Below are 44,336 nucleotides of genomic sequence, written 5' to 3'. Positions count from 1 at the left end.
ACCCTAGGAGCAGCAGCAGGACCACCGACGACGGTACATTTCCGATCGGCACGGATTCAGCCCGCCTGGTCGGAAGCGGCCAACTGCTTCACCACCTCGTCGACGGTGATCGAACCACCGAGCAGCTGCTGGGAGAGTCGACCCATCAGGTCCAGGGTCTTCGAGGAGAGCGCCACGTGCAGGGCGGGCTTGCCGCCCTTGATCTCGGAGACGATCGTGGCGACGGCCGGGCCGCCCTGCGACACGTCGATCGTGGTGTCCGCGGCGATCGCGCCGGCCTCGGCGTAGAAGGCCCGCAACGCGTCGGTCGAGGTCAGTGCCCGCACCAGGTCGGCGGCCACCTTCGGGTCCTTCGTCCACTTGGCGACCCCGTAGCCGATCCCGCCGTCGTAGGGCAGGCTCGGGGTGGTCCCGGCGGTGACGACCGGGGCGTCCATGACGCCGAGCTTGTCGGTCGTCAGGAACTCGCTGAAGTCCTTCCAGTGCCCCACGTCCGACATCAGCCCGATGACGTGGGCGGCCTTACCGGACTGGAAGAGCGCGAACGAGTCGTTGAACATCGCGGTCGAGTTCGCGCCCTCGTTGTTCAGGCCCGCGTCGCCGGCCTCCTTCCAGAGCTCGAAGACCCGTTTGACGTTGGGCGAGGTCCAGTCGCGCTTCCCGGCGATCCAGTCGTCGTACTCCTGCGCGGTGAGGATGCCCGACCCCAGGCCCGAGAGCCAGAACTGGATGCCGACACCCTCCTTGTTGCCGAGGGCGAAGCACTTGGCGCCGGCCTTGGCGATGGCGGCGCAGTCGGCGAGGAACTTGCTCCAGGTCGTCGCCGGGCTCGCCGGGTCGAGCCCGGCCTTCTCGTAGAGCGCCTTGTTGTAGTAGATGGGGTGGCCCTGCAGCGTCACCGGGCTGGCGTAGATCTTGCCTTCCTTGGTGAACGCGTCCCAGCCGGCCAGCCGCTGCTTGTCCTCGGTCACGTACTCGTCCAGCGGCACGAGCGCGTCCACCCGGTCACGGATCTGGCCGCCCCCGTTGAACAGGATCACGTCCGGGCCCTTGCCGGACTGGATCGCCGCACCGAGCAGCGTGTAGTACTGGTCGAAGGGCTGCGCGACGAACTCGACCGTCACGTCCGGATGCTTCTTCGCGAAGTCCGCCTTCGCCTTCTCGATGTAGGGTGCGGCGGAAGGCTCACCAGACTTCCAGTCCCACACCACCAGCTTGCCCTCCGACCCGCCCTGCGACGAGTTCGACCCTGTGGCACTTCCACAACCGGCCAGCGCCAGTCCCACAACGAGGACGGCCGGCCATATTGCTCGGTGTTTCATCGTTGTCAACCTTTGAACGAGGGGTGGCCGGCGAACCGACCGTCGGGCGTCATCACGCGGAAACGTAACTCGTATGATGTCTACTCGTCAACGGTCGGCCGTACACTGACCACGGACACCGGGCTACCAGCGCGGTGAGCCACCGGGAGGGGACATGACGCGATCGCAGGAGACCGTTTTGAATGCTGTAGTGCCCCCGGCCTGGACGCGGCGACCCGCCAACCTCGCCCGGGCCGTCACCGCCGAGCTGGTGGAGCGCATCGTCCGCGGGACGCACCCGTCCGGGACGTCGCTCCCGCCCGAGCCGGTGCTCTGCGAGACCTTCTCCGTGAGCCGGACCGTCGTCCGGGAGGCGGTGAAGATTCTTCAGGAGAAGGGGCTGGTACAGGTCCGCCAGGGCGCCGGCACCATGGTCACCCCGCGGTCGTCCTGGGACATGCTCGACGAACTCGTCCTCGGGGCCACCATCGCCGAGGACGACAGCCTCGCCATCCTCGACGACCTCGTCGTCACCCGCCGGGTGCTCGAGTCCGACATGGCGAACGTCGCCGCCCGGCTGGCGGACCAGGAAACCATCGAGCGGTTACGCGATCAGGTGAAGCGGATGGATGAGCTCGTCGACGACCACGCCACCTATCACGAGCACGACCGCGCCTTCCACGACACGATCATGCAGGCCTCCGGCAACCGTATCGCCCGGGGTGTGGTACGCGCGTTGGAGAGTCAGGTCGTCAACACCGCCCGGTACATGGGCCGGACCCAACGCTCGCTGTGCGTGGCGTCCAACCGCGGGCACCGGCGCATCTACGAACGCATCGCCGCGCACGATCCGGACGGTGCGGCCGAGGCGATGTTCACCCACATCACCGAGGCATGGCTCGTCCGCCGCAGCGGAACGGGCAGCCCCAGCCGTCTTCAGCGCTGAACCGTCGCCGGACCCGGCGGGCTCCCGGTCGCGCGGCGGGTGCCAGCACCCCTGCGCGCCACGAGCCCGCCCGTCACGCCTTCCGTCCCTTCTGCGGAGATCTGCCGACTTCTGGGGAGAAACCGCGCCCCTTCTCAGGAGAACTGCGCGAAGAACCGCCAGATCTCACCCTTTGTCCACGTCGTGATGCCGCTCTCGGCGTAGGTCCCCTCCACCGGACCGGGCATGTGACCGTTGTCGAACGCGGCCCACTGCACGGGGTAACCGGACCGGCAGCCCGAGTAGGCGGTGGTGATGTGCGTCCGGCTGCCGGCCGCCGGCTCCGGTGGGTTCTGGGCGGTGCAGCCGTTGTTCCGGACGAAGGTGTCCCGCAGCGACCGCCCCTGCGAGATGTTCAGGACGTTGTCCGAGATGCCGTGCAGCCCGAAGTACGCGATCGGCTGGGTACCGCCGCTACAGCCGCTGATCTGCGCTCCGGCGATGACCGCGACGGCCCGGAACACGTTCGCCCGAGCGCAGGCGAGGGCGTAGCTCATGCCGCCACCCCAGCTGAAGCCGAGCGCGAAGCGCTGCCTCGGGTTGACGCAGAGGTCGCTCTCGATCCGCCGGACCATGTCGTCGACGAAGGTCACGTCCTCACCGCCGGCATTGCCCCAGCCGTTGCCCAGCCCCTGCGGCGCGACCAGTATCGCGGTGTTGTTCGACTGCTCCTGTTGGCCGTAGTAGGACCACGCGGACCCACTGGTGCCGCCCGAGGAGATGTCCTGCATGGTGCCGCCGCGCCAGTGGAACGCGAAGATCAACCGGTAGGGGTTGCTGTTGTTGTAGTTGGCCGGCATCCGCAGGATGAAGGATCGACTCTTGCCGTTGCTCTGGATCGTGTACGTGCCGCTCGACAGCGTCGGGGCCCTGCCGCAGCCGGTACCACCAGGTGGCGGATCGCCGCCGTCGACCCGAGCGAGCTGCCACTGCTGGTTCGTGCCGTTCCAGTCGGAGTACTGCACGATGTTCCCACCGTCGGCCGTGGACGCGCCCTGCACCTCGACGACCTTGCCGCTGTGCCGGCTGATCAGCCGGACGTACCCCGCGTCGGAGTCGGCCAGCCGGAACTGCTGGTTCGCCGCATTGAGGTCGGTCCACTGCACGATCGCACCGCCGTCGGCGGTCGACAGGTTGTACACGTCGAGGACCTTGCCGGAGTGCCGGGACTTCAGCCGGTAGTAGCCACCTCCCGAATCCACGAACTGCCACTGCTGGTTCGCGCCGCCGTTTCGCGTCCACTGGGTGATCCGCGCACCGTCGTTGGTGGCCAGGCCGTACAGGTCCAGCACCTTGCCGCTGTTCCGATTCACCAGGACGTACCAGGCGTTCGTGTCCACCGTCGCCGCCGACGCGGGCGCGGGGTTCACCGCGACGAGCGTGCCGACCGCGACGGCCGCCGCCGCCGCGACGGCCAGTCCTGACCGCCAGCCATGTCTGGGTGGAGAGGCGGGACGAGCCTCACCGGTGGCCTTCATGATCAGCTCCTTCTGTCGGGATCGCACGCGAGCAGCACGGACGCGTGCGCCCAGGGATGGTGCCGGCGTCCTGTGGTGGGCGTCGGCATGTGAGGTCTTCCGCAACAGACCCGCGGCCACCGCCCCCGGACGACCGGCCCCGCCATGAGCCGACGATGCGGCGAGTCCGTGCGAATCGCGGCGGTGCATCGTCAGGGCTCCCGGCAGCCACCTGACACCGCGACCGAAAAGTTAGCGCTCACATCGTCATACGTCAAACGACTCATGTCAATGCCGAACCCCGCGGCTCGGCCTTCTTCCCGGGCGAGGGGCGAGCAGGTGGGTCAGCCGCGGCGGTGCCGCCTGGGTGCCACCCGCCCCTCGCCCTGGCCGCTGACGCCCGGGTCAGGCCACCCGAAACTGCCGCGCCTGCTCGGCGCGGAACTCCAGCCCGTTGCCCGGCCGCTCGGTCTGGACGGGCACCGCGCCGCCGGTGGCCGGATGGGTGCCGTCGAAGAGCATCGTCTCGATGCGAACGTGGTCGTGGAACCACTCCAGGTGTCGCAGGTTCGGCGTGGTGGCGGCGACCGGCAGGTGCTGATGCGGGGCACAGTGCCCGGACACCTGGATCCCGGCGGCGTCGGCCACCGCGGCGGCCCGGAGGAACTCACTGATGCCACCGCAGCGGGTGACGTCGATCTGGAGGCAGTCGACGTACGGAGCCATGCGCTGGAAGTAGACGAGGTCGTAGCCGTACTCCCCCGCCGTCACGTCGGCGGTGACCCGGTCCCGCACCAGACCGAGGCCGGGCAGGTCGTCGGAGCTGACCGGTTCCTCGTACCAGCGCACGTCCAGGTCCGCGGCGGCGCTGGCGACCCGGATCGCCTGCTTGCGCTGGTAGCCGCCGTTGGCGTCGACGAACAACTCGGTGCCGTCGCCGATCGTGTGGCGGGCGGCCGTCATCCGGGCCAGGTCACGCTCCACCGCGGTGCCGTCCGCCTCGCCGATCTTGATCTTCACCCGGGGGATGCCCTGTTCGTGCACCCAGCCGGCGAGCTGTCGGTGCTGGCGCTGGGCGTCATAGGTGGTGAAGCCGCCGCTGCCGTAGACAGGCACGTCCCGGCGGGCGGTGCCGAGCAGTCGGGCGAGCGGCAGGGCATGCCGGCGGGCCTTCAGGTCCCACAGCGCGCAGTCGGCGGCCGACAGGGCGAGCCCGGCGACGCCGGGGCGGCCGGCGTTGCGCAGCCGGCGCCGCATGCGGGTCCAGGCCGCCGGCACGTCGTCCGGATCGAGATCGGCGAGGACCGGGGCGAGCAGGTCCGCCACCACGCCGACCGCGGCGACCGGACCGTAGGTCCAGCCGATCCCGGTGTGCCCGTCGGCCCGCGCCCGGACCAGTACCAGTGTGGTGGCGGTCCAGCCGAGGGTGCCGTCGCCCTCGGGGGCGTCGGTGGGAATCCGGTACGCCTCGGCGGTGAGGCCGATCCCGGTCATCGCCCCGACCGGCGTACCAGCGCGGCCGCCGAGGCCGGTCCGGCGGCCGTTACCAGGCCGGCCGCCGCCCCGCGGGTGACCGGGTCGGGCAGCACCTCGGTCATGCGCGAAGCTTGTTGATCTTGTCTCGGGCAACGGTGGCGACGGTGGCGACCTTGTGCGGTTGGCCGCGCATGAACGCCTCGGTGAAGTGTTTCGCCTGCTCATATCTGATCTTGCCCGGCATCGGCGGCTCGTTCGGGTTGACGTCGCAGTCGACAAGCGCCGGGCCGGGGTGCTCGAGCGCCTCCCGGATGGCACCCGGCAGCGCCTTCGGGTCGGTCACCTTGACCCCGAACGCGCCACAGCCACGGGCCCAGGTGGAGAAGTCCGCCTCCGGCTGGCGGTGCCGCACCGCATACTCGGGGTAGCCGAGGATGATCTGCTCCCACAGGATCTGCCCGTACGAGTTGTTGTTGTTGATCACCACCTTGATCGGCAGCTCGTGCCGGACCGCGGTGAGGAACTCGGCCATCAACATGGCGAAACCGCCGTCACCGACGTACGCGATCACCTGCCGGCCGGGATAGGCGTGCTGCATCGCGACGGCGTACGGCAGGCCGGGAGCCATGGTGGCCAGGTTGCCCGAGAGGTAGAACTCGCGGTCGCCGCGGATCGTCCAGTGCCGCGCCGACCAGGTGGCGATGGTCCCGGAGTCACAGGTGAGGATCGCGTCGTCGGCGGCCGCCTCGTCGATGCAGCCGATCAGGTACTGCGGTGCGATCGGCGACCGCTCCGGGTTCACCAGGCTGGCCATCTTCGAACGCCAGTCGCTCATCTTGCGCTGGTACTTCTCCAGGAACGAGCGGTCCGGGCCGTGGCCGAGCATCGGCAACAGGTCCCGCAGCGCCAGCCGGGCGTCCGCGCAGACCGGGGCGTCGACCGGCAGCCGCATCCCGATGAGGCTGGGGTCGACGTCGATCTGCACCACCTTCGCCTGCCCCGGAGCGGGCAGAAACTTACCGTACGGGAAGGAGGTGCCCACCATCAGCAGCGTGTCGCACTCCTCCATCAGCTCCTCGCTGGGAGCGGTACCGAGCAGGCCGAGCCCGCCCGTGGTCAGCGGGTGGTCGTCCGGCACCACCAGCTTGCCCGGCAGCGTCTTGACGATGGGGCTGGCCAGGGCCTCGGCCACCGCCAGCACCTCCTCGCGGGCGGCGCGGGCGCCGACGCCGACGAGCATGGCCACCTTGCGGCCGGCCCTGAGCACCTCGGCCGCCCTCGCCAGCTCATCCGGATCCGCCGCCAGCCGCGGGTACGACGCCACGGCTGCGCTCATCGGCGGCTTGCCCGGGCTGACGTGCCGGTAGGGGTCCTCGGCGGCCGGTGCCACCTGCACGTCGTTGGGGAAGGTCAGGTGCGCCACGGTCCGCTTGCTCAGCGCGTCGCGGATCGCCAAGTCCACCACCGCCGGCATCTGCTGCGGGTTGGTGACCATCAGGTTGTACGCGGCCACGTCCTGGTACAGCTGGGTGGTCTGCACCTCCTGCTGGTAGTGCGCGCCCAGCACCGAGGTCTCCTGCATGCCGGTGATCGCCAGCACCGGCACGTGATCGAGCTTCGCGTCGTAGAGCCCGTTGAGCAGGTGGATCGCCCCCGGCCCGGAGGTGGCCGCGCACACCCCGAGCCGCCCGGTGGCCTTGGCGTAGCCGGTGGCCATGAAGGCCGCCGCCTCCTCGTGGTGCACCAGCACGAACCGCAACTTCTCCCGCTGCCGGCGGAATCCCTCCATCAGACCGTTGATGCCGTCGCCGGGCAGCCCGAACACGGTGTCGACCCCCCACGCCACCAGGCGTCGGGCCAGGCTCTCGCCCACGATTTCCTGCACGTCGTCCTCCTCGTCCGGGTTCGCCCCCTCTTCCGCTCCCGCCGCCACGCGGCGTTCGCCTGCCGTCGGACACGGCGGACCAGGGCGGACGGAGCGGGGGCTACCCGGCCTTCTCGACCGCAAACCAGCCGGGCGGCTGGTATCCGCGCCGCCGTCGGCGGGGTCAGCCCCGGACAATCCGGCCCAGCGCCGCGCCCGCCGCCCCCAGCGCCAGGGTGCCCGCAACCAGTTCCCTCCGGTGCTGCGACGCCCACGCCTGGAAGCTGCGGCCGTGTGCCTTCCGGTCGAACGAACCGTGTGCACCGAAATCGTGGCCGTCGGGGCCGTCCGCCGGTCGCCAGAGGTTGGCCGGCTGGCTCCCGGTCGTCGACTCGCCGGTCTGCTGACTTGAATAGCCGGTACGGGCCAGATACCGGTCCAGCAGGCCCGGCAGGACCCGGTTGCCGAGGATGGTGCCCACGGTCGACGCGCCGATCCAGTACTCCCGGCGGTTCGGCCGGTACGCGGCCCGCACGATCCCCCGGGCGGCCACCTCCGGCTGGTAGATCGGCGGTACCGGCTGGGCGTGTCGAGGCAGCCGGGACAGCACCCAGTCGAACTGCGGAGTGTTCACCGCCGGCAGGTGCACGACGGTGAGCCTCACCCGGCTGCGGTCGTGCAGCAGCTCGCACCGCACCGACTCGGTGAAGCCGACGATCGCGTGCTTGGCACCGCAGTACGCCGACTGCAACGGGATCGACCGGTACGCCAGCGCGGAGCCGACCTGCACGATCGTGCCGTGGTCCCGGGGCAGCATGTGCGCCAGCGCGACCCTGGTCCCGTACACGAAGCCGAGGTATGTCACCTCGGTTATCCGGCGGAACTCGGCCGGCTCGATCTGGGTGAACGGTGCGAACACCGAGGTGAAGGCGTCGTTGATCCACAGGTCGATCGGCCCGAGTTCGGCGGCGGCCCGCTCGGCGGCAGCGGCGACCTGGTCATAGTCGGCCACGTCCGTCTCGATCGGCAACGGGGTGCCGCCGGCCTCGCGTACCTCGTCGGCCGCCGCCGCCAGGCCGGTGCTGCCGCGGGCCAGCAGGGCGATCCGGGTGGTACCCCGGCGGACCAGTTCCCGCACCGTTGCCCGGCCCACACCGGCGCTCGCACCGGTCACGACCGCGACGCCGGGTGACCGCTCGTGGCGCATGCTGGCTCCTCGCTCCCGTCCGACAGACGCTCTCTACCCAATTCGGCGGGAAGGAAGCGAGCGCCTCCCCGATTCGCCAGGAAGCGACCGCGCGAGGGTGTCGGACGGGCCCGAGCGGGCATCCGGCGCGTTCCGTGATTCGGGCCGGCGGTGGTGATGTCCTGGCTCGCACGTGCCAGGAAACGACTCGATCCTCAGCCGTTCGTGCACACACTGCTGCTCGAGGCAGCAGTAGCGCTCAGCAGCGGTTAGCCGCCGGTGCGGTCCCTCGTCCCCGCCAGCGGCCCGAACGGGACGGTGCCCCGGCTGTTCAGCGACCGACGGCGGGTACGCGGCGCTTCGCCGAGCGATCCTGCACCGGCCCCGACCAGACGCCGACGGCCGTCCAGGCGGCGGCCAGCATGGTATCGACCAACGCGGGCACCCGCCGCTGCCGATCCGCCAAGGCCAGCCCGAGTGTGCTCAGGGCGTGCGCGGTGTCGACGGCGGCGCCGGCCAGGTAGGTCGGACGGCTCGGGCGCCAGGCGGTCACGCCCGCCTGGAGGAGGTGACGCATCCCGAGGAGGCGAGCGACCACCAGGGCGGGGGCATCGACGCGGCCGTGCAGGACCCGCAGCACGAGCCGGGGCGTCAGCAACAGGGTCAGCCCCCAGCCGGCCCGGGTCAGCACTGCCACCCGCGGCGCTGACCAGTTCGCCGACGGCCGGCTCGGCGAGGCCGGGCCGGGCTGGCCGACAGGGCGCCCGAGGTCGTCGGTTCGCTGCTGGCTACTCATCGGCGTTCTCCGTTGGCGTTGCGTTGGCCAACGCCCGATCTTCCCGGTACGGAACCTCGCAAACCGCCGCCTTCTCGCACGTCCGTGGGGGACCGAGCTACGTCGAGTGACGACTGGATACGGGCGTGCTGGATAACAGTTTCGGTGCCGGCGCCGAGGCTGACCAAAGGAACAGAATCACCGCAGTTTTCTGTTAGGTGAAGCGGTGACTTATGGTCCCGACCTGCCTTACCTCGCCGTCCGGCAATCCACGACACACGTTTTGCCGTTTCTCGGATCGACAGTCTTGCACTTCTCGGATCGGCAGAGTATGTTAGCGCTCACATTGACATCTGCCCATGCTCCGTCATGAGGTCACCGGCGCCTGTCCAGGACCTGCCGCCGCCCGTTCCCGTAGATCTCTGGAGGCTCGATGCACGCACGTACGACGAGATGGTTGGCTGCCCTGACCACGGCTCTGGTGGCGGTGGCAGTGGCGGTCGTGGAGCCCGCCGCCTCACCACGTCCGGCGCTGGCGCTGAACAACGGGGTGGCCAGGACCCCGCCGATGGGGTGGAACAGCTGGAACACGTTCGGCTGCAACATCAACGAGACCTTGATCCGGCAGGTGGCCGACGCCATCGTCAGCTCGGGCATGCGGGACCTCGGCTACAAGTACGTCGTGGTCGACGACTGCTGGATGAACTCGACCCGGGACGCGCAGGGGAACCTCCAGGCCAACCCGTCCCGGTTCCCGAGTGGCATGAAGGCGCTGGGGGACTACCTGCACGCCCGGGGTCTGCTCTTCGGCATCTACCAGGCCCCGCTGGACCGCACCTGCGCCCAGTACTTCGGCAGCTATCCGGGGGCGACCGGCGCCCAGGGACATGAGGCCCAGGACGCCCGGCAGTTCGCCGCCTGGGGCGTCGACTTCCTCAAGTACGACTGGTGCTCTCCCACCGGAACGATCAACGACCAGGTGGCGAGGTTCGCCCTGATGCGCGACGCGCTGGCCGCCACCGGACGACCGATCGTCTACAGCATCAACTCCAACAGCATCCACGAGAAGACCGGACCGATGCGCAACTGGGGCGACGTGGCCAACATGTGGCGCACCACCGAGGACATCACCAACGCCTGGGACACCGGGCAGACCAACGGCTACCCGATGGGGATCCAGAACATCGTCAACGTCACCGTGCCGCTGGCCCACTACGCCGGGCCCGGTGCGTTCAACGACCCGGACATGATGGAGGTCGGCCGGGGCGGCATGAACGACACGGAGATGCACAGTCACTTCGCGCTGTGGGCGATGATGGCGTCCCCGCTGATCGCCGGCAACGACGTGCGGAACATGAACTCGGCCACCCAGGCCATCCTGAAGAACCAGAACCTCATCGCGATCAACCAGGATCCGCTGGCCCTACAGGCGGTCCAGGTGTCCTTCGACGGCACCCGGCGGGTGCTGGCCAAGCGCCTGTCCAACGGTGACGTCGCGGTGGCCCTGTTCAACCAGGGCGGCTCCACCACGACGATCTCCACGACCGCGGCGGCGATCGGCAAGACCGGCAGCTCGTTCACGCTGCGTGACACCTGGACGAACGCCACCTCCAGCAGCACCGGTCCGATCTCGGCCAGCGTGCCGGCGCACGGCACGGTCGTGTACCGGGTCAGTGGCGGTGGCATCACCGAGCCGCCGTCGACCTTCCGACTGCGCGGCGAGTCCAGCGGCCGGTGCCTGGATCTGGACAACAGCAACACGGCCAACGGCACCGGCACGCTGATCTGGGACTGCCACAGTGGAGCCAACCAGCAGTTCACGCAGTCCGGCCAGGCCCTCCAGTTGCTCGGCAAGTGCCTGGACATCCCGCTCAACGCCACCGCCGGCACCCGGGTGCAGATCTGGGACTGCAACGGCGGCAACAACCAGCAGTGGGTGTTCAACGGCAACGGCACCATCAGTAACGTCCGATCCCCGTCACTCTGCCTGGACGTCAACAACGCCGGAACCGCGAACGGCACCGCTGTGATCGTCTGGTCCTGCCACGGCGGGACCAACCAACGGTGGTCCCGGGCGTAACCTGTCCGGAAGTCGAACCGAGCCGAACGCCCGGCTGGTCCTCGGGGACCCACCGGGCGTTCGTGCTGGGAGTCGATCGACCAACCCACCCTGGTACGCGTGACCGACACCACTCCCGCACCGGAGCCGTCGCGCCGCTGCCCACCGAGCCGGTCGGACAGCCCTCCGGCGGGCAGGGCGCGCCCCGGGCCCGAGCACGTCAGCCCGGTGGCCGCCTGCCTCGGCCCTGCAGTGACCTGGCTCATGCCTGTCACAACGCTCGACCGGACGGTGTCCTGTGGTGAAACCCCCATGGGAATGAAGGAGGCACCGATGACTGGGAAGCACCGGGTGGTGGTGGTCGGCGGTGGGTACGCGGGCGTGATGGCGGCCAACCGCCTGACCCAGCGGGACGACCTGACGGTGACGTTGATCAATCCGCGCCCGCGTTTCGTCGCGCGGCTTCGCCTGCATCAACTGCTGGGCGGGTCCCACGACGCGGTCGTCGAATACCGGGAGATCCTGGCCGAGAACGTCCGGCTGGTGGTCGACACCGTGGACCGGATCGACGCGGCCGGGCGCAGCGTGACGCTGGCGACCGGCGGCACGGTGGACTACGACTATCTGATCTACGCGGTGGGCAGCGAAAGCACCGATTGGCGCACCCCGGGAGCAGCCGAGTTCGCCTACCCGGTCGCCACCCTGGAGGCGGCGCAGCGGTTGCGGTCGGTCCTCGCCGCCACGCCCCCGACCGCCGCGGTGACGGTGGTCGGCGCCGGCCCGACCGGCATCGAGACCGCCGCCGAGCTGGCGGAGCAGGGGCGTCGGGTCACCCTGGTCTGCGGCGGAGTGCTCGGGCCGTACCTGCACCCGCAGGCCCGACTTAAGGCCGCCAGGCAGATGGCCGACCTCGGGGTGACCGTGGTCGACGGTCCGGGCACCAGGGTCGTGGCGGTCACGCCCGACGCCGTACAGCTCAGCGGCGGCCGCAGGCTGCCGAGCGAGGTGACCATCTGGACCGCCGGATTCGGCGTGCCGGACCTGGCCATGCGCAGCGGGCTGAGCACCGACGCCGTCGGGCGGCTACTCACCGACGAGTCGTTGACCAGCGTCGATGACGAACGCATCGTCGCGGCCGGGGATTCGGCGGCACCGTCGGACCTCCCGTTCCGGATGAGCGCCTATGCCGCGGGTTGTCTGGGCGCACATGCCGCTGACACCGTGCTCCACCGGATCACCGGCGAGCGACCCACGTCGGTGAGTGTGCTCGCCACCGCCATGTGCATCAGCCTCGGCCGGCGGGTCGGCATCTACCAGTTGGCCAACCGGGACGACATCGCGATGAGGGTCTACCTGGGCGGCCGCCCGGGAGCGAAGCTCAAGGAGTTGTCCAGCGAGGCCAGCGTCAAGCATCTGGCGAGCGAGGCACGTAAGCCTGGGTCACACAGGTGGCTCAGGAACAGCAAGCGGCAGCAACTGCTGCAGGCCCGTGGTAACCAGACGGGGTCCACCCCTGAACGGGCGGTCTAGTGCGGGTCTCGTCGACTCCCACCCGGATTCGGGTCGATCCGGGATGGTCGGTAGGAGGGACCACAGCAGGTCGGTAGGAGGGACCGACGGTCTACATCCGGAGGCGGCAGCCGAGGATTCCGCCTCGCCGCCCGCGTAGCGGTCCCGGAGTACGGCCTGGATGAGGGCGGCGAGGTCCCTCGCGGCTGGAGGCGTTCGCACGGACTCAGAAATGCAGGGTGGGGCGGTAGACGAGTTCCTGGGTACGACCGTCGAGTGTCCGGCTCTCGATCAGCTCCAGGTCGAAGTCGGCCGCGCCCTGGAAGACCGGCTCCGTACCGGTCCGACCGGTGACCACCGGGAAGAGCGTCACCTGGACGCGGTCGACCAGACCGGCGGCCATCAGAGCCCGGTTCAGCGACAGGCTGCCGTGCGAGCGCAGCGGCAGCTCGGACTCCTCCTTGAGCCGGGCGACGGCGTCCACGGCGTCACCGCTCACGACGGTGGCGTCCGGCCAGTCGAGGGGGCCCACCAGCGTGTTGGACAGCACCGTCGCCGGGAGGCTTCTCATCCGGGTGACCCAGGCGTCACGTACCTCGGACTCCTCGGTACTCGCGGCCAGCATCCGGGCGAACGCCCGGTACGTCCCGGCCCCGAAGACCATGCGCTGCTCCTGGCCGTACACGGCGAGGCGGTGCTCGAGAAGTTCGGGGCCCTGCTTACCCCAGTAGCCACCCCAGTTGCCGCTGTGGGTGCCGAAGCCGTCGAGACTGGAGAAGACGTCGAAGGTGTAGGTAGCGGTCATCATGCTGTCCCTGTGTTGGTGAGTTCGATACGACGGGCGTGCAGGAAGGCACGCTCGGTCTCGTTGGTGGCCAGTGCGATGGCCTGGTCGTAGGCGGCTCGGGCGGCTGTGTCGCGGCCGAGCCGGGCCAGCAGTTCGGCCCGGGTGGCCGGCAGCCGGTGGTAGCCGGGAAGGTCGATCTCCTCCAGCGCGGCGAGGGCCGCCGCCGGTCCGTGCACCTCGGCGACGGCGACCGCCCGGTTGAGCGCGACGACCGGGGTCGGGGCGAGCGCGAGGAGTTGGTCGTAGAGCGCCAGCACCTGCTGCCAGTCGGTGGTGGCGCCGTCGGTGTGCACCGCGCTGATCGCGGCCTGGATCTGGTATGGGCCGGGCCGGTTGCGTCGCAGGCATCGGCGGACCAGTTCGTGGCCCTCGGCGATGAGTGTCCGGTTCCACAACGACCGGTCCTGGTCGGCCAGGAGCACGAGTCCGCCGGTCGGGCCGAGCCGGGCCGGGCGGCGCGCCTCGGTCAGCAGCAGCAGGGCGAGCAGGCCGAGCACCTCGGGCTCGTCGGGCATCAGCGCGGCGAGTTCGCGGGCGAGCCGGATCGCCTCGGTGCAGAGGTCGGTTCTGATCAGCGGTCCGGCGGTGGACGTGTAGCCCTCGTTGAACATCAGGTAGAGCACGGTGAGCACGGGCGGGAGCCGGTCGGGCAGCTCGTGCTCGGCGGGTACCCGGTACGGGATGCCGGCGTCCCGGATCTTCTTCTTGGCCCGCACGATCCGCTGGGCAACGGTCGCTTCCTGGGTCAGGTACGCCCGGGCGATCTCCGGAACCTCGAGGCCGCCGAGCAGGCGGAGCGTGAGGGCGGTCCGCGCGTCGGGGGCGAGCGCCGGGTGGCAGCAGGTGAAGATGAGTCGCAGCTGGTCGTCTTTCACGGGTCCCACCTCCTGAGGCTCGTCCTGTTGGTGCAGTAGCAGGGCCTGGGCGTGCCGGGCCTCGCGGGTCGACTCCCGGCGGAGCCGGTCGACGGCCCGGTTGCGCGCGGTGGTCACGATCCAGGCGGCCGGGTTCGGCGGAAGGGTCCGCCACTTCTGCAGCGCGGTGGTGAAGGCGTCCTGGACCGCCTCCTCGGCGAGGTGGATGTCGCCGAGGAGGCGGGCCAGGGTGGCGACGCAACGGCCGTACTCCGCGCGGTAGATGTTCGCCAGGTCCATGTCGGGTGACCGGCCCCGGTTCAGGCCTGGGACAGTTCGTCGAAGGGGCGCACCTCGATCGGGCCACAGGCCGCCGCGCACTTCTCGGCCCAGCCGAGCGCCTGGTCCAGGTCCGCACACTTGATGATCCAGAATCCGGCGATGTGCTCCTTCGTCTCGACGAACGGACCGTCACTCATGGTGGTGGCACCCTTCTCGATCCGGACGACGGTGGCGCTCTCCGGCGACAGGAGTCCTCCGGCGAAGACCCAGGCGCCGGCGGCCTGCATCTCGGCGGTGATCCGATCGGTCTCCCGCATCATGGTCTGCATCTCCTCGTCCGACGGCGTCGGGGCGCCCTCGACGAAGTGCACGGACAGCAGGTACTGCTTCATGGTGGTCCTCCGGTAGTTCGACGGTGGGATGGTGACAGATCAGGCGGCCAGGCGGCGCGCCACGGCGGGGATCACGATCGCGGCCGCGACCAGGTGGGTGAGCATCAGTAGCGCCTTGGTGGCCACACCGGCGTCGACGATCACGTCGGGCACCAGCGACAGGACGGTCAACACCACCGTCGTGTGTACGAACGTGCGCTGCGGCCGCCGGGCGTACCGGGACAGCAGCATGGCGATCACGACGCCGATCAGCGAGAAGACAGCGGTCAGCACGCCGAACCCGGACACCGGGATCGGGGCGCCACCCAGGTCGAGACTGACCCCTGCCGCGTGGCCACCGGCGGCGACGGCCATGGTGGCGGCGCTCGCGGCAACCGTGGCGATGACACCGGTCCGGATCAGCGCACCGACCGTCGCGGTGGCGGTCCGGACCGGGCTGTCAGTGGTGGTCATCTTGCCCTCCAGCGGGTTGTGTGTACCGGATCGCTGTCCGGCTCTCTCACCAGGGCTACGAAAACGAACCGCCCGGATCGACAGGCCCGCCGGATCTTTTCGAAGACGTTCACCTCCGGCGCACATCAGGTAAGTCATGGGGCATAGCGAACGAACCCGACGATACGCCCACAAGCATCAGGACGGCGAACGGCTCCGGCCCAGGACGCCAGGTCCTGGGCCGGAGAGGTGCTACCGCTGTCGGTTCTTGTGATCAGGAGATGTTGATGTCACTGCACCACATGTACGCCTGGTCCATGTGTGACGCCTGCCAGATCACGAAGAGGACGTGCGGCCCGCTGCGTCCGGCCGCATTGACGTTGAACGAGATGTTCTGCGCCGGCGCGTAGCGCCCCGTCGTCGTGAGCAGCTCGAGGTTGCCCCAACCGACGCGCTGGGTGGCCGGGTTGAACCCCTGCCGGGTGACGTAGGCCCGGAAGAAGTCGGCACCGTGGCTGGCCTGGTCGTACAGCTGGACGGTGAAGCTACGGCCGACGTTCGTCCGCCGCCACTGCCCGGGCGTGTTCAGGCTGTTGTTCCGGGAGAGGCCGTTGCTGCACAGCTGGCCGTCCGGGGTACGGGACTGGAACTGCCCGCCGAGGCCGTCCCGCAGCTGGCTCATCCAGTTCCACATTGTGTCGGGGTTGGCCTGGAACGCCTGGTAACACATCGGGTCCTGCTGCTGCATGGTCGGGCTCATGTGGTTGCTGCCCCAGTCCTGCCAGCATTGGTAGGCGCGGGACCGTGGGTTGACGATGGTGCCGTGGGCCTGGGCCACGCCAGCCCAGGGCAGAATGCCAACCACCATGGTCAGCGCCAGGACGAGCACCCGGATGGGGTGCCGGGCAGCCGACCGGGATCGCCCGGCGGATTGGTCGGGCTTGTGTGAACGCATGGTACGTCCTCCGTTCTTAGGCACCGAAGGGCCGAGGTGGGAGCGCTTCCAGCAGAGTATGACATCGAGAACCATAGATATCAATATTGATCTAATTTGGTCCGAGTGTGTCGAGATGGCCGGAGTCGTGGCCAAGCGCAGCTCAGCGTCTCCCACAGCGGGCATTTTGGGAAATTTGGCAGACAGCGACCAATCAACGCCAAAGAGTTGACGGATAGCGGGCTGGAGATCGTGGTCTACAGCCTGATGCCCGGCCACGCGTCCGCGTGGCCGGGCATCAGGCTGGGTCCGGCGTCAGCTCCGGGGTCCGCGTCGGCACCCCGTCGCCCCGGGCTCGGCGAGCTTCCGGATCGCGCCGACGAAGCTGCCGCGGCTTCGCGCCGCCAGCCCCGGTACGGCGCCCGATCGGCCCGAACGATCCCGTGAGCCCCCCGTTGCTGAACTGCCGTCCGGCACTGCGTTCAGGCGCCCATACCGGCGCGGCAGGTACGCCGGATCTTGTAGAAGTAGCTCAGGTAGCTGGCATGGTAGGCGGCACTGGTGATCCGCAGCAGCGCCTGGTCCGACGAGCGCAGCGACGATCCGTCCAGGTTAGGGCTGCCGGTGTACACCCGAGGCTCGATGCCACCGTTGTAGGAGCCGTCGATGAGCATGAACTTGTTGTGTGGTCGCACGTCGATGCCCGGCGCCACGTTGAACTTGCAGCGCAGGCGCTGGATGTCGGCCTTGTCGAGGATGCCTTCGACAGTGGCGTCGCTCTCCGCGTAGATGACGTCGATCCAGCAGCGCTGCCCGCGCAACTGCGCCAGTTTCGTCGCGACCTGGCTGCGCGAGCCGAGGAAGTTGAGGACCACGATCCGGATGTCGGTCTGGTGGCGCATGCCGTCCGCGCCGGTGTACCCGCAGGAGATCTCGTCCAGGGCGTTGACGATCGTGTCGGAGGACGGATTGCGGTAGGTGGCGTCGCGGCGCGGGAAGAAGAACGCCCGATAGGTACTCCCGGTCGGGGTGGAACGGTAGTAGCCGTTGTCCCCGGTGCGCGAGTACCGCAACCGCCGCATGTCCTCGTGGTACACGGCGAAGGCGTCGTACACGGTCGCGTCGACGAAGGTCACCGCGTCGTTGTAGGACTCCACCTTGTACCAGTCGGTCAGGTTCGACGATGTCTGCAGCACCACCTTCTGGTAGCTGGTGCCGTCCTCGAACGGACCCACCTTGGAGAACAGGAAGAACTTGTTGTGGTTGTACGCGGGGCCCGGCGGGGCCGTCGCGATGCAGCCGCGGCGGACGTCGTCGACGCCGTCGTCGTCTTCGAACCTGTCGTCGCACATCACGATCCAGGAGGGTGCCCCGTCGTCGGTGCCGAGCCCCGTGACGGGATTGCTCAGCCGGTCCCAGGCCGGACTGGCCTTCCGCTTTCCGTTCCCGTCCAGATAGGACGAGTCGTCGACGATCACCCGGACCCGGACGCCGCGGCGGTGCGCCCTCAGCAACGCGTCGGCGATCGCGGCGTCGGTGAAGTCGAACACCGACACCCGGATCTGTTCACCCGCAGGCGTCGCGTCGACCAGCTGGATGATCTGGGTGAATATCGCGGCCTGGCTGGCGGCCGACCCGAGCGGGTCGTTGAAGGTCGGTCCGTTGATGACCGGCTTGGTGGCCGCGCTGGCCGTGCTCGCGACCGCGACGAGCAGGCCGGCGGCGAGGCCGGCCACGGCGGCGATGGCGGTGATGTGGCTCAGGCGTCTCCGCAGCAAAGCAATGTCCTCCTCAGGGGATCTGTTCGGGCTGGCACGAGGTCACGGTGAGGCGGGCGACGCCGCCCACGGGGTACATCGTCGCGGCCGAGCCTCCCAGCGCTGCGCACAGATCCGGCACACACCGCCAGCGGTGCCGGGTTCAGCTCGTCGGGGACAGGAACCACAGCCGGGCGCTGCCGGAGGCGCACGGCACGAGCGTCGCGGCGGCGCCGTTCGCCGTCGAACCGCCGGCGGCGGCCAGGCACAGGTCCGGGTTGTTCTGCGGCGAGATGGTGTACGTCGACCGCCCGACCGCGGACAGCCGCCAGTTCTGGGCGCCGGTGCCGTTGCACGTCCAGATCTGCGTCACGTCGCCGTCGTCGACGGAGATGTTCCCGTTCGGCACGTCGAGGCAGCGCCCCGACTTCGCGTTGACGAACGAGAAGAGGCCCGGTCGGCTACTCGACGCCCGCCACCGCTGCACCAGTACGCCGGTGTCGCAGCTCCACTGCTGCACCCGGGAGCCGTCGGCGACCCGGCCGGCCACCACGTCCAGGCAGGCCCGCGACTTCAGGTTGACCAGGCGGTACGTCGTGTTCGCCGGCACGCCGGCCGGACCGCCGGGCGGCGCGACGGCTCCGGTGGCGTAGAACGCCTTGCAGGTGCCGTCCAGCACGTCGGTCGCCACCTCCAGCAGCCGTGTGCCGTCCCCCGACGGCAGCAGCGCGGAGCTGTAGTTCTGGCACGCGAGGACCAGATCGCGCTCGGCACCGCTGAGACTCTCGTCCCGGAAGTCGCCGATACCGACCGGAGCGTCGATCTCGTACCACGCACCCACCCCGTTCTCGTCGTTGACCAGTACGGTGGTGCCGCTCGGGCCCTTCAGCACGGTGGCGGGGCCGGTGTCCGCACCGGTCCGCACCAGCCTGGCGATCATCAGGAGCCGACCGTTCGGTCCGCCACCTGGTGCCCAGGCGATGGTCGGTGCGTGGGCAAGATGTCTGCCGTCGACGGTCTTGGCGATGGTGCCCCGGTGGGTCTGGTCGCCCCAGTCCCAGCCGTCGGCGGAAACCCGATAGTGGACGCGGCAACCGTGCCCGCCCGGCACCGGCCTGATGTTGCAGTACTCGTACGCCATCAGGTAGCGGCCGTCCGGCAGCCGGCGCACCACCGGCATCCCCGGGCTGTCCTCCGCCGCCAGGTCCGGGCTCGCGTCGACCGCGACGGTGTTGACCTTCGCGCTCCAGGTGTCGCCCCCGTCGGCGGAGCGGGCCCGGGCCAGGGTCTGGCCGTACCGGGGCTGCTGTGTCTTGTCCGAGAAGTGGACGACCAGGTCTCCGCCGACGACCGAGAACTCCGGTTCCCACAGCCCGTGTCCCGATCCACCGGTCACGATCGGCCCCGGCAGCGCCAGCCAGCTGCGCCCGTGATCGGTGCTGCGCCAGGCGACGATGCGCGCGTCCGGGTTCGGCACCGTGTCGCCGCCGCCGAAGGTGTTGACCGAGGTCGCCCAGATCAGCGTGCCCTCGGGATAGTCGCCGAGCCGCTCGGGGAACTCGAACAGCGTCGAGCAGCAGGAGAACTCGCCCGGCCCTCGGCTGACGGCGAGCCCGCCGATGCGCCGGAAGGTCGCACCGTCGTCGGTGCTCTCGAAGAACGTGCCACCGGCACCGGTGTTCGTGGAGACCAGGATCCGGCCGCGGTACGGGGCCGGCGCGTGTTCCAGCCGGATCGTCCGTGGGTACCACGCGGAGCCCGGATCGAGCGGAATCCCGCGCAACACGCTCGCGCCCGCCGGCCTCGGCAGCGGCCAGCCGGCCGACGCCACGACGACGACCAGCAGCGCCACCACCCTGATGAGTCTCGAACGCACCCGTGCCTCCCAGGTGGTATCAGATCCGACCTTCGTCGCCGACCTGGCGTCGCGCGGCAGAGTATTCCGGGTTGGCCGCACAGAGTATTCCGGGCTGGCCGCACAGACGCCGCACAGCCGCCCCGGAGTGCCCGACCTGGTGGGGGTCCGGCGACCCGGATCACGGCGCGGCCACGGCGCGTCGGGTCAGCGGCGGGTACCCGGCACGGCGTCGGGTCAGCGGCGGGTACGCAGCACGCCCGCGATGGGGAAGAGCAGTGCGAAACCGGCCAGCGAGGTCACGATCACCATGACCAGGGTGTCGTTGTCGGCGAAGCCCTGGGTCGCCATCACAGTCGCCGCCGCGATGTTCCGTTGCGAGGTGCCGAGCCCGAGAATGACGCGGAGGCCGCGATCCCGGCCCCCGAGCAGGTAGCCGAGCACGAACGCACCCGCGATGACCAGCAGGGCCGGTATGATCGCCCCCTCGGTGAACAGGGTGGCGATCGTCGGGATATCGGCCAGCGTGGTGGCCAGGACGATCACCACCAGCGCGACGGTCGAGGTGCGGCGGGCGATCGGCCCCAGCCGTCGGGCCTGGGCCAGCCAACGGCCCCGGACCAGCAGGCCGGCGGCGAGCGGCAGGAGCATGGTCAGGACCAGCGGCACCGCGAGGGCGACCGCGGAGACCTCCGCTTCGGGCAACACCCGGGGTACGGCGATCGGCGCGTACACGACGGTGACTGGCAACAACAGCACCAGCAATGCGGCGCTGACCGCGACCGAGCCCTGCGCCACCTCGGTCAGTTTGATCAGGAACGGTGCGCCGGCCGTCATCGCCACCAGGATCAGCCCGGCCTCCAGCGGTCGGTCGAGCGGCCAGAGCCGGACGATACCGAGGGCGAGGAGAGGGACCAGCACGAAGTTGGCCAGCAGCGCCCGCAGCAACGCCCACACGTCGCGTAGCGGGCCGAGGATCTGCTTGGCCGAGTGAGCGAGACCGACCGAGAGCATCGAGGTCACGGCGAAGATCACGACCGCCAGATCCGCCACCGGGGACAGTAGATCACGCATCATCATCGCGACGCGGCCACCCGGACCTAGTCCGGCTCGCTGCTGGCGGGCCTCGCCGTCGAGGGTTCCGGTACGCCCGGATGACTCGGCGGGTAGGACAACAGTTCGGCGTCGATCCGCGCCCACGTGGCGCCCAGTTCCTCGGTCAGCCGAGGATGCCGGTCGGCGATGTCCGCCTGCTCCCGACCGTCCGCCGCCAGGTCGTACAGCAGGTGGAAGGGACCGTCGCGGCGCGGCCAGTTGCCCAGCACCGACCGTTCGCGGCGGTCGAACAGGTACTTGAACCGGCCGCGTCGCAGCGCGCCCTGATTCGAGGTACGCCAGAACAGGTCGTGCTCGGGGAAGTCAGCTCCGTCGACGAGCCACGGCCGCAGGTTCACACCGTCCAGCGGGCAGCGTTCATCCGGCGCCGTCCCGGCTGCGTCGACGAGTGTCGCGGTCAGGTCCAGGGTGTCGATCGGGTGGTCGACGACCTGACCCCCGGCCACGGCGGCGGGCCACCGCAGAATCAGCGGTACCCGGATCCCACCCTCGGTCAGATCGCCCTTCTCGCCCACCAGCGGCCAGTTTCTCGACCATCGCTCGCCGCCGTTGTCGGAGGTGAAGACGACGATGGTGTTGTCGGCGCGCCCGGCGTTCGCCAGCGCGGTGAGCACGGTGCCTATCCCCGCGTCCATCGCCTCCACCAGTTCGGCGTACTTCGCCAGCGAGCCTCCGTCGCGGTGGATTAACGGCGTGGCTTCGGCCTCCTGGCCGAACCTGCGCCGGATCTCCGCACCGACCTCGCGGTCCCCCGGCCCCTCCCACGGCCAGTGCGGTGCGGTGTAGTTGAGCTGGACGTAGCACGGGCCGCCGTGATCCTGGGCGACGAAGTCGGCAACGCGCTCGGAGATCAGCGAGGTGTAGTAGCCGGTCTGCTCGACCGAGGTCTCCCCCTCGTACAGGTCGGCCTCGCCGATCGTGTTGACGTGCTCGAAGTAGTCGATGGCACCGTCGAGATTCCCGAAGAAGGTCTGGAAGCCGATACGCAGCGGGCTGTACCAGGGCAGCCAGCCGCAGTGCCACTTACCGAACATCGCGGTCCGGTAGCCGGCGGCCAGTAGCAGCGATGGCAGCGTCTGGTGGTCGGCGGGAATCCCGTTGTGCTGCGCGTGGGTGGTCAGCGGCTCCTCCAGGGCCGCCGGCAGCCGGGTGGGGTAACGACCCGTGTAGAGGCCGATGCGGGTCGACGAGCACCACGGTGAGCACGCGTAGCCGTGCCGGAACAGCATGCCCTCCCCCGCCAGCCGATCGAGGTTGGGGGTTCGGATCGATGAGCCGTAACAACCCAGGTCGCCCCAACCCAGATCATCGGCCAGGATGAACAGGATGTCCGGCGGCTCCGTCCTCCGGGGCGTACCCGGAGGCCCGGCCGGCGGTGGCCTACCCGTGGGTCCAGTCGTCGCCATACGAGCCAGTACCTGTTCGTCATGGTTTCTAACATCCTCCGCACCACCCTTCGGAGGAAAAGGCGCCGCCCTTGCGGGGAAAAGGCGCCGCAGCGGGCCGGCGCCGCCGGTGGCGAGCGCGGTGCCGTCGGGGTTGCCGGGGACGTTCAGTTGCCGGCGACGGCGCGGCGGACCAGGCGGCGGGCCTCGTCGCGTCGCATCCCGGTGGCCCGCAGCAGTTCGTTGGCGACGGTCCGCACCTGGAGGACCACCATCGTCCCGGAAAGGCCGATTTCCTGCCGGCACGCCTCCCCGGCGAGCCGCACCGCCGAGAGCACCTGTGCACGGGCCTGTACCGGTTCCTTACCGGCCAGGAACTCCCGGTGCATCAACCGCACCGCCGCGCCGTACTCTCCGATGGCGGCCGGCAGGTCCGGCGGCATCGGTTCGGCGTCCCGCAGCGCGGTGCCGGCGCGACGAACCAGGGTCCGGCTGTTGCGGTACGCCCGCTCCATGTGCTTCGCGCCGTGCTGGTAGGCGTGTACGGTCCGGCGCCGGCGCCACCGCAGCGGGGAGAACCGGACCACCTCGTCGGCGGCGGAGACCGCCTCCCGCAGCTGCGTCAGCTTCGGATCCGAGTTGCGCATCTGGGCCAACAGGGCCTCCGCCCGGTCGACGTCGCCGGCGGCGAGGGCCTCGGCGCAGGTCTGCATCTGGCGGGCGAACAGTTCCAGCGCGGAGCCGGCGACCCGGCGTATGGTGCGCAGCGGGTTGAGCGGCGCCAGGACCAGCATCACGAAGAGCCCCACCGCGCCGCCGACCAGCGCGTTGAGCGCGCGGGGCAGCTCCAGGTCCGGATTGGCCGGGGTGAGCGTCGCCACCAGCACCGCGGTGGCACCGGCCTGGGTCATCAGCAGGCCGGTGCCTCGGGCGACAGCCGCGCCGGTGACCGCCAGGGAGACGATCAACCCGGTCTGCCACGCCCCGGTGCCGATCAGCGCGATCAGCACGTCGCCGGCCGCGATGCCGATCCCGATGCCGACGAGCAGCTCGACGGTTCGCAGGGCCCGCCTGGCCAGCGACGCGCCGATCACCGCCACCGCGGCGCCCGGAGCGAACGTGGGTTCCTCGATGTTCAGCAGCCGGTGGGCGACCACCCAGGCGAGCGCCGCCGCGAGCCCGGCCTGGACGCCGATGATCAGGTACGTCCGGAGGCGGCGGGACCAGGTCCGACCGGTCCTGGCCAGCCGGCTCCGCAGCCGGTCGACCGGTGATCCCGGGCTCTCCGCTGGCGCACCGGACGGCATGGCGGCGGTTACCCGCCCGCACGCCCGGCACACCGACTGGCGCGAAACCCTGTCAGCCGCGACGCGACCGCGCGACCGCGTGCACCGGCGCTCAGCGGTCCGGGCAGGCGGCCGGCTGGCTGAACAGCATGTCGCGCAGCTCGGCGAAGGACCGGCGGCCCCGGTCGGTCTCGAAGGTCAGCTCCGTCAGCGGGGTGTCGGCCGGATAGCGGGGCAGCTCGGCCGGGTGCTCCCAGGCCTGGCCCGCCGACCGGCCCCGCACCGTGTCCGCGTGCACGGAGAGCCGGCGCGGAAAGCTGGCCGGGGCGGGCCGGGTCACCGTGGCGAACTGGCTGTCGTCGCCGAGGACGAAGAGTCCCTGCCGCACCGTGTCGGTGGTCGGGCCGGTAGCCTCCCACAGCGGGATGAAGTCGCCACCCCGCTGCGGGTCCGGGGCGGTGTACACCCGCACACCCTGGACCTCGTCGTCCGGGCAGAGCGGCGCGTAGACCGCCGTCCGGCCGTCGAGCTCGACGTAGCCGAGCACGTCCTCGACCTGCTGCCCGCCGCCGACGCAGTGCGCGGCGGTCTGGCTGAGGCAGAGCAGCCACAGCAACAGCACCCGGGCCGCCCGCCGCCGGGTCAGCAATGGTCGTAGTTGCCCTTCGCGAGATTGGCGTTGTTCTCGTAGGTGTTCCGGCACGGGTCACCTCCCGTCCGCAGGGCCTCCAGCAGGTACATCGGACCGAACGCGGCACCGTACCGCCGCCACTGCCGGCGGTGCACCTTCTCGTGCTGCATCAGGTCCTCGTCCGGTCGGCTGTTCTTGCTGAGGAAGGTGTCCCCGTAGGCGGTGCCGATGCCGCCGTACGGCAGCGAGCCGCCCCAGCAGACCCGCATGCCGTGTTGCATGCTGCACTGGCCGCCGGTCAGCTCGGTGCCCCACTCCACCAACTTGCCGATCCCATAGGACTCGAAGCGGTTGGTGAGGAAGTTCAGCGGTTTTCCGAACCTGGCCTTGAAGCCGAGCAGCCCTTGCGCGGTCATCAGCCCACCGTGCCACAGGGCCCTGACCAGGAGCTGCCCGGCCAGCCGGGTGGCCATCTGCGCGGTCCGGCGGAAGTGGTCCAGCTTCCGCCACATCTCGTCCAGCATGTTGCTAAACGCGCGCAGTTGGGTCTTGTTCTCGCGCTTGGGGTCCTTGATCCAGATCCTGATCAGTTTCGTGTACTTGACCAGGCGTTTCTCCAGCACCTTGATGTATCTGACGATCACCTTCGTGACGGCCACCAGGATCGGGGTCAGCTGGGGGAGCAGGAAGCCGAGCAGGGTCAGCACGAGCATGAAGACGTACATGGTGACCAGCACCCGGACCAGCCGGGTGACCCTCTTGATCACCGTCCGGTACACCGTCTTGTAGGCGGTCACCCGCTTGGTGACGTACGCCCGGCCGTCCGGGTCGGTGAAGCTGACCGGGCTGTTGTTGGCGTAGGCGTAGCCGTTCAGGTGCTGGGGATCGTCGTAACTGATCTCCGGGTCCACCGAGACGAACCGGCCGGTCGCCGGGTCGTACTCCCGGGCGCCCAGGTGGGTCAGCCCGGTGGACGGGTCGTTGGTGCCGCCGACGAAGCCACGGTCACCGGCCAGGTTCGGGTCACCGGAGCCGCGGGTGCCGCCGTACGGGTCGCGGCGCTGCCGGGTCACGGACTGGCTCGACTCGTCGACGGCCAGCTCCGCCGTGCCGTGGTGGTCCGAGACCAGCCAGGTCACCTTGCCGGTCTTCCCGTTGCGCATCGCCACTGCTCGATCGCCGTGGGTGTAGTAGCGCAGGCCGCTGACCGCGCCGGAGGTGTCCATCCGGAGCTGGGTCTCACCCAGGTAGAGCGTGGTGCCCGTCGGGTCGCGGCGGATCAGCCGGTCGCCCGCCGCGTCGTATACGTAGGAGGTGACCCGGCCGTTCTCGGTCACCTTCGCCAGCCGCCCCTCGGCGTCCCACTCCAGGGTCTGCCCGACACCGGCCCGGACCCGGCTGGTCAGGTTGCCGGCCGCGTCGTACGCGTACTCGTCGACCTTCTTGGTGCCGTCCGGGCCGGTACTGGTCACCGAGCGCAGCGCGTGCGGCTGTGCTTCACCGGCCGGGTTGTACGCATAGCTGCTGGTGCTCCGGGAACCGTTCGGCGCGGTCCGGGTCTCGGAGAGCCGGTTGCCGAGCTTGTCGAGGGTCCAGGAGTGCCAGTACGGCGCCGGGCCGCCCAGCCCGGCGGCGGTGGGTGCCGCCGCGCAGTCGCCGGAGGCGGGGGTCCAGGCCTCGGTGAGCCGGCGCAGGTGGTCGTGGCGGAAGCACTGGGTGTCCGCGGCCACCCCGGTCGCCGGGTCCGGCGTGTCCACCATCCGGATCACGTTGCCGCCCGGGTCGTAGCGGTAGGCCACGCTGGAGATCAGCTGGGGGCCGACCTCCCGCCTCGTCTCGGCCAGGGAGAGCCGCCGGGTGCCGGCCTCGTACCGGAACGACCGGCGCACCGACCGGTCACCCGCGGACAGGGTCAACTCCTCCACGTCCCCGTAGACCGAGAAGGCGGTATCGGTGACATAGCTGGTCGCCCCGGCGAGGGTGGTGGGCATGCCGAGGGCGTTGTAGCCGTACCGCAGCGTCTCCTGGGCGAGCCCGCCACCGCCGGGCAGGGTGGCGGTCTCCACCTCGCCGTCCGGCCGGTAGGTGTTGCGGAACGTGTACGTCCCGGCCAGTGCGCCCTCCCGGGCCGGGACGGTCACCGTCCGCGCGGTGACCCGGTTGGCCGCGTCGTAGCCGGTGATCGCCGTGGTGTACGCCGCACCGTCGACGTAGCGCGTCGCGCTGGTCTGCAGCCCGGGTGCCGGGGTGCCGTCGGGCAGCCGGTCGTAGCCCCACTCGGCCAGCTTCGCTCCGGTTGCCGAGCCCTGGCGCAGCGCCGTCTTGCGGCCCAGCGCGTCGTACTCGTACCAGAGGGTCACCTCACGGGCGTCGGTCTCGCTGACGATGTCGTTACGGTCGTTGTAGGTGTACGTCGTGACGCCCTGGTCCGGATCCTCGGTGCGGATCCTCCGGCCGCGTGCGTCGTACCCGAACCGCCACACGTTGCCCGCCGAGTCGACGATCGTCTCCGGCTGGCCGCGCCGGTTGTACGTGTACTTCGTGGCGTCGTACTCGCCGCTCGGGGTGCTGCCCCGGTACTGACGCAGCTCCACCAGCCGCCCCTCGGCGTCCAGGATCCGGGTGGTCGGGGTCTGCCCGGCCGGCGGGGTGGTGTGCTGGCGGTCCACCTCGTGGACGTGGCTGGTCCGCCACTTCTCGACCCCGTAGCTGAGGAAGATCTCCTCGGTCGGCCGGTTGGCTCCGTCGTAGACGGTCACCGTCTGGGCCGGCAGCAGCGCTTCGTCCGGCAGGAACAGGGTGGTGCCGGGCGGTGCGTCGTTGTAGTAGGGGCCACTCTCCCGCACCTTCAGCCCGCGGACGTCGTAACTCACGTCGGTGATCACCCGGCCGCCGCGCGGCGACGGCGCCTGGGTCTGACGCAGCCGCATCTTGCCGTCCAGGAGCTGGTACTCGGTGCGGTAGTCGCCATTCGCCTCCAGGGTGCGCACGGTCACCACGTTCGGCCCGTCGACGCGGGTCGTGTACTCGTAGGTCGCGCTGGGCGAGTCCCGGCCCGGGACTCGGCCGGCCAGCCAGGTCTTGACGACCCGGCCGAGCGCGTCGTACTCGGCGACGTTGCGGGCGCCGTTGGGCGCGGTGACCGAGACCTCGGCCCCCCAGGCCGGTTCCAGCTCGGTGCTGGTGGTGTGGCCGAGCTGGTTGGTCGAGGTGACCCGGGTGGTGGGACCGGTCGCCGGAGTGTAGGTGGTCCGCTCCCGCGCGCCGAGCACGTCGGTCTTCTCCTCCAGCCGGCCGTGCGGGTCGTAGCTGGCCTCCATGGTGGTCAGGTAGGTCGGGGCGCCGCCGGACCAGCCGGAGATCTCCTCCCGCCGGGTGACCGCGCCCCGGGTCGGCGTGGCACCCAGGGTGTCGCTGCCGTCGTAGTAGAACCGTTCGTCCGACACGACGTCGGCGATGCCGGTCGGCTCCCGGTCGCAGCCGCCCACGGTGGTGCGCTTGCGCACCACCGTCTCCAGCAGCCAGGCGGCGCTGTTGCGGGCGTACGTGTACTGCGTGCAGGTGTCGTCGTCCGAGCGGGCCAGGTCGCCCTGGTGCTGCTCGGTCAGGAGCGTGCCGCCGCTGTCGTAGGTGTGCAGGGTCGCTGTCTCCCGCCAGCGGCCGCCGCTGACCTCGCCCTGCACCAGCCGCTTCTGCTGCACGTTGTGCGCGGTCGTGGTCCCCCACGACCGGACCCGGGTGACGGTCGCCGGGGAGAGCCACGGGTCGGTGATGGACCGGGACAGGATGCTGCTGCCGTCCGCGCTGTAGGTGATCGACTCGCGCAGCATCCCGGCGAACTGGTCGGTGTCCCGCCACGCGGTGTTGGTCGAGTCGACCACGTCGACCCGCTTGGTGACCCCCTCGGTGGCGGTCTTGTCACCGTCCATCCCCCGGAAGTAGACCAGCTCGGTCAGTGACCGCACCTGGCCGGAGACGCCCTTGCGGACCCGTACCCGCTCGTAGCCGCGCCACTGGCTCCACGTCTTGCGGTCCTCGGGAACCAGCCCGTCCTCCTCGTCGTGCCGCCAGGCGGGTGCGCCGACGTACTCGACGTCGGAGATCTCCTGGGTGAGTCCGGTGGTGCGGTCACTCTCGACGACCCTGGTGACCACGTACTTGTTGAACCAGTCGGTCCGTTCGGACAACCCCTCCGGGGTCCACCGGACCGGGTGGCATCGCTTGGTGTTGGTCGCTGGCTGGGGCAGGGCCTGGTAGGAGCAGTCCCGTGGCGAGTAGCTGACGGTGATCTCGCCGCCGCCCTCCGAGCGGATCGTCTCGATGCGCCACCAGTTCATCGCCGGGATGTTGTCGTTGCCGTCGACCCGGTTGGTGAGCTGCTTGCCCTGGAAGGTGACCGGTGGCAGGTCATGCCTGCCGTTGACCAGGCCGCTGTGCTGGATCGAGTCCAGGAACAGCCGTGCCTTGGTGCCGTCGTCCGGGTTGGGATAGGAGTGGGTGAGGGTCCAGGAGTCCACGTCGCGCGCTCCGGTCCCGGCCCAGACCTGGGTGGTCACCTTCTTCAGCCGCTTCTGCGTCCAGAAGGTGGGATAGAACTTGTTGTTGCAGTTGGTGCTGCTGGCGCAGTCCTGGTCCCAGGGCACGTCCGGCCAGTTGGCCGGTGCCGACTTGGTGCAGGTGGTGTTCGGGATGCACCGGTCGGCCGCCTCGAACTCCACCCGGCCCACCCAGGGCGAGGTGTAGATCGCGTCGGCGCGCTGGCCGTACTGGATGCTGCGCAGGTAGCCGCCCCGGACGTACTGGGAGACCTTGGTCGCGGTGACGTTGCGGGCGTAGTAGTTCTTCTCCTGGGTGTAGAAGTAGCTCGCGGTGTTGCCGTGCGGGTCGACGACGTAGTCGAGGTTCCACCGCCACGCCTGGTCGCAGTGCGAGGCGTCGAAGGTCGACTTGTGGCACGGCTCACCGGCGTGGTTGCCGAAGACCGGGACCGTCCAGGCCGAGTTGGTCTGCGCGTGCGTGTCGTCGGACCAGCCGGGCAGCTTGTTGCGGCCGAAGTGGTACTGCGTGCCGTCCCGGGTGGTGACCACCCAGTACTCGCCGTCCTTGTCGCCGTTGCCGAGGCTGGTGTCGTGGTGTCGCTCGACCCGGGATCCGTCGTCGCTGCGCAGGTGCCAGCGCTGTGTCTCGCTGTTGTAGAGCAGTTCGCCGCCCCTGCCGTTGAGCACCAGGGTGATGTTGTCGGTGCCCCAGCAGAGATCCCCGGTCTCGTTCTTGTTGTTGGCGCCGTTCTTCCGGTCCGAGGCGCAGGACACGTAGCGGCGCTCGACGTAGCCGCCCGGCGCGAAGCTGAACCCCTCCCCCACCCAGGACGGCTGGTTGTTGGTGCCGCTGGTGCGACCGTCGACGCTGCCCGAGGAGTACGCCAGGGCCAGCTCCGGGGCCGGGCCGCCGAGCGAGGGTGGGACGTCCATCGGGTACTGCCAGCTGAAGTCGCCGGACGGGCCGCCGACCTGCCAGGTGGCCGACGGTGAGAGCGTGCTCTGCCCGAAGTCGCCGGCCGGGCCGCCAGCGGCCGCCGCGACGGCGAACAGGCCGGACTCCGCGCCACCCACCGGCAGCTCGCCGGTGAGCCGACCCGAGCCGTTGTTGCGGGTCGCCACCGCGGTGCCCCGGCACTCCGGCGCGGCCGGGGTGACCGCGGCGCACTCCGGCAGCCGCACCAGCCGCAGCCGGGTGGCCCAGTCCCCGCCGAACGCGTCCCGGAAGCCGGAGTAGTCCACCTCGACCGAGATCCGGCCGGCCCGGTTCACCCCGTCGGCCCGTTTGATCCGCAGCAGCAGCCCGTCGTCGTGCCGGCCGAGCAGGTTGACCTCGACCCGGCTCGGTACCGCCGGGTCGGCGCCCGCCCGGGCCGCGCCGGAGGTTCCGACACCCGCCGCGAACCCGCCGACCGCCGCGCCGACGCCGGGTGCGGCCGGTGCGACGCTACCGACGTAGACGGGCAGTGCACCGGCCCTGGCCCGGGTGGTGGTCGCCCCGGCACCGTCGGTGGCCCGGGCCGGCGGCGCCGTCAGGTCGACGACCGCCCGGCCCGGTGCGGGCCAGGAGACCGTCGGGCTGGAACGGACCGCCTTCGCCTCTGCCGGGTCCTTCGGTAACGGCCGTGCCCCGGCGTCGGTGCCCGGCACCGACCGCTCCGCTGGCGCGGCCGTGGTCCAGGCGAAGGCGACGGCTGCCGCCGCCGGTACGTTGCCCAGCAGCGTGATGACCATCGAGATTCCGGTGACCACGGCGACCGGGCTGGCGAGCCGGGACCGTCGGAGCCGCGATCGTGACCGAGCTTTCATGGGTGCCGCTCCCAGGAAGTTCGACGACGGGGCCGGACCGCCTCCAGCGATTTCCGCCCGCCTCCCGTCGGGGGCGGCACTGCGGCGCTACCGGCGGATCCGGCGCGGGTGTTCGGGGACTGGATGGCTGCCAAATGTAGTGAGGACGCCGCACATTTTTCGTACAAGCCCGGCCCGCCGGAGCGGGGGCGGCGCGGGGGCGTTGTGGAAAGGCCCAGGTCCGGGCCCAGGTCTACCGGTCGGTCGGGCCCCTTCGGCGACGATCGTGCCGGGCTACCCCGTGCCGCTCGACGCCCTGCCGGTCAACCGGTCGCGCACCGCGGGCACGATGCCGTGCGGCAGGAACATCACCACCAGCACCAGCAGCGTCGCGTAGACGGCGTAGGACAGCACGCTCGGCGCGTAGCCGGGCATGCCGGGCTGGGTGCCGAGCGTGTTGAGCACCTGGACGAGCAGGACGATCGCGGCGGCGCCGACGAGGGCGCCCCACAGGGTGCCGAGCCCGCCGACGACGGCCATCACCACGTACTCGATGGAGAGCAGCACCGGGAACGAACCCGGCGCGAGGTAGCCGAGGTAGAAGGCGTAGATGCCGCCGGCCAGGCCGGCGAACGCGGCGGAGAGCGCGAAGACGGTGAGCCGGTACCGTCCCACCGGTACGCCGCAGGCCGCTGCGGTGGTCTCGCTGCTGGACAGGGCGTGCAGACCACGACCGGGACGGGAGGCGACGATGTTGCGGGCCACCAGCAGGACAAGTGCGACGGCGGCCCAGACCAAATAGGCGTAGGAGATGTCGTCGGCGAACTCGTAGCCGCCGACCGACAGTCGTGGGATGTCCTGCAGGCCGACCGCTCCGCCCGCCCAGTCTGCGCGGGCGAGCACGGACAGCAGGATCAGTTGCATGGCGAGGGTGGCGAAGGCCAGGTGGTGACCGCGCAGCCGCAGCAGCGGCACTCCCACCACGACCGCGAACGCGGCCGAGACCAGCGGCGCGGCGAGCAGTCCGAGCACCGGCGGCAGGCTGTGCACGCTGAGCAGACCGGCGGTGTAGCCGCCGATCGCGTAGAAGGACGCCTGTCCGAGGGAGATCTGACCCGCGTACCCCATCAACAGCGACAGCCCGACGGTGACCGTCACGGCGAGGCCGAGCAGGATGTAGACGGTCAGGTGGCTGCTGGACAGCAGGGGTGGCAGGACGAGGGTTCCCGCCGCCACGGCCACCGCCGGCGCCCGCCGGGCCATCAGGTCGGCTCCGGCGCGGCCACCGGTGACCGCGCCGCCTGCACCAACATCCCGGCGAGCAGCAACACCAGCGCCACCTCCATCTGGTACGCGGCACTGCCGTAGCCCGCGACGAGGGACTGGGCCACGCCGAGCAGCAGTCCACCGACGAGGGTGTACAGCGGCCGCATCAGCCCGCCGAAGACGGCCGCGGCGAAGCCGCCGATGATCAGCGTCACGTCGTAGTCGAAGGTGACGAGTTGGATCGGCGTGACGAGCACCCCGGCGAGCCCGCCGAGCGCACCACCGATGCCGAAGGCCAGCAGCCCCATCCGGACGACGTCGATGCCGACGACCCGCGCGGCGTACGGGTTGGAGGCGCAGGCCGACAGCGCCCGCCCCACGTCGGTGCGCGCGAACAGCGCGGCCGTGCCGGCGAAGACGACCGCCGTCACGCCGATGATGAGCAGATAGTGCGCCTGGAAGCGGACACCGGCGAACTCGACCGCGCCGGGTACCCCGGCGAACGACCGAGGCTGGTCGCCCCAGACCAGCACCTCGACCGCGTACGCGAAGACGGCCAGCCCGAGCGTGATGATCAGTGAAGCGCCGGGTGGCGTGCCCGGCCTGCCGATCGCGACCAGCCCGACCAGCAGCCCTGCACCGGCACCGACTCCCACGGCACAGGCCTCGGCCAGGCCGTGCGGAAGCCCGCTGGCCAGCAGCGTCGACGCGGTCATCGCGGCGATCACCGCGAACGAGCCCTGGGCGAAGTTGACCACCCGGGTGACCCGGTGGACGACGACGAGACCGCTGCCGACGAGCGCGAACGCGCAGCCGCCGCCGACGCCGGTGACCAGGTACTGAAGGAACTCCCTCACCGGGCCGCCCCCAGGTAGGCGTCGACCACCCGCGGGCTGGCGGCCAATTCCGCCGCGGTCCCGGCGGCGACGACCCGGCCCGCCTCCAGCACATATCCCCGGCTGCACAGTTCGAGGGCGAGCCGGGCGTTCTGCTCGATGAGGAGCACGGCGAGCCCGTGCCCGGCGTTCAGCTCCCGCAGGTGCCGCACCAGGTCGGCGACGACGAGCGGGGCAAGGCCGAGGGAGAGCTCGTCGACCGCCAGCACGTCCGGTCGGGCCATCAGCGCCCGGCCGACGGCCACCATCTGCTGCTCTCCGCCGGAGAGCTGACCGGCTCGGCGGCGGCGCAGCGGGACAAGGCCGGGCAGGATCTCGTAGATCGGGCCGGTGTCGCGGTTGCGGATGCGCCAGCCGCCGAGCCGGAGGTTGTCGTCGACGGTCAGGTCGGGAAAGACCTGGCGCCCCTCCGGCACGTGGGCCAGCCGACCGGAGATCGTCACCGTGCCACCGGACGGGCGCCGGATCCCGGAGAGCGTGTCGACCAGTGTGGACTTTCCGGCACCGTTGGGGCCGATCAGCGCCACCATCTCCCCGTCCGCCACGGTGAGGTTGACCTCGTGCAGTGCCACCGCGGCCCCGTACCGGACGGTGAGGTCGACGACGTCGATCACGCGGGTGCCCCCGTCCCGAGGTACGCGGCGACCACCGCCGGGTCGGCCCGGATCGCGGCCGGGGTGCCCTCGGCGATCACCCGGCCGAGGTCGAGCACGGTGACCCGGTCGGCGAGCCGGGTCACGAAGGCGACGTCGTGCTCGATGACCACCATCGTCAGGCCGCCCGCCTTCAGCTCCTCGAAGAGTCCGGCCAGTGCGTCACGCTCGGCCGCGCGCAGGCCGGCCGCGGGCTCGTCGAGCAGGAGCAGGCGGGGCCGGCCGCAGAGCGCGCGGGCCACCTGGAGGGCGCGCTGCTGCCCCAGCGGCAGCGATTCCGCCGGCCGGTCGGCCCAGTCGGCGAGGCCGACCCGGGCCAACGCCTCCCGGGCGCTCCGGCGGATCTCCCGCTCCTCGCGGTGGTGCACCGGCAGTCGAAACACGGCGCCGGCGAATCCCCCTCGGGTGACGGCGTGCGCGCCGACCATCGCGTTCTGCAGTGCCGTCATGCCGCGGAAGACCCGGGCGCCTTGGAAGACGACGCCGATCCCGAGCCGGGCCCGGCGGTGCGCCGCGAGCCGGTCGACCCGGGTGCCGTCGAGCACTATCGCGCCGGTACGCAGTGCCAACTGGCCGCCGACCAGGTTGAACAGGGTGGACTTCCCGGCACCGTTCGGCCCGATCACGGCCCGCAGTTCGCCGTGCGCGACGTCGATGTCGACCTCGCGCACGGCGTACACCCCGCCGAAGGCGTGCGAGACACCGGCGACCCGCAGCAGCGGCTCGGTCACCTGCCCGCCACCGCGGCGAGCTGCTCCCGCGCCCAGTCGGTGGGGACGAACGCGCCGTCCCGCACCGTGTTGATGGATATGTAGTCGGCGGTGAGCCCGGCGTGGTCGGTGGCACTGTAGGTGTAGGTGCCGTTGGGGGTGGTCTCGGTCAGCCCTTCCAGGGCGTCCCGGATCTTCTCCGGGGCGGTGTCCCCGGCCTTCTCGATCGCGGCGACGAGCAGCCGTACCCCGCTGTAGCCGTCCTGGGCGAACTGGGGTGGCGGGTAGCCGTACTTGGCCTCGAACGCGTCGGCCAGTTCGTCGATCGCCTGCCTCTGCTTCCCGGCGGGGAGGGTGTCGCCGACCACGCCGATCGAGCTGGCCACCACCGCGCCCTCGGCGGCCGGGCCTACCGGGTCCAGCCAGAGCGGGCTGGCCTGCGCCCCGGTGAAGACCACCGGCACGTCGAGCCCGGCGGTGGCGTACTGCTTGGCCAGCGCCACGCCGGGCGGGCCGGTGGCCCAGACGACGAGCGCCTGCGCCCCGGAGGAGCGCACCTGGTTAAAGACGGCCGAGAACTCGGTGCTGGTGGTCTGGAACTCCGGGGTGGCGGTGAGGGTGACGCCGTGGCCGGGTGCCTGCTCCCGGGTGCCGTCGAAGCCGGCCTTGGCGTAGGAGCTGCGGCCGTCGTACGCGACGGCGATCCTGGTGATGTTCTGCGCCCTGAGGTACTGCAGGATGCGGTCCGCGTAGGTCGCCGAGGTGGCCGGAACGACGAAGACGTACGGGTGCACCGGGTCGACCTGCTCGTCGGCCGGGGTGAGCGAGATGTACGGGATCCGCTCCCGGTCGACCAGCGGGATGGTCGCCAGGGCCGAGTTGGAGAAGGGCGAGCCGATGACGGCGGCGACGTCGCGGCCCTTGAGGTCGTTGAAGGCCAGTACCGACTGGTCGGGCTGGCTCTTGTCGTCGCGGACGATCAGCTCCACCCTGCGGCCGAGCACGCCGCCGGCCGCGTTGATCCGCTCGACCGCGAGCGCCACGGACTTCTCGTTCTCGGTGCCGAGCGGTGCGTAGTTGCCGGTCAGGGAGACGATCTGGCCGACCCTGATCGGGTCGGCGCCGTCTCCGCTGGACGAATCGCCGCCGCAGCCGGCCATGGCGACCGCCACGGCGAGCGCGACGGCGGTTACGGTGGTACGTCGCACGGGTTGCCTCCCACCGCGAGGGACAGCTCTGCCCAGAGACGCTAGACATCTTTGGCACGCCGGTCAATATTCATGCCGAATGTTCAGCACCGGAGCGGCGCCCTTCCCCGGTGCCGCCGGCCGGAGGGATCCGGCCGGCCCGGCATCCGGCGCCGGTCGAAGCGGGCTGGCCGGCTGTCGGGCGATGCGGAATCTGTAGAGTCTGCCGCATGTCGATGCAGTCCGCGTCGCCCCCGGCCGACCTCCCGCGCGTACAGGCCGGCGGCAGTCCGCAACACCTGCTGCTGACGTTGCTCGGCGACTACTGGTACGGCCAGCGGACCCCACTGCCCTCGGCCGCCCTGGTCGCACTGCTCGGCGAGTTCGGCATCACCGAGGTCAGTGCCCGGGCCGCGCTGAGCAGGCTGGCCCGGCGGGGACTGCTGGAGCATTCCAAGTCCGGCCGGCGCACCTCGTACGCGCTCAGCGAGCGGGCCGCCGAGGTGCTGGCCGAGGGCCGTGGCCACATCCTGTCGTTCGGCAGCGAGCGGACGCCGTGGAGTGGCCGGTGGACCGTGGCCGCGTTCTCGGTGCCCGAGGACGACCGGTCCCGGCGGCACCTCCTGCGTACCCGGCTCGGCTGGCACGGTTTCGCTCCGCTCTACGACGGGCTCTGGGTCTCACCGCACGAGCGGGTGACCAAGGTGACCACGATCCTGTCCGAGCTTGACATCGACCGGGCCACCGTCTTCACCGCCGAGCTGGCCGAGGGCGGGCCGACCGGTGGCCACCCGATCAACGCCTGGGACCTGGCCGCCCTCCGCGCGGAGTACGAGCGGATCCTCGCCGCCTACGAGCCGGTCCGGCGCCGCTGGCGCACCGGCCGGATCGGCACCGCCGAGGCCCTCGTCGCGCGGACCGCCCTGATGGACGAGTGGCGCACCATGCCGAGCCTCGACCCGGAACTGCCGACCGAGTTGCTGCCGGCGCAGTGGCCCCGGGCGGCGGCCCGGACGCTCTTCGTGGAGCTCTACGACGGCCTGACCGGGCTGGCCGAACAACGCGTGGTCCAGGTGGTCGCGGGACACGACCCGGCCCTCGCCGCGCTGGTGCGTACCCACACCAGTCGAACGGGCGATATGTGACACTAGCCTTGACGCTAGGAATGCAAGTAGTCAGACTCGGTCCAGGCCCGACGGTGTCGGGTCCCGGGTTTTGCGCCGGGAAACACCAGCTACCGAAACCAGCGGGGAGACCGGGATGGCCGAGCCAGCGTCGATCGCCGTACGCCGTCGCCTGGAGTGGTCGGACACCGACCCGGCGGACCGGTGGCACTACGGCGTGGTCCTGCGATTCGTCGAGAGCGCCGAGAAGGAGCTACAGGACCAGCTCGGCATCACGGCGGCGGACGCCCGCTGGATGCCCCGGGTGAACCTCACCGTCGACTACCTGGCGGCCCTGCACTTCGGCGAGACCGCCGAGACGACCCTGGCGGTGGAGCACATCGGGCGTGCCTCGCTGCGCTACGCCTTCACCGTGGCCCGGGACGGGACCGCGATCGCCCGGGGGACGCTGACCGTGGTCTGGATCGACGCCGACACCGGCCGGAGCAGTCCCTGGCCGGACCGGCTCCGCGCGCTGCTGACCGGTACCGAGGTGGAGGGCTGACGCGTGCGCAGCACCATGGGCTCGATGCCGCTGTCGGTCGGGATGGTGCTGCGCCGGGCCGCCGCGATGGGTCCGCACGCCCGGCTGGTCGGCCACACCCCGGCCGGCCGGGCGGAGTGCGGCTGGCCCGAGCTGGCCGGCCGGGCACGCCGGCTGGCCAACGCGCTGGGCACCCTCGGCGTCCGCCCCGGCGACCGGGTCGGGACGTACGCCTGCAACGGGCTGCCCCATCTGGAGTTGTGCTACGGCGTGCCGCTGGCCGGCGCGGTGCTGCAACCGCTGAACACCCGCCTGCACCCGGACCAGGTGGCGGCGATCGCCGCACATGCCGAGGATCGGGTGATCTTCGTGACGGCATCCCTGACCGGACGGTTCGCGCCGATCCGGCGCCGGCTCCCCGGTGTCCGGCACTGTGTCGTACTGCCGGACGGCAGCGAGCCGCACCCGGACTTCGCCGACGCGCTCGACTACGAGCAGCTCCTGGCGAGCGTCCCGGAGGACGAGCCGGCGGAGGTGGACGAGTGGAGCCCGGCGTGCCTCTGCTACACCGGCGGCACCACCGGCCGTCCGAAGGGCGTGGTGTACTCGCACCGGTCCCTGACCCTGCACGCGATGAGCGGCCTCTTCGTCGACTCGTTCGCCATCCGGGAACGCGACGTCGTGCTCCCGCTCACCCCGTTCTTCCACGCCCTGTCCTGGGGCATGCCGTACTCGGCGGCGCTGGCCGGGGCCGGTCTGGTCCTCGCCGGTTCGGACACCAGCCCGGCCACCGTCGTACGCCTCCTCCGGGACGAGCGGGTGACCGTCGCGGCCGGGGTACCCACCTTCTGGCTCTCCGTCGACCAGCTCGGCCCGGGCCCGGAGGATCTGGCCAGTCTGGAACGGATCCTCTGCGGCGGCTCGGCGATCCCGCTGGAGCTGATCCAGCGCTACCAGCGGCGCGGCGTCGCCATGCGGCAGGGCTGGGGCATGACCGAGATGTCGCCGTCCGGCAATCTGACCATGGTCCGCCGGCACCTGGAGGACCAGCCGGAACAGTGCCGGCAGGCCCTGCACGCCACCCAGGGGGTACCGACGGCCGGGGTGGAGCTGCGGGTGGTCGGCCCGGACGGCGCGGTGCTGCCGCACGACGGGAGGTCCGCCGGTGAGATCGAGGTACGCGGGCCGTGGGTGACCGAGTCGTACCACGAGCCGGAGGACGACGCCAACACCGCCCGGTTCCGGGACGGCTGGCTGCGTACCGGCGACCTCGGGACCGTGGACGGCGACGGCTACCTGCGCCTGCTCGACCGCGCGAAGGACCTGGTCAAGTCGGGCGGCGAGTGGATCAGCTCGATCGAGCTGGAGAACCACCTGATGGACCACCCGGCGGTGGCCCAGGCCATGGTCATCGCCGTACCGCATCCGACCTGGGGCGAACGGCCGGCCGCGCTGGTCGTCACCTGCGCCGAGGTCTCCGCCGACGCCCTGGTCGCGCATCTGCGTCCCCGGGTGGCGAGCTGGTGGCTGCCCGACGTCGTCCGGTTCGTCGACGCGCTGCCGATGACGGCGACCGGCAAGTTCGACAAGGTGACGGCCCGCCGGACCTGGCGGGACGTGCTGGCTGCGGAACTCGCCCCGGCCGGGCGGGAAGGACAGTCCGCCGATACCACTCGGAGGCGGTGATGCGGCTCTCCGATGTGGCGATGCCGGTCAACCTGGTCTGGTCCTCGCCGTTCTGCCGCTGGCAGGGGCCGCTCGCGGAGATGTCCAGCCCGGACCTCGCGGTCGACGTGACCGCCCGGGCGCTGGCCAGGGGCGGAATGCCGCCCTCCGAGATCGGTCAGGTCGCCTTCGGCAGCACCGTGCCGCAGCCGACGTCCTTCTACGGGGTCACCACCATCACCCCGCGACTCGGGCTCGACAGCGTCACCGGTCCGACCATCGCCCAGGCCTGTGCCACCTCGGTGGCGGTGGTGCAGGCCGCCGCCGTCCAGGTCGAACTCGGCGCCCACCGTACCGTGCTGGCGCTGGCCGCCGACCGCACCAGCAACGGCCCGCTGCTGGTCTGGTCGGCCCAGGGCAGCCCGGGTGCGGCGCCGCGGACTGAGCACTGGGTGCTGGACCCGATGCGGCACGACCCGAACACCGGCGAGTCCATGCTCGACACCGCCGAGCACGTCGCCGCCGAGGAGGGCTACTCCCGGGAGGAGCTCGACGCGGTCACCCTGCTGCGCCACGAGCAGTACCGGGCATCCGCCGCCCGACGCGCCGACCACCTGGTGCCGGTGCAGGTGCCGGGCCGGCGCGGCAGCGTCGTCATCGACGACGACCACGGCGTGCACGACACCACGGCCGACGGACTCGCCGCGCTCTCCCCGGTCCGGCCGGACGGCGTCGTGACCTACGGGTCGCAGACCCATCCCGGCGACGGCACCGCCGGGGCGATTCTCAGCACGGTCGACCGGGCCCGCGAATTCGGCGGCGGTACCGGGGTCGCCCGGTTGCTCGCGGTCGGCTTCGCCCGCACCGACCGAGCCCGGATGCCGAGGGCGCCACTGCCGGCCGCCCGGGCCGCGCTCGCCGACGCCGGCCTCGACCTGGCCGACATCGACGTGGTGACCACGCACAACCCGTTCGCCGTCAACGACCTGTACTTCGCCCGGCAGACCGACTTTCCGCTGGACCGGATGAACCCGTACGGCTGCAGCCTGGTCTACGGACACCCGCAGGGGCCGACCGGGCTGCGGGCGGTGGCCGAACTCGTCGCCGCGCTGCGCGCCAGGGGCGGCGGGCGCGGCCTGTTCACCGGGTGCGCGGCCGGTGACACCGCCGGCGCCCTGGTGGTGGAGGTGACCGACTGATGCCGTTCGACGAGTCGACCGTCGGCCGCTGGAGTGAACCGCGGTCGTTCGACGTCACCCCGGCCGGCGTGGCCGCGTACGCCGAAGCCGTCGGCGGACCCAGCCCGGTCTACGTCGTCGTCCCCGCCATGGAGCTGGTCTTCACGGTCGCCGGCACCGCCGCCCCCGCCGGGCTGCGCGCCCGGGTCGTGCACGGCCAGCAGGACATCTTCTTCCATCGCCGGCTGCCGGTCGGCGAGACGGTCACCGTCCGCGCCGCCGTGCTCGGACTGCACGGCAAGCGCAGCGGCACGGTCGCCACCATCGGGGTGCGCACGTACGACGCCGGCGGCGCGCTCCTGAACGAGCAGTACGTCACCGAGTTCTACCGGGGCGTACCGACCGACCTGCGGCTGGGCACCCCCTCCCCCACCCTGCCGACCGATGCGCCCAGCGGCCCGCCGCTGCGCACCGCGACAGTACCCCTGCCGGTCGACCTGCCGCGCCGCTACGCCGACGCCTCCGGCGACCGCAACCCGATCCACCTCGACGACGAGTTCGCCCGCGGCGCCGGGCTGCCCGGCGTCATCGTGCACGGTCTGGCCAGTCTCGCCGTCGCCGGCCGCACCGTGCTGGCCGACGGGACCGAGCCGGCGCGGCTGAGCTGCCGCTTCACCCGGCCGATCGCTCCCGGTGACACCCTGCGCACCCGGGTCTGGGCGGAGGGGCGCGGATACCGGTTCGAGAGCGTGGACCAGGCCGGCGACGTGGTGCTCGGCGCCGGCCTGGTCGAGATCGCCTGAACCTCCGTCAGACGACCGGCGGCCCCACGGCCGGCACGGTCGGTGAGGCCAACACCGACGTCGGTGTCGTCGGTGCGGACACTGACGTCGGAGCCGTCATTGGGCGCACGCCACGCCGTTGAGCGTGAACTGGGTCGGCGCCTGGTTCGCTCCGCCGTAGGTGCCCTGGAAGCCGAACGTGACACTCGCGCCGACCCCGATCGCCGCGTTGTACGAGACGTTGCGGGCCGTCACCTGCGCGCCGGACTGGCTGATCGTGGCGTTCCAGGCGTTCGTCACCTGCTGGTTGCCCGGCCAGCTCCACTGCACGGTCCAGCCGTTGACGGCCGTGGTCGAGGTGTTGGCGACCGTCACGTTGGCGGTGAAGCCGCCGGTCCAGCTGTTCGCCGTGTAGCCGACCCGGCAGGCGCCGGTCGAGGTCGGTGGGGCGGTCGTCGGTGGGGCGGTCGTGGGCGGCACGCTCGGCGAGGTGGTGGGCGTACCGGTGGTCGGCGGCGGGGTCGGTGTGCTGCCGTCGAGGCCGAAGAACTGCACCGCCGCCTGGGCCATGCCGCCCATCGGCAGGCTGTGACCGGCGCCGTTGACACTGATCGCCTCGATCACCGAGACGCCGCCACTGGTCCAGCGCCGCCGGTTCCAGTTCGCCTGGGGCGTGTCCGTGGAGGTCGGCGTCAGGCTCAGGCCGTGCACGTTGGTCCACTGGTCGACCGCCTCCTGGAGCAGCTGGAACGGCACGAGGGTGTCGTTGGTGCCGTGCCACAGCTGGATACGCGGGCGGGCACCGGTGTAGCCGGGATAGGCCTGGCGGACGGCGTCGCCCCACTGCTGGGGGGTGCGGTCCATCCGCCCGTTGACACACTGGCTGTTCTGCGGTGGGAAGTCGGCCGCGTTGGCGAAGCAGTTGAACGGCACCCCCATGAACGCCGCGCCCGCCCGGAAGACGTCCGGGTAGAGCGCGAGCATGGCGTTGGTCATCATGCCGCCGGACGAGCTGCCCGTCGCGTAGACCCGGTTCGGGTCGCCGCCGTACTGCCGCTGTACGTACGTCACCATCGACATGATCGAGACCGGGTCGCTTCCGCCGCCCCGGCGCTTGGCCGCCGCCGACCAGACGTCGAAACAGTTGCCGAAGCCCGCCTGCTGGGTCGCGGTCGGGTAGATCACGATGAAGCCGTACCGATCGGCCTGCGAGGCGAACTCGCTGCCGGAGTAGAACCCGGGACCCGAGCCGCCACAGCCGTGCATCGCCACCACGATCGCCGGGTTGCCGGGGCGGGAGTCCGGCACGTAGACGTGCATCCGCATGCCGCCCGGGTTGTCACCGAAGCTGGTCACCTCGACCAGGGAGGCCGCCGTGGCCGGTGTGGCGAGCACGGCCCCGGCGGTCGCCGCGAGGGCGGCCGAAGCCAACGCGACGAGCGCCGTCCGGAGCCGGCGCCCGCTCCTTTCATTGATAGTCGTCATTGCCGCAAGCTAGCAACTTGACTGACGGTCGTCAATAAACTGTCGCGCGGGGACACCGGAACCCACAACGCCACGGCCCGCGACACCCGGGCGGCCCTGCCGCGTTCACGCGCGAGCCAGCAGCCGAGGCCATGATCCGGAGGACCCCGCGTCCGATGCTCAACATTTACATTGACGGCCGTCACTTCCCACCTTATATTGACTTACAACGGTCGATGGACCGACGGTGGGTAACGGGGTCGGCGCATGCCGACCCCGTCTCGCAGCAACGGGCCGGGCAGGTCACGCCGGCTCATGACTGGAAGCCGTCCGGTGAGTCCGTGACCGGACGGCCACAGCAATCGACACGCGCCGGGTCGGCCGCGCCGACCCCGATCAGTGAACCTTCTTCAACCTCCCCTTACGGTCCGTCGGAGCGCAAGGTCGGACGCGGTGTGTGAGCGCCGCGCGGTTCAGGTTGCCGAAGGTTCAGTCGAGGTGTTCCGGTGCGGCCGGCGCGAGTGCAACCTGGAGGAGGAAAGGTGATTGAGAGAGCAGCTCGCCGGGGCCGCGCGACGCTCCTGTCGCTGTCTGGCGCCGCAGCCGCCGTAGCGGTCACGATGCTGGTGGCGACCGCGCTGCCGTCGGGTGCGGCCACGCTGGGAGGTGCGGGGACAACCGCGTCGGACACCGGCGTCGGCATCCTCGCGGCCAGCGCCGGGTGCGGCCGGGCACCGACGCTGTCGAACGGCACCCATGCCATCCAGAGCGGCGGGAAGACCCGTAGCTTCGTCCTGCGGATCCCCGCCAACTACGACAACAACCACCCCTACCGACTGGTGTTCGGATTCCACTGGTTGGGCGGCAACGCCAACTCGGTCGTCAGCCAGGACTACTACGGGCTTCTGCCGCTGGCGAACAACAGCACGATCTTCGTCGCCCCCGAGGGCCTCAACAACGGCTGGGCCAACTCCGGCGGCGAGGACGTGACCTTCACCGACAACATGATCCAGACGATCAGCAACGCCCTCTGCGTCGACACGGCGCAGTTGTTCTCCCTCGGCTTCAGCTACGGCGGCGGGATGAGCTACGCACTGGCGTGCGCCCGGGCCGAGGTGTTCCGCGCGGTCGCGATCTACTCGGGTGGCGTGATCAGCGGGTGCAGCGGCGGGAACCAGCCGATCGCCTACCTTCAGGCGCACGGGCTCACCGACAACGTGCTGAGCATCTCCGGTGGGCGATCGATGCGCGACAGGTTCGTCAGGAACAACGGCTGCACCCCGGCGAGCCCGCCCGAGCCGGCACAGGGCAGCGGGCAGCACACCGAGTTCCACTACTCGGGGTGCTCGGCCGGGCACCCGGTCGCCTGGTACGCCTTCGACGGCGGCCACACCCCCACGCCGCGCGACTCCGGCTCCAACGCCGCCTGGCTGCCCCAGGAGACGTGGACCTTCTTCACGCAGTTCCAGAGCACGCCGACGCCGGGGCCCGGAACCCCGACCCCCGGACCGACGACACCGACGCCGGGACCGACCACTCCGACGCCCTCCCCCGGCGCCTGCCGGGTCAGCAGCACCGTGAACGCCTGGAACACGGGCCTGACCGAGAGCATCACCGTCACCAACACCGGTACGACCGCGGTCAACGGCTGGTCTCTGGTCTTCACCCTGCCGAGCGGCCAGAGCATCACCTCGGGCTGGAACGCGAGTTACTCGCCGGCCTCCGGGCAGGTGACGGCCAGGAACGTCTCCTACAACGCCGCCATCGCGCCCAACGCATCGGTCAGCATCGGCTTCCAGGCCACCCACACCGGCAACACCGCCAGCCCGGCCGCCTTCACCCTCAACGGTGCGGCCTGCGCTCTCGGCTGATCGTCGAAACTGCCCGACCGGGGGACCTGTCGAACGGATCCCCCGGTCCGGTCGGTGGACAGCAGACGGGGCCCGTCCATGACGGGCCCCGTCCTCACGCTCACGCGCACCCGACCCGACCCGACGCGTACGCCGTTGCCAGCGAGCCTGCGGAACACCCGAGCCGGGTCCTGGGTCCCGCGATCAGCGCTGCAGTGTCAGCAGGCCCGGCCGGTACGGCAGCAGACCGTAGTCGCCACCCGAACTGGGCGATCGCCCCTGGTAGTGCAAGTGCAGATTGCAGGCGTCGACCGTCATCGTCTGATCCG

Annotated in this window: 34 protein-coding genes; 9 read left to right on the top strand and 25 right to left on the bottom strand. The window is 70.8% G+C overall.

Annotation, left to right across the window (positions count from 1 at the left end; all coding sequences use genetic code 11):
* Nucleotides 1–56: 56 nt before the first annotated feature.
* A complete protein-coding gene (locus ABNF97_RS31235; RefSeq protein WP_130463439.1) occupies nucleotides 57–1,322 on the bottom strand; it encodes an extracellular solute-binding protein in 1,266 nt (421 codons plus the stop codon).
* 178 nt (nucleotides 1,323–1,500) lie between these two features.
* Between ABNF97_RS31235 and ABNF97_RS31230 the strand changes: the two genes are divergently transcribed.
* Complete coding sequence (locus tag ABNF97_RS31230) at nucleotides 1,501–2,247, top strand: FadR/GntR family transcriptional regulator (protein WP_349340716.1); 747 nt, start codon at nucleotides 1,501–1,503, stop codon at nucleotides 2,245–2,247.
* Between the two features lie 134 nt (nucleotides 2,248–2,381).
* On the opposite strand, the gene ABNF97_RS31225 is transcribed toward ABNF97_RS31230, so the two are convergent.
* The 5 genes from ABNF97_RS31225 to ABNF97_RS31205 all read right to left on the bottom strand — a co-directional run bounded on the left by ABNF97_RS31225 (nucleotide 2,382) and on the right by ABNF97_RS31205 (nucleotide 9,065).
* Nucleotides 2,382–3,764, bottom strand: coding sequence for an RICIN domain-containing protein (locus ABNF97_RS31225; RefSeq protein ID WP_130463441.1), 1,383 nt, complete (start codon nucleotides 3,762–3,764; stop codon nucleotides 2,382–2,384).
* Nucleotides 3,765–4,148: 384 nt separating this feature from the next.
* Nucleotides 4,149–5,237 carry an enolase C-terminal domain-like protein gene (locus tag ABNF97_RS31220; protein ID WP_349340715.1) on the bottom strand — a complete coding sequence of 363 codons (1,089 nt, stop codon included), beginning with the start codon at nucleotides 5,235–5,237 and terminating at the stop codon, nucleotides 4,149–4,151.
* Nucleotides 5,238–5,337: 100 nt separating this feature from the next.
* Nucleotides 5,338–7,104 carry a thiamine pyrophosphate-dependent enzyme gene (locus ABNF97_RS31215; RefSeq protein ID WP_349340714.1) on the bottom strand — a complete coding sequence of 589 codons (1,767 nt, stop codon included), beginning with the start codon at nucleotides 7,102–7,104 and terminating at the stop codon, nucleotides 5,338–5,340.
* 163 nt (nucleotides 7,105–7,267) lie between these two features.
* Nucleotides 7,268–8,290, bottom strand: a complete 1,023-nt coding sequence (locus ABNF97_RS31210; RefSeq protein ID WP_349340713.1) for an SDR family oxidoreductase — start codon at nucleotides 8,288–8,290, stop codon at nucleotides 7,268–7,270.
* 310 nt (nucleotides 8,291–8,600) lie between these two features.
* On the bottom strand, nucleotides 8,601–9,065 hold the full coding sequence (locus tag ABNF97_RS31205) for a hypothetical protein (protein WP_349340712.1): 465 nt from the start codon (nucleotides 9,063–9,065) through the stop codon (nucleotides 8,601–8,603).
* 412 nt (nucleotides 9,066–9,477) lie between these two features.
* Here ABNF97_RS31205 and ABNF97_RS31200 point away from each other — a divergent pair, with 412 nt between their 5' ends.
* On the top strand, nucleotides 9,478–11,124 hold the full coding sequence (locus tag ABNF97_RS31200) for an RICIN domain-containing protein (RefSeq protein ID WP_130463445.1): 1,647 nt from the start codon (nucleotides 9,478–9,480) through the stop codon (nucleotides 11,122–11,124).
* A 312-nt stretch (nucleotides 11,125–11,436) separates the two neighbouring features.
* Nucleotides 11,437–12,633, top strand: coding sequence for an NAD(P)/FAD-dependent oxidoreductase (locus ABNF97_RS31195; RefSeq protein WP_349340711.1), 1,197 nt, complete (start codon nucleotides 11,437–11,439; stop codon nucleotides 12,631–12,633).
* Nucleotides 12,634–12,838: 205 nt separating this feature from the next.
* Here ABNF97_RS31195 and ABNF97_RS31190 read toward each other — a convergent pair whose 3' ends face one another.
* The 17 genes from ABNF97_RS31190 to ABNF97_RS31110 form a co-directional block, all read right to left on the bottom strand.
* Nucleotides 12,839–13,420 (bottom strand): dihydrofolate reductase family protein, encoded by a 582-nt coding sequence (locus ABNF97_RS31190; protein WP_349340710.1) that lies wholly within the window; start codon nucleotides 13,418–13,420, stop codon nucleotides 12,839–12,841.
* Nucleotides 13,417–14,613, bottom strand: a complete 1,197-nt coding sequence (locus ABNF97_RS31185; RefSeq protein ID WP_349340709.1) for an RNA polymerase sigma factor — start codon at nucleotides 14,611–14,613, stop codon at nucleotides 13,417–13,419. The genes ABNF97_RS31190 and ABNF97_RS31185 overlap by 4 nt, the downstream gene beginning before the upstream one ends.
* Before the next feature lie 20 nt (nucleotides 14,614–14,633).
* A complete protein-coding gene (locus ABNF97_RS31180) occupies nucleotides 14,634–14,987 on the bottom strand; it encodes a YciI family protein (RefSeq protein ID WP_349340708.1) in 354 nt (117 codons plus the stop codon).
* Between the two features lie 39 nt (nucleotides 14,988–15,026).
* Nucleotides 15,027–15,440, bottom strand: a complete 414-nt coding sequence (locus tag ABNF97_RS31175; RefSeq protein ID WP_349340707.1) for a DUF6069 family protein — start codon at nucleotides 15,438–15,440, stop codon at nucleotides 15,027–15,029.
* A gap of 253 nt (nucleotides 15,441–15,693) precedes the next feature.
* Nucleotides 15,694–16,374 carry a lytic polysaccharide monooxygenase auxiliary activity family 9 protein gene (locus tag ABNF97_RS31170; protein WP_349340706.1) on the bottom strand — a complete coding sequence of 227 codons (681 nt, stop codon included), beginning with the start codon at nucleotides 16,372–16,374 and terminating at the stop codon, nucleotides 15,694–15,696.
* A gap of 461 nt (nucleotides 16,375–16,835) precedes the next feature.
* Complete coding sequence (locus tag ABNF97_RS31165; RefSeq protein ID WP_207230553.1) at nucleotides 16,836–18,131, bottom strand: phospholipase D-like domain-containing protein; 1,296 nt, start codon at nucleotides 18,129–18,131, stop codon at nucleotides 16,836–16,838.
* Nucleotides 18,132–18,273: 142 nt separating this feature from the next.
* Entirely contained in the window at nucleotides 18,274–19,986 is a 1,713-nt protein-coding gene (locus ABNF97_RS31160) for an RICIN domain-containing protein (protein WP_349340705.1), read from the bottom strand.
* A gap of 216 nt (nucleotides 19,987–20,202) precedes the next feature.
* The gene (locus ABNF97_RS31155) at nucleotides 20,203–21,018 is read right to left on the bottom strand and encodes a bile acid:sodium symporter family protein (RefSeq protein WP_349340704.1); all 816 of its coding nucleotides are present in this window, start codon (nucleotides 21,016–21,018) and stop codon (nucleotides 20,203–20,205) included.
* A gap of 47 nt (nucleotides 21,019–21,065) precedes the next feature.
* Nucleotides 21,066–22,487, bottom strand: coding sequence for a sulfatase family protein (locus ABNF97_RS31150; protein ID WP_349340703.1), 1,422 nt, complete (start codon nucleotides 22,485–22,487; stop codon nucleotides 21,066–21,068).
* Nucleotides 22,488–22,633: 146 nt separating this feature from the next.
* Nucleotides 22,634–23,773, bottom strand: coding sequence for an FUSC family protein (locus ABNF97_RS31145; RefSeq protein ID WP_349340702.1), 1,140 nt, complete (start codon nucleotides 23,771–23,773; stop codon nucleotides 22,634–22,636).
* Nucleotides 23,774–23,864: 91 nt separating this feature from the next.
* Entirely contained in the window at nucleotides 23,865–24,401 is a 537-nt protein-coding gene (locus ABNF97_RS31140) for a hypothetical protein (RefSeq protein ID WP_349340701.1), read from the bottom strand.
* Nucleotides 24,395–30,730 carry an RHS repeat domain-containing protein gene (locus ABNF97_RS31135; protein ID WP_349340700.1) on the bottom strand — a complete coding sequence of 2,112 codons (6,336 nt, stop codon included), beginning with the start codon at nucleotides 30,728–30,730 and terminating at the stop codon, nucleotides 24,395–24,397. The genes ABNF97_RS31140 and ABNF97_RS31135 overlap by 7 nt, the downstream gene beginning before the upstream one ends.
* Before the next feature lie 273 nt (nucleotides 30,731–31,003).
* Entirely contained in the window at nucleotides 31,004–31,972 is a 969-nt protein-coding gene (locus tag ABNF97_RS31130; protein WP_349340699.1) for a branched-chain amino acid ABC transporter permease, read from the bottom strand.
* The gene (locus ABNF97_RS31125) at nucleotides 31,972–32,832 is read right to left on the bottom strand and encodes an ABC transporter permease subunit (protein WP_130463493.1); all 861 of its coding nucleotides are present in this window, start codon (nucleotides 32,830–32,832) and stop codon (nucleotides 31,972–31,974) included. The genes ABNF97_RS31130 and ABNF97_RS31125 overlap by 1 nt, the downstream gene beginning before the upstream one ends.
* Nucleotides 32,829–33,485: an ABC transporter ATP-binding protein gene (locus tag ABNF97_RS31120; protein ID WP_349340698.1), complete on the bottom strand. Its 657-nt coding sequence runs from the start codon at nucleotides 33,483–33,485 to the stop codon at nucleotides 32,829–32,831. Before ABNF97_RS31120 ends, ABNF97_RS31125 begins: the two co-directional genes overlap by 4 nt.
* Nucleotides 33,482–34,255 carry an ABC transporter ATP-binding protein gene (locus tag ABNF97_RS31115; RefSeq protein ID WP_349340697.1) on the bottom strand — a complete coding sequence of 258 codons (774 nt, stop codon included), beginning with the start codon at nucleotides 34,253–34,255 and terminating at the stop codon, nucleotides 33,482–33,484. The genes ABNF97_RS31120 and ABNF97_RS31115 overlap by 4 nt, the downstream gene beginning before the upstream one ends.
* Nucleotides 34,252–35,442: an ABC transporter substrate-binding protein gene (locus tag ABNF97_RS31110; RefSeq protein ID WP_349340696.1), complete on the bottom strand. Its 1,191-nt coding sequence runs from the start codon at nucleotides 35,440–35,442 to the stop codon at nucleotides 34,252–34,254. The genes ABNF97_RS31115 and ABNF97_RS31110 overlap by 4 nt, the downstream gene beginning before the upstream one ends.
* 209 nt (nucleotides 35,443–35,651) lie before the next feature.
* On the opposite strand from ABNF97_RS31110, the gene ABNF97_RS31105 reads away from it, so the two are divergent.
* From ABNF97_RS31105 to ABNF97_RS31085, 5 genes are all read left to right on the top strand, one after another.
* Nucleotides 35,652–36,566, top strand: a complete 915-nt coding sequence (locus ABNF97_RS31105) for a PaaX family transcriptional regulator C-terminal domain-containing protein (RefSeq protein ID WP_207230555.1) — start codon at nucleotides 35,652–35,654, stop codon at nucleotides 36,564–36,566.
* Nucleotides 36,567–36,681: 115 nt separating this feature from the next.
* Nucleotides 36,682–37,089, top strand: a complete 408-nt coding sequence (locus tag ABNF97_RS31100) for a thioesterase family protein (RefSeq protein WP_130463495.1) — start codon at nucleotides 36,682–36,684, stop codon at nucleotides 37,087–37,089.
* Nucleotides 37,090–37,092: 3 nt separating this feature from the next.
* Nucleotides 37,093–38,754 carry a long-chain-fatty-acid--CoA ligase gene (locus tag ABNF97_RS31095; protein ID WP_349340695.1) on the top strand — a complete coding sequence of 554 codons (1,662 nt, stop codon included), beginning with the start codon at nucleotides 37,093–37,095 and terminating at the stop codon, nucleotides 38,752–38,754.
* The gene (locus ABNF97_RS31090) at nucleotides 38,754–39,932 is read left to right on the top strand and encodes a thiolase family protein (RefSeq protein WP_130463497.1); all 1,179 of its coding nucleotides are present in this window, start codon (nucleotides 38,754–38,756) and stop codon (nucleotides 39,930–39,932) included. The genes ABNF97_RS31095 and ABNF97_RS31090 overlap by 1 nt, the downstream gene beginning before the upstream one ends.
* On the top strand, nucleotides 39,932–40,714 hold the full coding sequence (locus ABNF97_RS31085) for a MaoC/PaaZ C-terminal domain-containing protein (RefSeq protein WP_349340694.1): 783 nt from the start codon (nucleotides 39,932–39,934) through the stop codon (nucleotides 40,712–40,714). The genes ABNF97_RS31090 and ABNF97_RS31085 overlap by 1 nt, the downstream gene beginning before the upstream one ends.
* A 96-nt stretch (nucleotides 40,715–40,810) precedes the next feature.
* Here ABNF97_RS31085 and ABNF97_RS31080 read toward each other — a convergent pair whose 3' ends face one another.
* Entirely contained in the window at nucleotides 40,811–42,178 is a 1,368-nt protein-coding gene (locus ABNF97_RS31080; protein WP_130463499.1) for an extracellular catalytic domain type 1 short-chain-length polyhydroxyalkanoate depolymerase, read from the bottom strand.
* Nucleotides 42,179–42,777: 599 nt separating this feature from the next.
* Between ABNF97_RS31080 and ABNF97_RS31075 the strand changes: the two genes are divergently transcribed.
* The gene (locus tag ABNF97_RS31075; protein WP_130466084.1) at nucleotides 42,778–44,028 is read left to right on the top strand and encodes a CE1 family esterase; all 1,251 of its coding nucleotides are present in this window, start codon (nucleotides 42,778–42,780) and stop codon (nucleotides 44,026–44,028) included.
* A 183-nt stretch (nucleotides 44,029–44,211) separates the two neighbouring features.
* Here the strand turns inward: ABNF97_RS31075 and ABNF97_RS34390 are convergent.
* Nucleotides 44,212–44,336, bottom strand: a 125-nt coding sequence (locus tag ABNF97_RS34390; protein ID WP_502930576.1) for a non-reducing end alpha-L-arabinofuranosidase family hydrolase, incomplete at its 5' end; no start/stop codon positions are given.

It is taken from the genome of Plantactinospora sp. B6F1 (assembly GCF_040120695.1).
Taxonomy (GTDB): Bacteria; Actinomycetota; Actinomycetes; order Mycobacteriales; family Micromonosporaceae; genus Plantactinospora.
This window is presented reverse-complemented; position numbering and strand designations above follow the sequence as displayed.

Excerpts from the sequence above, each read along its gene's own strand:
- ABNF97_RS31235 (WP_130463439.1), bottom strand. The coding sequence starts at position 1,322 with ATGAAACACCGAGCAATATGGCCGGCCGTCCTCGTTGTGGGACTGGCG.
- ABNF97_RS31225 (WP_130463441.1), bottom strand. The coding sequence starts at position 3,764 with ATGAAGGCCACCGGTGAGGCTCGTCCCGCCTCTCCACCCAGACATGGC.
- ABNF97_RS31220 (WP_349340715.1), bottom strand. The coding sequence starts at position 5,237 with ATGACCGGGATCGGCCTCACCGCCGAGGCGTACCGGATTCCCACCGAC.
- ABNF97_RS31210 (WP_349340713.1), bottom strand. The coding sequence starts at position 8,290 with ATGCGCCACGAGCGGTCACCCGGCGTCGCGGTCGTGACCGGTGCGAGC.
- ABNF97_RS31205 (WP_349340712.1), bottom strand. The coding sequence starts at position 9,065 with ATGAGTAGCCAGCAGCGAACCGACGACCTCGGGCGCCCTGTCGGCCAG.
- ABNF97_RS31200 (WP_130463445.1), top strand. The coding sequence starts at position 9,478 with ATGCACGCACGTACGACGAGATGGTTGGCTGCCCTGACCACGGCTCTG.
- ABNF97_RS31195 (WP_349340711.1), top strand. The coding sequence starts at position 11,437 with ATGACTGGGAAGCACCGGGTGGTGGTGGTCGGCGGTGGGTACGCGGGC.
- ABNF97_RS31190 (WP_349340710.1), bottom strand. The coding sequence starts at position 13,420 with ATGATGACCGCTACCTACACCTTCGACGTCTTCTCCAGTCTCGACGGC.
- ABNF97_RS31185 (WP_349340709.1), bottom strand. The coding sequence starts at position 14,613 with ATGGACCTGGCGAACATCTACCGCGCGGAGTACGGCCGTTGCGTCGCC.
- ABNF97_RS31180 (WP_349340708.1), bottom strand. The coding sequence starts at position 14,987 with ATGAAGCAGTACCTGCTGTCCGTGCACTTCGTCGAGGGCGCCCCGACG.
- ABNF97_RS31175 (WP_349340707.1), bottom strand. The coding sequence starts at position 15,440 with ATGACCACCACTGACAGCCCGGTCCGGACCGCCACCGCGACGGTCGGT.
- ABNF97_RS31170 (WP_349340706.1), bottom strand. The coding sequence starts at position 16,374 with ATGCGTTCACACAAGCCCGACCAATCCGCCGGGCGATCCCGGTCGGCT.
- ABNF97_RS31150 (WP_349340703.1), bottom strand. The coding sequence starts at position 22,487 with ATGGCGACGACTGGACCCACGGGTAGGCCACCGCCGGCCGGGCCTCCG.
- ABNF97_RS31145 (WP_349340702.1), bottom strand. The coding sequence starts at position 23,773 with ATGCCGTCCGGTGCGCCAGCGGAGAGCCCGGGATCACCGGTCGACCGG.
- ABNF97_RS31135 (WP_349340700.1), bottom strand. The coding sequence starts at position 30,730 with ATGAAAGCTCGGTCACGATCGCGGCTCCGACGGTCCCGGCTCGCCAGC.
- ABNF97_RS31130 (WP_349340699.1), bottom strand. The coding sequence starts at position 31,972 with ATGGCCCGGCGGGCGCCGGCGGTGGCCGTGGCGGCGGGAACCCTCGTC.
- ABNF97_RS31105 (WP_207230555.1), top strand. The coding sequence starts at position 35,652 with ATGTCGATGCAGTCCGCGTCGCCCCCGGCCGACCTCCCGCGCGTACAG.
- ABNF97_RS31100 (WP_130463495.1), top strand. The coding sequence starts at position 36,682 with ATGGCCGAGCCAGCGTCGATCGCCGTACGCCGTCGCCTGGAGTGGTCG.
- ABNF97_RS31090 (WP_130463497.1), top strand. The coding sequence starts at position 38,754 with ATGCGGCTCTCCGATGTGGCGATGCCGGTCAACCTGGTCTGGTCCTCG.
- ABNF97_RS31085 (WP_349340694.1), top strand. The coding sequence starts at position 39,932 with ATGCCGTTCGACGAGTCGACCGTCGGCCGCTGGAGTGAACCGCGGTCG.
- ABNF97_RS31080 (WP_130463499.1), bottom strand. The coding sequence starts at position 42,178 with ATGACGACTATCAATGAAAGGAGCGGGCGCCGGCTCCGGACGGCGCTC.
- ABNF97_RS31075 (WP_130466084.1), top strand. The coding sequence starts at position 42,778 with ATGCTGGTGGCGACCGCGCTGCCGTCGGGTGCGGCCACGCTGGGAGGT.